Below are 56797 nucleotides of genomic sequence, written 5' to 3' on the forward strand. Positions count from 1 at the left end.
CAAGGGGCTCGTCGTCGCCCCCCTCGACAGCGCTGCCATCTCCGCGGGCCTCGACCAGGCCGAGCGCAAGGGCGTGCCCGTGGTCGCCGTCGACGTCGCGCCCGAGAAGGGCAAGGTCGCGATGGTGGTGCGGGCCAACAACGTCGCGTACGGCGAGAAGGCCTGCGACTACCTCGGCGAGCAGGTCAAGACCGGCAAGGTCGTCCAGATCATGGGAGACCTCGCCTCCGTCAACGGCCGTGAGCGCTCCGAGGCGTTCCGCACCTGCGTGAAGAAGAAGTACCCCAAGCTCAAGGTCCTGGAGATCCCCGCCAAGTGGGAGTCCGACACGGCCGCGTCGAAGCTGGACACGCTCCTCAACTCCAACCCCGACATCAAGGGCATCTACCTGCAGGCGGGCGGCGTCTATCTCGCGCCCACCCTGCAGACCCTGAAGTCCAAGGGAATGCTGAAGAAGGCGGGCGAGAAGGGGCACATCACCGTCATCTCGAACGACGGCATCCCGCAGGAGTTCGACGCCATCCGCAAGGGCCAGATCGACGCCACCGTCTCGCAGCCCGCCGACGCGTACGCCAAGTACGGGATGTACTACATCAAGGCCGCGATGAACGGGAAGAAGTTCAAGCCCGGCAGGACCGACCACGACTCGACCATCGTGAAGCTGCCCAGCGGCATCCTCGAGGACCAGCTGCCCGCGCCGCTCGTCACCAAGGAGAACGTCGACGACTCCAAGCTGTGGGGCAACACGGTCAAATGAGGACGCCGATGACCAAGCCCCCGTCACACGGTCCGGCGCTCGTCGAAGCGACCGGCATAGTCAAGCGGTACGGACCCACCGTCGCCCTGCGGGACGGACAACTGACCGTCCTGCCCGGTGAGTCCCACGCCCTCGTCGGCCGTAACGGCGCGGGCAAGTCCACCCTCGTCACCATCCTCACCGGGCTCCAGGCACCGGACGCCGGCACCGTCCTCTTCGACGGCGAGCCCGCACCGCCGCTCACCGACCGCGACGCCTGGCGCCGCAAGGTGGCCTGCGTCTACCAGAAGCCGACCGTCGTCCCGGATCTGACCGTCGCCGAGAACCTCTTCATCAACCGGCAGCCCGAAGGGCGCGGCGGCTTCATCAGCTGGCGCAAGCTGCGCGCCCAGGCGGCCGAGGTGCTCGACACCTGGGACGTACGGGTCGACCCGGACGCGCGAACCGCCGACCTCAAGGTCGAGGACCGGCAGATGGTCGAGATCGCGCGGGCGCTCAGCTTCGGGGCGCGCTTCATCGTCCTGGACGAGCCCACCGCGCAGCTCGACAACCGTGAGATCGAGCGGCTCTTCACCCGCATGCGGGCACTCCAGGAGTCCGGCGTCACCTTCCTCTTCATCTCGCACCACCTCCAGGAGGTGTACGAGGTGTGCCAGACCGTCACGGTCCTGCGCGACGCCCGTTGGATCACCACCGCGCCCGTGGCCGATCTGCCGCGGGCCGAGCTGGTCGAGGCGATGGCGGGCGAGGCCCTGCGGGAGAAGGAGGCCGCGGAGGAGTCCGTGGCCCGGACCGAGGTCCCCTCCGACGCCCCGGTGATCCTCGACGTCAAGGACCTGACCAGCGAGTCGTACGCGGGCATCGACCTGACCGTCCGCAAGGGAGAGGTCGTCGGCCTCGCCGGATCGAGCGGCAGCGGCAAGATCAACCTCGCGGAGACCATCGCGGGACTGCACATGCCGACCGGCGGCAGCGCCCAACTGGACGGCAAACGCCTGCCGTTCGGTGACGTCACCGCCACGCTGCGGGCCGGCGTCGGCTGCGTCCCGCGCGACCGGCACGACCAGGGCCTGGTCTTCGGGATGACGATCGGCGACAACGCCACGATGACCGTCCTCGACCGGCTCGGGAAGTACGGCTTCGTCCGCACCGAACGCAGACGCGGTTTCGCCGAGGAGCTCATCGACCGCCTGGACATCCACGCCGAGGGACCCGACCAGCCGGTGTCGGACCTCTCCGGCGGGAATGCCCAGAAGGTCGTCATGGCGCGCGCCCTCGCCTCCGACCCGCGACTCCTCGTCCTCATCAACCCCACGGCGGGCGTGGACGTGAAGTCCAAGGAGTCACTGCTGGCCCGGATGGACCACGCACGCGAGGACGGCACCGCCGTCCTCGTCGTCTCCGACGAGCTGGACGACCTGCGGCGCTGCGACCGCGTCCTGGTCCTCTTCCACGGCCGTATCGTCGCCGAGCACGAGGCGGGCTTCACCGACCACGACATGATCGCGTCGATCGAGGGTGTGGGCACGACGGGCCCCGGCAGGGGCGCGGGGAACTGCGCGGCCGGCCACAACGGGCCCGCAGCCGAAAACCAAGGAGACCACAGTGGCTGACACCAAGGCCCCGGCCGCACAGGCTGCCCCCGCAAGGAAAAGCACCGCCGAAAGCCGCGCAGCGAAGGGCATCCTCCTACGCCGCGCACGCGAACTCGCCCTGGTGCCAGCTCTGTTGCTCCTCATGGTCCTGGGAGCCCTGCTCAACGACTCCTTCCTGACGGAGCGCAACCTCATCTCGATCCTCGGCGCCTCCGCCGCCCTCGCGATGGTCGTGCTCGCCGAGTCACTCGTCCTCATCACCGGCAAGTTCGACCTCTCCCTCGAATCGGTCGTCGGCATCGCGCCCGCCGTCGGCGCCCTGCTCGTACTGCCCGCCGCCCAGGCCGGATTCGGCACCGAGCTGCCCGCCGCGGTGTCACTCCTCGCCATCCTGCTCGTCGGCGCGGCCATCGGCGCCTTCAACGGCATCCTCGTGGTGAAGCTCAAGCTCAACGCCTTCATCGTCACGCTTGCCATGCTGATCGTGCTGCGCGGACTGCTCGTCGGCGCGACCGAGGGCAAGACGCTCTTCGGCATGCCCGACGCCTTCTACACCCTCGCCACCACGACGTTCCTGACCATCCCGCTCTCGGTGTGGCTGGCCGCCGTCTCCTTCGGCGTCGCGGGCTTCGTCCTCAAGTACCACCGCGTGGGGCGCTCGCTGTACGCGATCGGCGGCAACGCCGACGCGGCACGCGCCGCCGGTATCCGCGTCGAGCGCGTGATGCTCGGCGTGTTCATCGTCGCCGGGTGCCTCGCCGCCGTCGGCGGACTCATGCAGACCGGATACGTCGGCGCGATCAACGCCAATCAGGGCCAGAACATGATCTTCACCGTGTTCGCCGCCGCGGTCATCGGAGGGATCAGCCTCGACGGCGGCAAGGGCACCATGTTCGGCGCCCTCACCGGCGTCCTGCTGCTCGGTGTCGTACAGAACCTGCTCACTCTCGCCCAGGTGCCGTCCTTCTGGATCCAGGCCATCTACGGCGGAATCATCTTGGTCGCCCTGATGATCGCGCGCGTCACCACCGGCCGCGCACAGGACTGACCCCGCTCCGGGTTCCCCGTCTCCTTGCCCCTTTCCGGAAAGGCCTCCTGTGTCCCCGACTTCCGCCCGCATCACCGCGGTTGACACCCACGACGTACGGTTCCCCACCTCACGGGAGCTGGACGGATCCGACGCGATGAACCCGGACCCCGACTACTCCGCCGCTTATGTCATCCTGCGCACCGACGCGGACGACGGCCTGGAGGGGCATGGCTTCACCTTCACCATCGGGCGCGGCAACGACGTACAGGTCGCCGCGATCGAGTCGCTGCGCCACCACGTGCTCGGCAGGTCCGTCGAGGAACTCTGCGCCGATCCGGGGACGTTGAACCGCGACCTGGTCGGGGACAGTCAGCTGCGCTGGCTCGGCCCGGAGAAGGGCGTGATGCACATGGCCATCGGCGCCGTCGTCAACGCCCTGTGGGACCTGGCGGCCAAGCGGGCGGGCAAGCCGCTGTGGCGGCTTCTCGCGGACGCCGATCCCCAGTGGCTCGTCTCCCAGATCGACTTCCGCTACATCGCCGACGCCCTGACCCCTCAAGAGGCTTTGGCGCTACTGCAGTTGCGCAGAAGCGGCGCCGCCGAGCGTGCGGTCCTGCTGAGAGAGCGCGGCTACCCCGGCTACACGACGTCGCCGGGCTGGCTCGGCTACAGCGACGAGAAGCTGACCCGTCTCGCCCGGCAGGCCGTCGCCGACGGCTTCACCCAGATCAAGCTGAAGGTCGGCGCGGACCTGGCGGACGACGTACGCCGCTGCCGTACCGCCCGCGAGGCGATCGGCCCCGGCATCCGGATGGCGATCGACGCCAACCAGCGCTGGAACATCGGCGAGGCCGTCGAATGGACGCGCGCCCTCGCGGAGTTCGACCCGTACTGGGTCGAGGAGCCCACGAGCCCCGACGACGTCCTCGGACACGCGGCGATCCGCAAGGCGGTCGCCCCGGTCAAGGTCGCCACCGGCGAGCACGTACAGAACCGCATCGTCTTCAAGCAGCTCCTCCAGGCGGGCGCCATCGACGTGCTCCAGATCGACGCGGCACGCGTCGGCGGCGTCAACGAGAACCTCGCGATCCTGCTGCTCGCCGCCAAGTTCGGCGTCCCAGTCTGCCCGCACGCCGGCGGCGTCGGCCTGTGCGAACTCGTCCAGCACCTGTCGATGTTCGACTACGTGGCGCTGTCCGGCACCACCGAGAACCGCGTCATCGAGTACGTCGACCATCTCCACGCCCACTTCATCGACCCGGTCGTGCTGCGCGACGGCCACTACCTGGCGCCCACCGCGCCTGGCTTCTCGGCCACCATGCGGGCCGAGTCGCTCGCCGAGTTCACCTACCCGGACGGCGCCTTCTGGGCCGCCGACCTCGCTCAGGGCAAAGGAGCAGCCGCATGACGGATGCCAAGGACGTCAGGGACGCCAGGGACGCGAAGGACTTCGAGGGGCTGAAGGCCCTGGTCACCGGCGGAGCCTCCGGTATCGGACGGGCCACTGCCGAGCTGCTCGCCGCGCGCGGGGCCCAGGTCGCCGTGCTCGACCTCGATCCCAGCACCGTAAAGAAGCCTCTCACCGGCCACCGCGCCGACGTCGCGGACGACGCCTCGGTGCGCGAAGCCGTCGCCGCCGCGGTGGCCGGCCTCGGCGGACTGGACGTCCTGGTCAACAACGCGGGCATCGGCGCCCAGGGCACCGTCGAGGACAACGACGACGACCAGTGGCACAAGGTGCTCGACGTGAACGTCCTCGGGATCGTGCGCACCACCCGCGCCGCCCTGCCGCACCTGCGGGCCTCCCGCCACGCGGCGATCGTCAACACCTGCTCGATCGCCGCCACCGCGGGCCTCCCGCAGCGTGCCCTGTACTCGGCGTCCAAGGGCGCGGTGCTCTCCCTGACCCTCGCCATGGCCGCGGACCACGTACGCGAAGGGGTGCGCGTCAACTGCGTCAACCCCGGCACCGTCGACACCCCCTGGGTCGGCCGTCTCCTGGACGCAGCGCCCGATCCCGTGGCCGAGCGTGCCGCGCTCGAAGCCCGGCAGCCGACCGGCCGTCTGGTGAGCGCGGACGAAGTCGCGGGCGCCATCGCCTACTTGGCGAGCCCGCTCTCCGGAGCGACCACCGGCACGGCGCTCGCCGTCGACGGCGGCATGCAGGGCCTGCGCCTGCGCCCGGCGGCCCGGTGAGCGGCGTGACCCGGCGCACCATCGGACCCGGCGGCGTCGAGGTGACCGAGCTGTCCTTCGGCGCCGCCGGCCTCGGCAACCTCTACGCCCCGATCACCGACGAGGATGCCGCCGCGGCGATCGACGCCGCATGGGACGCGGGCATCCGCTACTTCGATACGGCGCCGCACTACGGCATCGGCCTGTCGGAGCGCCGCCTTGGCGAGGCACTGCGGGCCCGGCCCCGCGAGGCGTGCACGCTCTCGACGAAGGCGGGCCGGCTCCTCGGACCGGTGGAGGGTCCCGTGGGCGACGACCTCGCCCACGGCTTCGCCGTGCCCGCCACACACCGCCGTGTCTGGGACTTCAGCGCGGACGGCATCCGCCGCTCCCTGGAGGCGAGCCTCACCCGCCTCGGGCTCGACCGCGTCGACATCGTCTACCTCCACGACCCGGACGACCACGCGGAACAGGCCTTCCGCGAGGGGTACCCGGCCCTGGAGCGGCTGCGCTCCGAAGGCGTCGTCGGCGCGATCGGCGCGGGCATGAACCAGACGGCGATGCTCACCCGCTTCGTCCGTGAGACCGACGTCGACGCCGTGCTGTGCGCGGGCCGCTACACGCTCCTGGACCAGAGCGCCCTGGCCGAGCTGCTCCCTGCCGCGCACGAGCGCGGCACGGCGGTGGTGATCGGCGGCGTCTTCAACTCCGGCCTGCTCGCCGACCCCCGCCCCGGCGCGACGTACGACTACACGACCGCGCCGCAGGATCTGGTGGACCGCGCCCGCCGTCTGCAGACGATCGCGGAGCGGCACGGCACCACACTGCGCGCCGCCGCCCTGGCCTTCCCCCTGGCCCACCCGGCGGTGACTACTGTCCTCGTCGGCGCCCGCTCGCCGTACGAAGTCCGGGACGCGGCTGCGCAGTTCGCGACCGACGTCCCTGAGGACTTCTGGAAGGAAGCCCGGGCCGGAGAGCTACTGCCCGCCCACGTACCCGTCCCCGGAGAGGCCGCCGAGTGAGAATCGCCCTGCACACCAAGGTCCGCGCCGACCGGGTCGCCGAGTACGACGCCGCGCACCGCGAGGTACCCGCCGAACTGGTCGCCGCCATCCGCGCGGCGGGCGCCACCTCCTGGACGATCTGGCGCAGCGGCACCGACCTCTTCCACGTCCTGGAGTGCGAGGACTACGCCCGCCTGCTCGCCGAGCTGGACAAGCTGCCGGTCAACATCGCCTGGCAGGCACGCATGGCCGAGCTGCTCGACGTCGTCCACGACTACTCGGCCGAGGGCGCGGATGCGGGCCTGCCCGTCGTATGGGAGCTGCCGTGACAGCGCGTCTCATCGACGCCCACCACCACGTGTGGGACCTCTCCGTACGCGACCAGGAATGGATCACCGGCGAGGCGCTCGCCCCGATCCGCAGGAACTTCTCACTGGCCGATCTTCTGCCCGAGACCCGCGCGGCCGGTGTCGCGGCGACCGTGCTCGTCCAGACGGTCACCGTCGCCGATGAGACCCCCGAGTTCCTCGCCCTGGCGGCGGGCAGTGATCTGGTGGCGGGTGTGGTCGGATGGACCGATCTCACCCGCCCGGACGCCGGTGACGCGCTCGCGAAGCTGCGTGAACTCCCGGGCGGTCAGCGCCTCGTGGGCATCCGGCATCAAGTGCAGGGCGAGCCCGACCCGCAGTGGCTGCTGCGGCCCGACGTGCGCCGGGGTCTTGCCGCGGTCGGCGCGGCCGGTCTCGCCTACGACCTCGTGGTGCTGCCCAACCAGCTGCCGGCCTGCGTCAAGGCGGCCCAGGAACACCCCGGTGTCACCTTCGTCCTGGACCATCTGGGCAAGCCGCCCGTCGCATCCGGCGCCCTCGAACCCTGGGCCACCGCGATCCGCGCGCTCGCGGCATGCTCGAACACCGTCTGCAAACTCTCCGGCCTGGTGACCGAAGCCGACCCGAAGACCTGGACGGTGGATGACCTGCGACCGTACGCGGACACGGTGCTGGACGCCTTCGGGCCTGACCGGCTGATGTTCGGCTCGGACTGGCCCGTCTGCACTCTGGCGGCCACGTACGCCGAAGTCGTCGACTCGGCTCGCCAGTTGACCGACTCGCTGGGCGACAGCGAACGAGCCGCCGTGTTCGCAGGCACCGCGACCCGCGTCTACGGCCTGTGACTCACCGGGGCGACGACACCCGCGTCGGCGGCAGAAACTCCCGGACGTATGTCCGCTCCCAGTAGGCGCCCGTCTCCCGCAGCTCGCGCCAGGTCGTGAAGCGGTAGCGGTAGAGCCGGGCGCGGATGTACGCGGGAGGCGCGTCCGGCGGGAACGGGACGTGCCGCAGCAGCCGCAGCGTGGCCGGGTCGCCGTCCAGGAGCCGCTCCACCAGCGGGCCGAACCACGAGCGCGCGTAGGCGGGGGAGAGCGCCGCGAACCACATCATCCAGTCGAGCCGCAGATGGTAGGGGGCGAACTGCCGTGGCCGGCGGCGCACATCGCCCGGCTTGCCCTTGAACTCGTACTCCCGCCACTCCGACTCCTGGCGGGGTGTCGTGTCCGCCGTGCCCTCGATGACCACCTCCTGCCGGACGCGGCTGACGCTGCCGAACGCGCCGTACGCGTTGACGAGATGGAGCGGGTCGTAGGAGTAGTTCATGATCTGCCCGCGCGTGAAGAGATTGCGCGCCGGACGGTAACTCAGCCCCAGGATCAGTGCGGTCACCGCGATGACGACCACCTCGTACCAGAGCGGGGGAGCAGGCGAGGTCGTGGACGGCGCTCCCGCACCGCCCAGGTCCACGACGGACACGGCGAGCACGATCGTCAGCCAGTTCAGCCAGGCGAAGTTGCCGGACAGGACGAGCCACAACTGGGTGACGATCATCAGGCAGGCGGCGGCCGTCGCGATCGGCTGCGGCGTGAACAACAGGACGGGCACGACGAGTTGGGTGAAGTGGTTCGCGGCGACCTCCGCCCGGTGGACGGGTTCGGGCAGGTGGTGGAAGAACCGGCTCAGCGGGCCCGGCATCGGCTGTGTCTCGTGGTGGAAGTACAGGCAGGTGAGCTTGCGCCAGCAGGCGTCGCCGCGCATCTTGATCAGCCCGGCCCCGAACTCGACGCGGAACAGCACCCAGCGCAGCAGCAGGAGGATGAGCACCGGGGGCGCCGTCTCGCCATTTCCGAGGAAGACGGCGAGGAAGCCCACCTCCAGGAGCAGCGACTCCCAGCCGAAGCCGTACCAGGTCTGTCCCACGTTCACGATCGAGAGGTACAGGACCCACGGCACGAGCCAGAGCAGCATGCCGCCCCACAGGGGCAGGAGCCCGTCGACGCCCGCGAGCAGCGCGAGGGCGCAGGCGCAGCCGGACCACGCGACGAGGGCGAAGAAGCGGTCCGAGTAGTGCAGCTGGAAGAGGCTCGGCGCTCGACGGAACGGCACACGCTCGACGTAGCGCGGCACGGGCAGCATGCCGTGCTCCCCGATCAGCGCACGGAACTGCAGCGCGGCGCCCAGGAACGCCACGAGATAGAGCGCGGCGAGGCCCCGCTGAAACACGAGGCGCCCGAGCCAGTACTGATCCGCTGTGAACCACTCCACAAGCCCATCTTGCGCCCAACCCGACCGCCCGCCCTCCCCGGCTCGCGCGACTGACGCCGCCTCTGACGCACCAGTCGCCTCCCGCCTCGCGCCCCGCACCAGCCGCCTCGCGCCCCGCACGCCCCAGCCCTCTCCCGCCTTGCGCACCGTCTCCGGCTGGCTCAGAGAATGGGGTGAAAGCGCCCGACAACAGGCGGGAGAGCGCGGTGCGTGTGCCCATCAGGCTCGCCAGGAACCATGCGGCCGTCTTCGCGATATCCGCGGCCATCGCCGTCGCTGGATGCTCCGGCGGTGGCGGCGAGAACGCCGCTGACGGTGGCTCCGAGCTGTTCATGCAGCCGGTCGCCGCTCAGGGTCCCGATCCTTTCACCGACTCCACCGCGACATCCACGGCGAGCCCCTCGCCCGTCACCCGTTCGCCGCAGCCCTCGCCGACGGGAACCTCATCGCCCACGGCCCAGGGCGTGCGCTCCCTCTCGGGCGGTACGCCAGGCCTGTACGGCGGTACGCGCTCCCTCGCCAGCTGCGATGTCGACGCCCAGGTCCGTTTCCTCAGCGCCGACCAGGGCAAGAGCCGCGCCTTCGCCCAGGTCTCGGGCGTCTCGCAGGCCGGCATTCCCGGCTTCCTGCGCGGCCTGACGCCCGTCGTGCTGCGGGCCGACACCCGCGTCACCAACCACGGCTATCGCGACGGCGGCGTCACCAGCTACCAGTCCGTACTGCAGACCGGCACCGCGGTCCTCGTCGACAACCGAGGACTGCCGCGCGTGCGGTGCGCCTGCGGAAACCCGCTGAAGCCGCCGGTCGCGCTCAAGGGCACCCCGAGCCACCAGGGCAAGCAGTGGTCCGGTTACCGCCCGGCGCAGGTCGTGGTGGTGACTCCGGCCCCGAAGATCATCGTGAACATCACCATCGTGAACATCGTCGACAACACCTGGATCGAGCGGAAGATCGGGGACAAGCACGGCCGCCACGACCACACCGTGCCGCCTCCGACACCGACCCCCAGCACGCCTACACCGAGCACGCCGACTCCCAGCACGCCGACTCCCAGCACCCCCACCCCGAGTACGCCGACCCCCAGCACGCCCACCCCGAGCACCCCGTCCCCGAGCGACCCCGACGACAGCGACTCGCCCAGTGACAGCGACTCGCCCAGCGACAGTGACACCCCGAGCGACAGTGACTCGCCCAGCGACAGTGACACTCCGAGTGACAGTGACACCCCGAGTGACAGCGACTCGCCCAGCGAAATGGGCGACACCTCCACGGACTGCCCCACGCTCGCTCCCGGCACGGGCGCGGAGCCGCCCACCGACGTCCCGACGGAGATTCCACCGGGCTGCCCCACGCCCGTGCCGAGCGGCTGAGCGTGCGCGCTCGGGCCCGACAGCGAAGAATCATGAAGTGTCATGACGACCACGTCACTGCCGGACGACTGGCCAGCGCATCCACGGTCGATCCTGGCTCTCAACCACACAGGCTGCTTCGACTGGGACCTCGACAGCGGCCTGATGCATCTCGACGCCGCCGGCCACGAGGTCTTCGACCTGCGGGCCGGTGAGTACGACGGCCACCCGACGAGCCTCGCCGTCCGCGTCCCACCGGTGGAGTCGCACCGCCTCGACGCCTACGTCTCGCACGCCCTCAAGGACGGCAGCCGGACCTACGGCATCTACTTCCGCATCCGGCTGCGCGACGGCGGACTCCGCTGGACCCATACCCAAGGGTTCATCCAGCGTGACGCAACGGGCAGGCCGCGCCGCATCGTGGGCATCGTCCGCGACGCCACCCAGGAACTGGGCGACAGCACGGCCCGGCATCAGCGCGCCGACGAGGAGGAGGACAGGCGCCGCCGTACGAGCATCGTGCAGGGCACCACGGCGGCCCTCGCGCACGCGCGCACCGTCCGTGACGTCATCGACGTACTCAAGGACACCCACGGCCTCGCACACCTGGGCGCGTCGAACCTGGTCATGGGCCTGGTCGAGGCCGGGCGGATCCGGCTGGTCGCGGAAGGGCCCGTGGGCAGCTTCGTGCCGGGCACCAAGTTCACGCGGATCGACGAGCGGTTTCCGATGAGCGACGCCGTGCGCACCCTCTCGCCGCGCTTCATCGAGACGGCGGCCGAGTTCGCGGCCTCGTACCCGGAGCTGTGGCCGCACATAGACGAGCTGGGCATCACATCGGCCGCGTATCTGCCGCTGATCGCGCAGGCCAAGCCGATCGGCGTGCTCGGCCTGCTCTACCAGGACAAGACCGGCTTCACCGAGGAGGAGCGCAACGTCCTCGTCGCGCTCGGCAGCGGCATCGCGCAGAGCCTCCAGCGCGCCATGTTCTACGAGCAGGAGAAGGACCTCGCCCAGGGCCTCCAGCAGGCGATGCTGCCGCGCACCATCCCCGGCGTACCCGGCGCCGACGTCGCGGTCCGCTACCGCTCGGCGGCGCTCGGCCGGGACATCGGCGGCGACTGGTACGACGTGATCCCGCTGCCGGGCGGCCGGGTCGGGGCGGTCATCGGCGACGTCCAGGGCCATGACACCCACGCCGCGGCCGTCATGGGCCAGCTGCGCATCGTGCTGCGCGCCTACGCCGCCGAGGGGCACACGCCCGCCACCGTCATGGCCCGCGCCTCGGGCTTCCTGCACGAGTTGGATACCGAACGCTTCGCCACCTGCCTCTACGCGGAGGCCGACCTGACGTCGGGCGTGGTCCAACTGGTGCGAGCCGGTCACATCGACCCCCTCCTCCAGCAGACCGACGGAAGCTGCCGCAGGGTGCCGGTCGACGGAGGGCTCCCGCTGGGCCTCTCGGCCGAGTTCGGCCGGCTCGAATACCCGGTCACCACCTTCGAACTCGACGCGGGCCAGACCCTGTTGCTCTTCACCGACGGTCTCATCGAGGAGCCGGGCGTCGACCTCGACGACGGTCTGCGGGCCCTGGGCGAACTCGCCTGCTCGGGACCGGGCGACCTCCAGCAACTCGCGGACCGGCTCTGCGAGATCGCGGACGAACGCGGCGGCGAGGACGACGCGGCGCTGCTCCTCCTGCGCCGCCGCCCGGTCGACGCACCCCGCTCCGGCGGCCGCCTCCAGCAGCACGTGGGCCCCGGGGACCCGGAGGCCCTCGCCGAGGCCCGGCACATGATCCGGGCCGCGGTGCGCGCCTGGGGCGCCCGGGACCGCGCCGACGACATCGAGCTGGTGGCGGACGAGGTGATCACCAACGCGCTGATGCACACCGACGGCGCGGCGGTCGTGACCCTACGGGTGGTCAGCGGCACCGACCGGCGGCTGCGCGTGGAGGTCGAGGACTCGTCGAGCGCACTGCCGCGCCGCCGTGAGGCGGGGGAATCGGGAGTGTCGGGCCGGGGGTTGATGCTGGTGGACATGCTCGCGGACGGGTGGGGTGTCGAGTCGCGCGGCGGCGGCAAGAGCGTGTGGTGCGAGTTCATCGTGCCCGCGCGGGAAAGCCAGGGTTAGGAGCGAGTGGATGCCGGAACTCCCCGAGGTCGAGGCGCTGCGCGCCTTCCTCACCGACCACCTCGTCGGCCACGACATCGTCCGGGTGCTGCCCGTGGCGATCAGTGTCCTCAAGACGTACGACCCGCCGCTCGGCGCCCTCGAAGGGCGCACCGTCACGGCTGTCGCGCGCCACGGCAAGTTCCTCGACCTCGACGCCGACGGCCTGCATCTGGTCACCCACCTCGCCCGCGCGGGCTGGCTGCACTGGAAGGACCACCTCCCCGACGGTATGCCGCGCCCCGGCAAGGGCCCCCTCGCCCTGCGCGTCGCCCTGGAGACGGGGGAGGGGTTCGACCTGACGGAGGCGGGCACACAGAAACGCCTCGCGGTGTACGTGACGGAGGCACCGCAGGAGATCCCGGGCATCGCCCGCCTCGGCCCCGATCCGCTGGCCGCGGACTTCGACGAGGACCGTTTCGCCGCTCTCCTGTCGGACGAACGCAGGCAGATCAAGGGGGCGTTGCGGGACCAGACCCTGATCGCGGGCGTCGGGAACGCCTACAGCGACGAGATCCTGCACGCGGCCCGCATGTCCCCGTTCAAGCTCACGTCGAGCCTCACGAAGAAGGAGGTCCATGGGCTGTACGCGGCGCTGCGGACCACGCTGACCGAGGCTGTCGAGCGCTCGCACGGTGTGGCGGCGGGCCGTCTCAAGGCGGAGAAGAGGAGCGGCCTGCGCGTCCACGGCCGTGCCGGCGAACCGTGCCCCGTGTGCGGTGACACCATCCGCGAAGTCTCCTTCAGCGACTCCTCGCTGCAGTACTGCCCCACCTGCCAGACGGGCGGGAAGCCGCTTGCGGACCGGCGGATGTCGCGACTGCTGAAGTAGCCGGAAGCGTAGGGGAGTTCGTGGCGTGCGGGCGGCTCAGGTCCGCCGCAAGGTCAGCAGCCGCCGTCCGTCCGTCGTGCGCACCTCGTAGCGGGCGATGTCGTCGCGGGGCAGCGCCGCGCCGCCCCGGGTGGACAGCTCGGCGGACACCTCGGCCGCGGGCACCTTCCACGTCGTCACCGTCTGCTCGGAGCCGTCGGTGCCGACGGCGACGAGTTCGCAGATGTGGGCGCCCTCCGGGTCGCTGATGCGGAGCCCGATGTCCGTGCCCCAGGCGCGGCCCCGCGCCGTCAGGGTCGCCGAGACGCCCGTGCGGCCGTCGCGGGCGGATATCTGTTCCGGCCCCGGCCCGTCGGCCCGCAGAACCGCCGTCACGGGCGCCGCGAGCGCCAGTGCGACGCTTGCCGCGACCGCGCACAGCCACCGTCTGCGCCCGGCCCTGCGCAGCCGCCCGGTCTCGGCGAGCAGCCGGCCCGCGAGGCCCGGGCTCGGCACGGCCAGCGCTTCGACGTGGGGCGGCGTAAGGCGGTCGTAGGCGGCCAACTGCTGTGCTGTCGGGCCGAGTTCCTGGACCAGGGCCCGGCAGTCGGGGCAGTCCATGAGGTGGTCGTCGAAGCGGAAGGTGTCCGCCGCGTCGAGCACACCGAGCGCGTAGGCGCCGGCGTCGCGATGCCGCTCCAGGGACCTCATGGCGTTCCTTGCGTGACGATTCGGGCAGGGGTGAGTCGAGCGCGGGCGAGCCGAGCAGGGGTGGTTCCTGCCCTCCCGTACGCAGCGGACCGCCGAAACACTCAAGACGCCGGACGCGAACACGCGCGCGGTCCTTCAAACGCCTCGGCCGCGGTGCCGGAGCGCCCTGCCGTGGCGTCAGAACAGATGGATCGCCAGATGTCCGAGCGGCAGCCCCAGGCGCCAGGCCGCCGTCCACACCTTGGGCCCGTCGTCCTCGCCGCACGGTGACCCCCCGCCGGGCACCGCGTCGAGATCGGGCGCGAGCAGTTCCGTCTCCTCCAGCCACCGCCATGCCTGGTCGGCGAGTTCCAGGTCGGGCGCGGGTTCTCCGGAGGTGATCGCGTCCGCCGCGAGTGCGGCCATCCGCTCGCCCACCCAGTCCTGCCACGGCTGGTCGTACGCGGTCAGGGACAGCCAGGTCTCCAGCTGGGTGACGACCCGGATGCCCGACAGCTCGCCCTTCGTGTCGGAAAGGAAAATAGTCAGGGCCAGAGCGTCACGCCCCGCGCGGTATTCGAAAGATGTCGGCGGCATCAAATCGCCGGTGCGCAGTAATTCGTCCGCGATGTACTCGGCGTACAACCACGCCATCGGCACGGCCAGTTCGCCATCACTCGGGCCCTCCGCGTTTCCTCGGCTCTCGTGCAGCATCCCGTCTCGCCTTCCTCCGATCCGTGCGCGTCGCCGGCCTTTGGCCCCCCATCCGGAACACGGATGAGGACAGCCGATTACCCGGAGGGGCACCTGAGCAAGGCGCTTTACGGAGGCTTGACCCGGGCCCCGGTTTCGTCGCAGGTCGGAGCCGGTGTGTTCTTCGTGTCACATGGCCGGATGATTTAAGTCCTTTTCGGGGACTATGACGGCATTGCTGCTTGACTCGACAGTGTGTCCGAATGTGGATTCGTTTCGCCGAATATCCCCCATTCATGGAGCCTGGTCGATGACGCAGCGCACCCCGCAGAGAAAAGCCGTTCTGGCCGCGGTAATGATCGGAGCCACTCTCGCCGCGACGGCGGCCTGCACGGCGAATACGGAGCCCGCACAGGAACGGAAACCACAGCATCCGGGCGAAAGACACCAAGAAGGCGTCCGGGACGGTCATCGGGACGCTCCGCCCCCAGCTCCGTCGGCGGCCGGTGGCGGCCAGGACGCTCAGCGCCCCTTCACGCTCGTCGCCTCGGGGGACGTGCTCCCGCACTCCTCGATCATCGACAGGGCCAGCGCCGACGCGGGCGGCGACGGCTATGACTTCGTGCCGATGCTCAAGGGGGTGGAACCCGTCGTCGCCAAGGCGGACCTGGCGATCTGTCACATGGAGACGATCTACGGCGAGGACGGCGACTACACGGGTTACCCCAGCTTCAAGTCGCCGCCCCACATCGCCCGTGCCCTCAAGGCGACCGGCTACGACTCCTGCTCCACCGCCTCCAACCACACACTCGACGACGGCGAAGCGGGGGTGAGCCGGACGCTGAGCGCGCTCGACAAGGCAGGCGTCAAGCACGCGGGCTCCGGCCGCACGGCCGACGAGGGCAAATCCCCCGCCTGGCTGCGGGCGGGCGGCGCGAAGGTGGCGCAGCTCGCGTACACGTACGGCACGAACGGTTATCCGCCGCCCAAGGACAAGCCCTGGACGGTCAACCTCATGGAGCGCGAGCGGATCATCGCGGACGCGCGCGACGCGCGGAAGGCGGGCGCGGACGTGGTCGTCGTCTCGGTCCACTGGGGCACGGAGTGGCAGGACGAGCCGGACAGCCGCCAGCTGAGCCTCGGCAAACAGCTGACGGGGTCCCGCTCGCAGGGCCGCCCCGACATCGACCTCATCCTGGGCACCCACGCGCACGTCCCGCAGGCGTACGAGAAGGTCAACGGGACGTGGGTCATCTACGGCATGGGCGACCAGATCGCCGGCGACATGATCAACCACGAGGGCGCGAACGACCCGCGCGGCAACCAAGGCACGATCGGCCGCTTCACCTTCGCCCCGCCCGCGAAGTCCGGCGGACGCTGGAAGGTCGACATGGCCGAGTTCATCCCCCAGTGGTTCAACACGGGCACGGGACGCGTGACCAATCTCAACGCGGCGCTGGACGACGGCGAGGACGTCGCCGACATCCGCGACCGGATCCGCCGGATCGTCCTGAGCCGGGGCGCGGGGAAGGACGGCCTGGTGATGGGCAAGTAGCCGGGCTTCGCCGCCCGGCCACTCCGGCCGGGCGGTGCCCGCCGGGTGTGGCCGGCCCGAGGACGGAGCGCGGCCACACCCCGTCAAGCCGTCTCACCCGATACCCCGTCAAGCCGTCTCACCCGACCCGCACCAGCCACCCCCGGCCCGGCTCCACCCGCACCGCCTCGCCCGCGGCGAAACTCCGCTCAGGCTGGAATCCCTCGATCGCGGGCGCGTACGCGGTGACGGGCCCCGAGGCCGCGGTGAGGACGACGTCCACGGGCTCCGGAGACCACGAGGCGAGCGCCGTCACGGTTCCTCCGGGCCCCTCCCACGTGGTGGCGAGGACATCGTCACGCCCGGTACGTACCGCAGGCGCGTCCGTGGCCCACCAGCCCGTCATCTCCGCCTCCGGGAGCCGGAGTCGGTCGAAGGCCCGCCACAGGGGCCGTACGTCCGTCATGGGCGCCCGCGCGGTCATCCCGAAGACGAGACCGCGCCAGGGATTCCCGCCGCCCTCCAGCATCTCGCCCATCAGACCGAACGGAATGCCCGAGATCTCGACGAGCCAGTACGCGGGATCGGCGCCGGCGGACCCGTCCGCGCCGTCGTAGTCGAAGAGCTCCCCCAGCCAGAGCCGGTCGACGTAGGGCAGCAGCTCCGCGTAGAGATTGGCACTGGAGGCGAAACCGTCCGGTTCGCGGTACTGGTTGCAGGAGTGCAGGTCGACCAGGGGCGGCGTCTCACCGGACGCGGAGAGGACCTTCCTGACCCGTTTCATGGTCGTCCGGTCGTACGCCACGTCGTCGAGGTAGAGCCCGTCGACACCGACGACCCGCCGCAGCCGCTCGATACCGCTCACATAGGAGTTGTGCCACCGCGAGTCGCCGGAGGTGACCACCGCGACGTCTCCCACGTCGGGGGCAACCCACCCGGGTACGTAGTCCCGGCCCAGATGTTCCCGCAGCCACGCGTGCCCGCCCCCGGGCCCGGACGCGAAGATCTCGTCGCCCAGCGCGGCGAGCACCGGCAACTCCGGTGTGTGGCGCGTCAGTTCGCGCACCGTGTCGTACACCTTGACCTGGATGCCGAGCCGGTGCGCCTCCTCGGTGTAGGAGCGCAGGGCGTCCGCGCCGAGGAGCGGGTCGTTGATGTACGGGTTGGGGGGCGTGGCGTGGTGCAGATTGGCGACGTTCGCGCCGTACTCGGCGATCTCCGTCGGCGAGGCGTACGCGTGGAAGTAACGCTCGGACAGCTGCCGCGCCGGGTCGATCGGCTTGAACGGCGTCAGGAGCAGCCGGAACTCGAAGCAGCGGCTCTCGCCCGCGCGCAGCGCGAGCGGCCCGCTGAAGGCGCAAAGGTGACGCACCCCCTCGCTCGTCCGCAGCCGCACCCCGCCCGCCCCGTCTCCCGCCCAGGAGTGCGGTGTGCGCAGGGGCTTCTCTCGGTAGTAGTTGGTGTTGAGCGGCCGTGCGTAGTGCTCGTCACGCAGGCTCAGCTGAAGTCCCGCCGCCGGGTCGCCGAGCCAGAACGCGTCCTGGTTGCGGGTGGGCGTGTCCCACTCCCAGTCGTACGCCGCCGGACACGCCCGGCCCGTCAGGCCGAGCCCCATCGCGTACCGCGCGATCTCCTCGCGGACCGGCACGTCCAGCGTCACGTCGAGCTCGGTGTCGGCCGTCGCCTCTACCGTGGCGCGCACGACGAGGAATCCGTCCGCCTCCAACTCGCCCTCGGTGCGCAGGAGTACGTCGTGTCCCGCGGCCCGCGCCGACCAGCGCGCCCGCGCCGGGCCCGGCCGTTCCATGCTGAGCGGCCCGTGTTCCAGGCGGCGGCCGATGTCCAGGGTGACGGGTGCGGCGAGCAGGTCGCGAGGCGGTCCGTCGGCGCGTGTGACGGTCGGCGTGAAGGTGGAGACCAGTCGCCGGGGGAGTCCTTCAGGGCCGAGCTCGACCGTGCGGCCGAGCAGCGTCAGGCGCCGCCCGCCGGCTTCGGCCGCCGCCGTCTCGACCGGAGTGAACGGCGCCACCGGCTCGTCGTCCTGCGCGAGCGTCGAGTCCAGCCACCCGAGGCGCGAAAGCCGCCACGGTTCACCGGCGCCGCCGTCGGTGACGGCGTCCTGGCCGACGGTGAGACGCAGCGGCAGTACGCGCTCCGGGGCACCGGAAGCGCGGACGGCGATCTCCCCTTCGTACAGGCCGGGTTGAGCGTCCTCGGGAATCTGCACGCCGAACCACAGCGCCCCCGCGCACCCTTCGCTGACCGAGACGCGCCGCTCGAAGGCCTGCCCGCGCGCGTCGACGCCGTCCGTGCTGAGGCACCGTACGGCGAAGGGAAGCCCCCGGATCTCGCCGCGTAGGTCCGTCAGCTCCTGGAGCGCGTACACGCCGGCCTGCACCGCGTAGAACTCCCCCCGGTCGGCCGTGACGTCGAGCGGAGCGAAGGGGGTGGCCAGGGCCCAGCGGGCCGGGAGGCGTTCGTAGCGGCCGAGCGGATGGACGCGGTCCTCGCCGAAGAGGAGAAACCGCTCGTCGGCATGAGCCTGTTGGACACGGGAGCGCTCGTCGCCCGTCGCCGCGAAGCCGAGCGGTGCGAAGGAGTCGACCGCGCTCGCCGCCTCGTAGCCGAAGGCCTCGGCGCGCGGCAGCTTCTCCCATCCGAAGGCGTCGTGCAGGCCGCAGCGGTGCACCCAGCCGGGGTCCGCCGTCCGCGTCGGGGGCCGGTAGGCGGCCTGCGGATAGTAGGGCTTGCCCGTGTGCGCGTACGGGAGATAGTGCACGGCGTAGGCTCCGGGGCCGTCCACCGGCTCGAAGGCGATGCGCCCCGTTTCGTCCGTGACCTCCACGGTGACGGTGTTGCGCACGCGTTCCCCGGAGGGCCCGATCACGATGACGTCCACCGCCGTGGGGTCCGGGTCCTGGCGGCGCCACGGCAGTTCGGCCGCCACGGCCGGGGCCGTGCTGTCGGTGGCGGCGGCTCGTACGAGAATGCGGTGGTTGCCGTAGACATCGCTGTCCCAGGAGCCGATCCCGCATGCCAGCTCCGGATGACCGGTCTCACCCATCTGTGCTCCCCCAAGGGCGCTATTTATTAGGTAAGTTTCTCAATCGCTCCGGGTCACACTGGAGATCAACCGATCGCGCTGTCAAGGGGGACGCCTTGAATCGGGGAGACATGAGCGGGGACCCGTCACTGCTGCGCCGCCTGAACGCGGCCGCCGCCCTGCGTGTGCTGCGCGAGCGGGACGCGATGACCGTGCCCGAACTGGCCACGCTCATCGGGGTGTCACGGCCCACGGCCCAGGACCTCACGGCCCAGCTCCTGCGCGAGGGCCGCCTGGTGGAGCTGACGCCGGGCAGCGGCAGCGTGGGCAGGCCGGCCCGCAGGTTCCGCTTCCGGGCCGAGGCGGCCCACGTCCTCGGCGTGGACATCGGCGCGCACAAGATCCTGGTGCACGCCGCGGACCTGCTCGGCCGCACCGTGGCCACCCAGCGCGTCGCCGTCACGCCCGAACTCCCGGCGGCCCGGCGCCTGGACGCCGTCCGCGAGGCGATCGCGGGCTGCCTCGCGCAGCCCGCCGCGGCGCACGTGCGGCCACTGGCGACCGGCGTCGGCACCAGCGGCATGGTGGACGCCGCGGGCCGGGTGGTGGAGAGCGACTCGCTGCCCCAGTGGACGGGCGTCGACCTCACCCGGGAACTCGCCGACCCCGGTCACGGCCCCGTCGTCGTGGGCAACGACATCCAGCTCGCGACCCTCGCCGAGTGCACCGGGGGAGTGTCGGTGGGAGCGGGCGACTGCGTGTACCTCTACGTCGGCAACCGCCTCGGCATCGGCCTGTGGCTCCGCGGCACGCTGCACCGCGGACACAACGGCGCGGCGGGCGAGATGGTCGCCGGGGACGGCTGGGCGCGGTGCTACCAGCGGCTTCTCGACTGGTTCGCGGGGCACGACGGCGCGGACAGGCCGACCCGCGAGAACGCCGCCCGCGCCGTGGTGACCGCCGCCGCGGCGGGCGACGGCGGCGCCAGGTACACCCTGCGTGCGTTCGCCGAGGGCCTCGCCGACAGCCTGGCCCGCCACGTCGCCGTGCTCGACCCGCAGTCCGTCGTGCTCGGCGGCGGCATCTCCCGCGCGGGCGCCCTGCTCAGCGAGCCGTTCGCGGCTCGGCTCGGCGAGCTCTGCCCCTACCGGCCGACCGTCCAAACCTCCGTACTCGGCGAGGAATCCACCGCAATCGGGGCAGCTCGTCTCGCACTGGAGCACATCGACCACGCCGATCGGAAAAGTCCAACTCTCTAGGACCGGCGGGTGGTTGACGGGCGCGAGTCACGCTTCGATGATGTGGCTCTCTTTCGGCAAGTTGGCTTCTTAATCGGCCGGCTCTCGACTGCCGTCTCGGCTGTCGGCTGCCGTTTTACCGTTCCGTCGTGCCGCCAGGCCAGGGAGTACGTGTGACATCCCCAGCAACGCAACGCAGGCCACGAGCCGCGTCGCCGCCACCGTCCGTGTCGGATCCCAAGTCCCCGAACCCGCCGCGCCACCGCCGCGTACCGCTCCGCGTCCGACTGCGGAACAACTGGGTGATGCTCGCCCTCATGGCCCCGGGCCTGCTCTTCTTCCTGTTCTTCTTCTACGTTCCGATGCTCGGCAACGTCATCGCCTTCCAGGACTACCAGCCCTTCATCGGCTTCAAGGACAGCCCGCTGGTCGGCCTCGCCAACTTCCAGGAACTCTTCGCGGACCCGGCGTTCTGGGAAGCGGTCCGCAACACCCTCGCCTTCGCCGCGCTCCAGCTGATCTTCTTCTTCCCCGCGCCGCTCGCCCTCGCCCTGCTCATCAACAGCCTGGTCAGCCCGCGCATCAAGAAGTTCGTACAGAGCGTCGTCTACCTCCCGCACTTCATCTCCTGGGTCCTGGTCGTCGCGCTCTTCCAGCAAGTACTCGGTGGCGCGGGCCTGTTCAGCAACTACCTGCGCGACCACGGCATGTCCGCCCTGGACGTGATGACCGACCCCGGGACCTTCCCCCTCCTCATCACCGGCCAGGTGATCTGGAAGGACATCGGCTGGGGCATGATCATCTATCTGGCGGCGCTCGCCAGCGTCGACCAGAGCCTGTACGAGTCGGCGGCCGTCGACGGCGCCGGACGCTGGCGCCGCATGTGGCACGTCACCCTGCCCGCCGTGCGCGGCGTCACGATCATGCTCCTTGTGCTGCGCCTCGGTGACGTCCTGTCCGTCGGCTTCGAGCAGTTCCTGCTCCAACGCGACGCGGTCGGCGCCCGCGCCTCGGAAGTCCTCGACACGTACATCTACTACCACGGCGTCGTCTACGGCGACTGGGGCGTCGGCGCCGCCGCGGGCCTGGTCAAGGGCGTCGTAGGGGCCCTGATGATCTACGGCGCCAACAAGGTCGCCCACGCCTTCGGAGAGCACGGGGTGTACAGCAAATGAGCAGCTTCGGATTCCCCCTGCGTTCCCCGCGGCCCCGCGGGCAACGGCCCCGCGAGGAGCGGCCCGCCTGGGAAGAGCCGCCGACGAAGATCGGCTCGGCCGCCAAGGCCGTCGTCATCACCGTCATCTGCGCCGTGATGATCCTGCCCTTCCTCACGGTCCTCTCCACGAGCCTCGCCTCCCGCGAGGAGATCACCGAAGCGGGCGGCTTCGTGCTCTTCCCCACGGACCCGACCCTGGAGGCGTACGAGACGATCCTCTCCGGTGGCATCGTCTCCCGAGCCGTCGTCGTCAGCGTCCTGATCACGCTCGTCGGCACGGCACTCTCGCTCCTGACGACGATCGGGCTCGCGTACGGCCTCAGCAAACGCGGCGTCCCCGGCAGCAAGCCGATCCTTTTGCTCGTTCTCTTCACGCTCCTCTTCGTGCCGGGCATGGTGCCCATGTACGTGGTGGTCAAGGAGCTCGGACTCCTCGACTCCTACTGGTCGTTGATCCTCCCGGTCATGATCAACGCCTTCAACCTCGTCGTCCTGCGCGCGTTCTTCATGAACATCCCCGAGGAGCTCTACCAGGCGGCGCGGATCGACGGCGCGGGCGACTGGCGGATCCTGACCCGTATCGTCCTTCCGCTCTCCAAGGGCGTCGTAGCCGTCGTCGGTCTCTTCTACGCGGTGACGTACTGGAACGCGTTCTTCAACGCCATGCTCTACCTCAACGACTCCGGCAAGTGGCCCATCCAGCTGGTCCTGCGCACGTACGTCGTCCAGGGCAAGTCCATCTCGGGCGACCAGCTGGGCGTCAGCCACATGCCGCCGCAGCAGTCGATCTCGATGGCCGTCGTCATGATCGCGCTCATCCCGATCCTGCTGCTCTACCCGTTCCTGCAGAAGTACTTCACCAAGGGCGTGCTCACCGGCGCCATCAAGGGCTGAACTCCCTTTCCCGTTCCCGGAAACTTCTCGCTCCCTGACACCCTTTGCGGAGATTCCCATGACAGGCATGTCCCGACGCACTTTCCTCAGCCTCTCGACCGCGGTCGCGGCGGGCGCGGCGGCCACCTCCCTGACGGGCTGCGGCTCGGGTGCGAAGAAGACGGGCGAGGCGGCGTCGTCGAAGGTGAAGCTGCCTTCGTACGTCCCCTTCACCAAGGTCAAGCCCGATCTGCCGCCGAACGCGAAGGGGTTGTCGGCGGGGTTCCTCTCGTACCCCAAGGACCTGGTGCGCAGCGTCCCGAAGACTCCCGGTGACGGCTCGAAGATCACGATGCTGACGGAGATCTGGACGCAGCCGCCGCTGCCCAAGGACTCCAACGCGTACTGGAAGAAGGTCAACAAGGAGCTCGGCGTCGACCTCACGGCGATCCTGGGCACCGACCCTGGCTACGAGGAGAAATTCTCCGCGACCATCGCGGGCGGCAACTTGCCCGACCTGCTCTGGATACCGCCCAACCAGGGAATCCAGCACATCGCCGAGCTGCTTGAGGCCAAGTGTGCGGACATCACCGAGTACGTCTCCGGGGACGCGGTGAAGGACTATCCGAACCTTGCCGCGATGACTCCCGAGCACTGGAAGACCGCGGTCGTCAACGGCAAGATCTGGGGCGCCCCGAGCCCGTACCCGGCCTTCGGCCAGGTCTACGGCGGCAATCCCAAGGTCTGGGAGAAGGCGGACGGCCTCGCGGCGAGCAGTCCCGATGAGTTCCTCGCCAAGTGCAAGGAGGTCACGGGCGGCAAGGTCTGGGCCCTGGAGCCGATCTACGTCAATGCGGCCAGCGTCATGAGCCAGTGCTTCGGGGCTCCCAACAAGTGGCGGCAGAACAAGGATGGTTCGCTCACCTGGTTCCAGGAGACCGACGAGTACACGGAAGCCCTCAACTTCTTGCTCAAGCTGAAGAAGGCCGGGGTCTTCTACCCCGGCAACCCCAAGATGGCGGACGCGTACACGAAGATGGCGCAGGGGGCGATCGGGGCCTGTGTGTTCGCGAACCCGTTCAACGCGCGGAAGGACTCCCGTGTTCAGGATCCCGAGCAGGCCGCCGAGATCCTGATCCCGTTCGGCGCCGGCGGCAACAAGCCGAAGCACCACTACCACCTCGGCACGATCGGCTACACCGCCATCAAGAAGGGCGACGAGAAGCGCGTACGCATGCTGCTCGGCGTGCTCAACTACCTGGCCGCGCCCTTCGGCACCACCGAGCGGGAGTTCCTCGAATTCGGCACCGAGGGCGAGGACTTCCGCTACGACAAGAACGGCTTCCCGGAGCGTTCCAAGCAGGGCAAGCAGCAGGTCGAGGGTCTCTTCAGCGGACTGACCACGGCGACCACCTCACCGTTCGCGCTCGTCGCGTCGACGTTCCCGGGCACCGACCGTGCCCAGGACGTCAAGGACGTGTACGCCGCCGAGCAGAAGCTCATCGAGACCGCCATCCAGAACCCGGTCGTCGGCCATTACTCGGATGCCTACACCCAGCACTACGGCCGCATGTCGACGGAGGCGACCGACCTCGTCAACGACATCGTCAGCGGCCGTAAGAAGCTGAGCGAGTGGAAGCCCTTCTGGGCCGAGTGGAAGAGCAAGGGCCTGGAGCAGATGGCGCGGGAATTCCAGAAGTCCATCGAGAGCGCAGCCTGAGCGGCCCCCTAGGGAACGCGGTCGGTCTTCGCCAACTCCGACTTCCGATACGAGTAAGCGAAGTAGATGACAAGACCGACCGCGAACCACACCGCGAACCGCGCCCACGTCTGCCACTGCAGGAACGTGATCAGCCAGATGGAGAAGACGACCCCGATGGCGGGCACCACCGGCATCCAGGGACAGCGGAACGAACGCGGCAGGTCGGGCTGCTTGTAGCGCAGCACGATCACCGCGACGCAGACCACGATGAACGCCAACAGGATGCCGATGTTGGTCAGTTCGGCCGCCTCGCCGATCGGCAGGAAACCAGCGATGGCGGCCGAGGCGAACCCGACGATCCACGTCACCCGGGTCGGCACGTGCCGGGTCTTGTGCGTCTTGGCGAACCACTTCGGCAGCAGCCCGTCACGCGACATGCTGAACCAGACGCGCGTGACGCCCAGCATGAAGGTGAACATCACGGTGAGGATGCCGATGATCGCGCCGACGGCGATGACATCGGCGAGACCGCCGAGGCCCACCGACTTGAAAGCGGTGGAGAACCCGCTCTCCGGGTCGATGTCCTTGTAGCCCTGCATGCCCGTGAGGACGAGGCAGGCCAGGACGTACAGGACCATCGAGATCGCGAGCGAGTAGAGGATCGCCTTCGGCATGTGGCGCTGTGCGTCCTTGGACTCCTCGGCGGCGGTGCTCATGGCGTCGTAGCCGAACACGGCGAAGAAGACCGTGGCCGCGCCCGTGAACGCACCGCTGACGCCGAAGGGGAAGAACGGCTCGTAGTTCCCGGTGTTGATGTGGAAGAACCCGACCGCGATCACCACGAGGACGACGATGACCTTGAGGACGACCACGACCATCTCGAAGCGTGCGGCGTTCTTGATGCCGAGCGTCAGCAGATAGGCGATGAGCAGGCACAGCACCGCGGCGAACAGGTCCACCTTGTGGCCGTCGCCCGTGCCCGGCGCGCCCAGCATCCAGGTGGGCAGCGAGGCGCCCATGTCCTCGAGCAGGAAGTTGAAATAGCCGGAGATGCCGATCGCGACCACCGCCACGATCGCCGTGTACTCCAGGAGCAGGTCCCAGCCGATGAACCAGCCCGTGAGCTCGCCGAGCACCACATAGCCGTAGGTGTAAGCCGACCCCGCCTTCGGGATGAGGCCCGCGAACTCGGCGTACGAGAAGGCCGCCGCCGCGCTCGCGATTCCGGCGATGAGGAAGGAGATGAGGACGGCGGGCCCGGCCGTGCCGTTGGCCACCGTCCCGGCGAGGGTGAAGATGCCGGCGCCGATGATGCCGCCGACGCCGATCGCGGTGAGCTGCCAGAGACCGAGCGAGCGGGAGAGCCCGCCCTCCGCTCCGGCCTCTGTCTCGTCGATGTGTTCGATGGGCTTGCGGCGCATGACGCCGTGCCCCATCCGGAGTCCCGCCATGAGCTCCACCTTCTCGCGGACGTCGGTCGGCTGATGGCGGATCATGATGGCGCAGGCGTGAGCATGACGGAAGACGCCACACCCCTCGAAGGTGTGCCGGTTCAGCAGTCTGGCGGCTGTGGGCTACGGAACCGCGGTGACGGACCTACGGAACCACGGTGACCGGCCAGCGGCCCGCCTTGACGAGGCGCACGGCGACCGAACCGACGATCCGGTGGCCCGCCTGCTCGGAGGCGCCGACGACCACGGCGTCCGCCTTGAGGTCGTCGGCCGCGGTGACCAGACCGCTGTACGGGTCGCCGCGGAAAGTGTGGAACTCCCAGCGGACGTCGAATATGTCCTTCACCCGCTCGGCCGCGTCTCTGATCTCGGTGATCAGAGACTCGGCGATCTCGTCGGTCGCCTCGGCCACCGGGGCGCCCAGCGCGGCGCCCGCGGCCATCACCGGCTGGATGTAGACGACGGCGAGCAGGGCACGCTGGCGCCGGGCAAGGCCTCCGGCATATGCCGCGGCCCTGAGCGAGGAGTCCGAGCCATCGACTCCGACGACGATCACCTTCGGGCCGTCGGTGCCGCGTTCGAACTGGTGGGAGTGGTCTTCAGTCACAGCCGAGAGGTTAACGGAGAGCGCCGTTCCCGTTGAGGGCGCCCACGGCCGGGGCGGCACGCACCTGCTCGCCGAGCCGCACGCACCTGCTCGCCGAGCCGCGCGGACCCTCCCGACGTGCGATCCCGCTCCCGCTCGCGGAGCCGCGCGCACCCTCCCGACGTGCGACCCCGCTCCCGCTCGACGGGCGGCACCGGCCGACCCTTCCTAGGGTCGATCCATGAGCACCAGCGTGGAGAGCCCGAGGACCGCGCGACCGCAGGGCGCGAGCGACCGCTTCCTCAGACGGGTGCCGGAAGGGTTCGCCACCTTCTTCGGCGCCCTCGGTCTCTTCTGCGCGATCCTCGCGGTCATCGCCCCGCTGCGCCACCTCCTGCGCCCGGTGGTCCGCGTCCTCGACCTGCTCACGGTCCCGGTCAGCCCCAACCTCGCGTACGCCGTCTTCCTCTTCCTTCTCGCCGCGGCCACAGCGGCCCGCAAGAAGGTCGCATGGTGGCTGGTCATCGTCTATCTGGGGCTGCTCCTCGCCTTCGACGTGCTCGGTATCGCCCTGGGTTTCTGGGCGGACTCGCTCCCCTCGCTGATCGTCTGCGGTGTCGCCTTCGCCCTCCTGGTCCTGGCCCGCAAGGAGTTCTCCGCGGACTCCCGCCGCGGCGCCGTCCGGCGGGCCGTCCTCGTGCTCGTCGCGGGCCTCGCTGTGGCGATCCTGGTCGGCTGGGGGCTCGTCGCGCTCTTCCCGGGTACGTTGCCGCGCGGCGAGGCCCTGCCGTGGGCGGCGAACCGTGTCTGTGGCGGGCTCGTCACCGGCCATGACTTCGGCGGCAGGCCCCCGCGCGCCCTGCACTTCTGGCTCGGCCTCCTCGGCGCCCTCGCCCTCCTGAACGCCGCCGCCACGCTCTTCCGCTCCCAGCGCATGGAAGCCGCCCTGCACGGCGACGAGGAACCCCGCATCCGCGCACTCCTCGGCACATACGGCGCCCAGGACTCCCTCGGCTACTTCGCCACCCGGCGCGACAAGGCCGTCGTCTTCTCGCCCAGCGGCAAGGCCGCCGTCACCTACCGTGTCGAGGCCGGCGTCTGCCTGGCCAGTGGCGACCCGGTGGGCGACCGTGAGGCCTGGCCGCACGCGATCGGCGCCTGGCTGGACGTGGCCCGGCAGTACGCCTGGGCGCCCGCCGTCATGGGCGCCTCCGAGGAGGGCGCCACCGCGTACGCCCGCTCCGGGCTCGGCGCGCTCCAGCTCGGCGACGAGGCGATCCTGCATGTCGCGGGCTTCGATCTGGACGGCCGTGACATGCGCGTCACACGCCAGGCGGTGAACCGCGTCCGCCGCACCGGCGCCACCACCCGCATCCGCCGCCACTCCACCCTCACCGACGAGGAGATGGAGGCGATCGTCGACAAGGCGGACGCCTGGCGGGACACCGAGACCGAGCGCGGCTTCTCCATGGCGCTCGACCGCCTCGGCGACCCCGAGGACGGCGACTGCCTGCTCGTCGAGGCCCTCGACGCCGACGGCCGGCTCATCGCCCTGCTCTCCCTCGTCCCCTGGGGCAAGGACGGCATCTCCCTGGACCTGATGCGCCGCGACCGGGCCACCGCGCCCAACGGCGTCATGGAGTTCATGGTCGCCGAACTCTGCGCGGGCGCGGGCAAGTTCGGGGTGCGCCGCATCTCCCTGAACTTCGCCGTGTTCCGCTCGGTCTTCGAGGAAGGCGCCCGCATCGGAGCAGGACCCGTCCTGCGGCTGTGGCGCAAGCTGCTGCTCTTCTTCTCCAAGTGGTGGCAGCTCGAAGCGCTCTACCGCTCCAACGCGAAGTACCACCCCGAGTGGTACCCGCGCTTCATCTGTTACGGAGACGCGGGCGCCCTCGCCCGGATCAGCCTCGCGTCGGGCATCGCCGAAGGCTTCGTATCCGTGCCCTCGCTGCGCAAGCTCTGGGGCAAGGGCCGACGCTCCAAGGCCGTCACCAAGCCCACCAGTACGGCGGGCCTGCCACCGATCTCCGCCCTCGGCCTCGCGGGCCACGGGGATGCCACGGACGCCGGCCCCTTGGCCGCGCTCTCCGACCAGGTCCGCATCCGCCACCGCAAGCTCGACGGGCTGCGCGCCGACGGCGTCGACCCCTACCCCGTGGGCATCCCGCCGCGCACCCACACCCTCGCCGACGTGACACCCGCCCTGGCGGGGGAGGAGGTCACGGTCGCGGGACGCGTCATGCTCGTACGCGACTTCGGCGGGGTCGTCTTCGCCGTCCTGCGCGACTGGTCGGGCGACCGCCAACTCGCCCTGACCCGCGACCGGTCGGGGGCCGGCGTCCTGAAGAGCTTCGCCTCGGGAACCGACATCGGCGACCACATCACCGCCACCGGCACGGTCGGCGCCAGCGACAAGGGCGAGCTCACCGTCTTCGTCACCGGCTGGCAGCTCACCGGCAAGTGCCTGCGCCCGCTGCCCGACAAGCGCCGCGGCCTCGCCGACCCCGAGGCCAAGGTCCGCCGCCGCTACCTCGACCTGGTCGCGAGCCCCGGCACCCGCGACGTCGTCCGGGCCCGCTCCACCGCCGTACAGGCCCTGCGCCAGGGGCTTTTGGACCGCGGCTACCTGGAGGTCGAGACCCCGATGCTCCAGCAGATCCACGGCGGCGCCAACGCCCGCCCCTTCACCACCCACATCAACGCCTACGACCTCGACCTCTATCTGCGCATCGCACCCGAGCTGTATCTGAAGCGGCTCTGCGTCGGTGGCATGGAGAAGGTCTTCGAGATGGGCCGCACCTTCCGCAACGAAGGCGTCTCGTACAAGCACAACCCCGAGTTCACGATGCTGGAGGCCTACCAGGCGTTCGCCGACTACGACGTCATGCTCGACCTCACCCGCGAGCTCATCCAGGGCGCCGCCACCGCCGCCTTCGGCTCACCCGTCGCCCGCAAGGCGGACGCGGACGGGCGGCTCACCGAGCACGACATCTCCGGCCCCTGGCCGGTCAAGACCGTCTACGGCGCGATCTCCGAAGCCCTCGGCGACGAGGTCGACGCGGACACCCCGCTCCCGCGGCTGCACCAGCTCTGCGACCGCGCGCACGTCCCGTACAAGCCCGACGACGGCCGCGGAGACGTCGTCCTGGAGATGTACGAGCGGCTTGTCGAGGAGAAGACACAGCTGCCCACCTTCTACAAGGACTTCCCGACCGACGTCTCCCCGCTGACCCGGCAGCACCGCACCGATCCACGCCTGGCCGAACGCTGGGACCTGGTCGCCTTCGGGACCGAACTGGGCACGGCCTACTCGGAGTTGACCGACCCCGTCGAGCAGCGGCGCCGCCTCACCGCGCAGTCGCTGCTCGCCGCCGGGGGAGACCCGGAGGCGATGGAGCTGGACGAGGACTTCCTCGACGCCCTGGAGTACGCGATGCCGCCCACCGGCGGGCTCGGCATCGGCGTCGACCGGCTCGTCATGTTCCTCACCGGCCTGACCATCCGCGAGACGCTGCCCTTCCCGCTCGTCCGCCGCCGCTGATTCCCTCCCGTCCATCCCCTCCCGTCGCTCCTCGGTTCTGCTGGTCCCATCGGGTGCTTTCAAGGCCCGCCGTGGTGTTGCTGGTCCTCCCCGGCCTTCCGCCATGCGACGGATTAGTAATGAAAAAGGATCAGATGACTCCAGGGCGGCGCGCACTCCTGCGCGCCGCCACTGTCTTCGGTCTGGCCGCGGCCGCGGGGTGTTCCGGCACGGAGCGGCCGACGACCCCGAGGCCCACGGCTTCCAGCGGTGCGGCGGCCGGTGGCCCGCCCGCCGCACGCGCCCTCAAGCCCTCCGCGTACCGCCTGCAGCCCATGGCGGGCCAGGGCCCGCCGCACGCCGCGCGCGCCCTGCCCCGCGTCCGCAGGAAGCCGATCCTGCGCATGGACGGACAGGGCCGCAGCATGTTCCTGACCTTCGACGACGGCCCGGACCCCCGCTACACACCGGGCATCCTGCGCACCCTGCGCGAGTACGACGTCCACGCGACGTTCTTCGTCTGCGGCGAGATGGCCGTCGACAACAAGGATCTGCTGCGTGAGATGGCCGGCGACGGGCATCTGATCGGCAACCACACCTGGACACATCCGCTGCTCCCGAAGATGAGCCGGAGCGCGATGCGCGAGGAGATCGAGCGCACCTGCGAGGTCGTCGAGGACGCCGTGGGCGAACCCCCCGCCTGGTTCCGCGCCCCCTACGGGGCCTGGAACCGCAACGCCTTCCAGCTCGGCGCCGACCTGGGCATGGAGCCGCTCGCCTGGACCGTGGACACCCTGGACTGGACCGAGCCGGGCACCGCCTCGATCATCCGGCGCGTACGGGCCGGTGCGGGGCCCGGAGTCGTGGTGCTCTCGCACGACGCGGGCGGCGACCGTTCCCAGAGTGTCGAGGCCCTGCGGACGTATCTGCCCGAACTCATCGACGGGGGCTACCGGCTCACCGTGCCGAGCCGCTACGGAACGTAGGAGCGTGTTTCGCCCGCCCGGTGCCACCGTGTTCCGCCGACGCCTTCGTCGTCAGCGCACGTCCACCAGGCGGGCGAAAGCGACGACGTTCCCGTCGTAACCGGACCGCTTGGAGAAACCGCCGCCGCAGGTGATGACGCGCAGTTCCGGGGCCCCCTTGTCGCTGTACACGCGACTGCCCGGGAAATTGTTCTTCTCGAACACTTCGATTCCGTAGATCTCGAAAACCGCGGTCTTGCGGTCCCTGCGCAGGATTTCGACGCGATGCCCCTTTTCCAGCGAGCCAAGGCCGTAGAAGACGGCGGGACCCTGCTGGTTGTCCACGTGGCCGACGATCACCGACGTGCCCTTCTCACCCGGCGAGACGGCACCGGTGAACCAGCCGGCGAGGTTCGGGTCCTCCGGCGGCGGCGCGTCCACCCAGCCGTCCTCGTCGAGCCCGACCGGCATGACCGGCGCGTCCACCCGGATGCCCTTGATCCCCACGCGCTCGGCGGGGGAGAAGGTCAGCGGCGCGACGACCTTCCCCTCAGGGGCCCGGTCCGCCGCGGCGGCCGACGCGGGCTGGGGCGGACCCACGTCGAACTCCCCTGAGCCATTCCGGATCAGCGCGAGGCCCGTCAGCAGGACAAGCGCCATCGCGCCCCACGGCGCGCGCTTCCGCTGCGGTTCCTCTTCATCGGCCGGCTGGGACGAAGGCATTCTCTGATCCCCTCTCAACGCGGCATTCGAACCGCGTCCGTTGCGCGTACAAGAACGCTAAGCGCGGCGCACGCGACGGGCGACAGAGCGGGAGCGAACGGGTGGCGCCCATACCGGGCATGCGCCATATGAGTCGTGGTCCGCAGGAATTTTCTGACGGTCCGTGACCTGCGGCAATATCCGCAGTTGCGTTCGCGCTTCGGCGTGTCGCCTCACCAGGACGGCCGAGCGTCGAAATGCGGGTCTGTGCAGGGCAACTGAGGGTCTGTTTGGGAGGCGCTCTCGCCGATCGACCGGGGACGGTTACCCCGGGGCGTCTTCCGCGGAGGAATCACATGCGTACTTCTCGTATGCGCACCACTCGTGCCCTCGCGGTCGCCGTCACCGCGGGTGCCGTCGTCGGCCTCGCCGCCCCGACGGCATCGGCCTGGGCCGATCCGTCCAACATCGTCGCCATGCCGAGCGTGATCCCCCGCGGGGGACAGCTGACGGTCACGGTCGACGGCACGGCCTGCCACACCCCTGGCAGCAAGGTCACGTCGAACGCCTTCCCCGACACGAAGCTGCGGACCATGGGCGGCGGCACGGCCAGCGCGAATCCCATGGTCTACCACCACGCGAGCCCCGGGGCGCACAGCATCACCGTGCACTGCGGCGGCAAGACCCTCACCAAGCCCGACGCGTTCACCGTCATCCACGGCGGGGTCCGCGGTGGTCTCGGCGGCAGCAGCAACGCCGGGGCGACCGGCACCGACATGGCGATCGGTGGGGCGCTGGTGGCGGTCGCCCTGGTCGGCGGCGGGGTGTTCTGGATGCGCCGCCGCTCGGAGAACGCGGGACGCGGCCTCTGACCGCACGCTCCCGTCACCGGCACGCCCGTCACTCGCACGTCGGGTTGCCCGCACGTCGGGTGTGAACCGTTCCGCCTTCCTGGCCGGCGCGCCCCCCTTCCGCGCCGGCCGGGCGGCGGTTCGTACCCACCCGCATGCCACCCGCATGCCACCGCCCGGACGCCCCGCTGAGCACAGCGGGATGTCCGGGCGGCGACTTTGCGACTGGGAGAGGGGCACGGGTGTCAGGAGTTGCCGTTGCCGTTGCCGTCCTCGGTGCGGCGACGCGTCCTGTAGTACGCGGTGCCGATCGTCCCCACGATCAGGGCGCCGCCGAGGGCGATCTCATGCAGATCGAGCCCGCCGAGGCTACCGCCGGTGCCGGCCTTGACTCCGTGGCGGACCGGGGCGGTCGGATGGTGGGTGGGGTGGTGCGTGGGCTGGTGGGTGGGGCGGCCCGTGGCGATGGTGAGGTCCGTCGTCCCCTTCTCGCCCTTGCAGTCGAAGGTCACCTCGTACATCGCGCCCGGCTTGGCGTCCTCGAAGACGGTCGCGGTGGTCGACTGCTGACCCTGGGGTATCTGGGCGTCGTTGAAGACGCCGGAGGTGACGGTCGTGTTCCCCTCGCAGCCGTCCACGCTGAGGGTGACCTGGCCGCCTGCGGCGATGGTGGACGGCTCGACGCGGAAGCCGAACGAAGTGATGTTGTTGTTCGTGTCGTTCTCGTCCGCGAAGGCGGGGGTGGCGCCGGCGGCGGTGAGGGTCAGGGTGCCGGCGGCGAGAAGAGCGGCCGAGGCGACGCGTATCGCGCGCATGATGATTCCTCCGGGTCCCCGAGGAGCAGCCGCGGACCTTCTTCCGCTTTCACCTGGTATGCACCTCGATGCCAGAACGCTAAGCAGCCCCCACCCCACCCGCGACGCCAGTCGCGCGAACGGGGCAACGGTGTGGGCCGGACAGGGGAACGGCGCGGGGTGTCGTGGGGTGGGTTCGGGGGTGCGTGGGGGGGTGGGGTGTAGATGGGGCGGGCCGGCTCGGAGTGGGGGTGAGGGTCACCGTTCCGGTGCCGGAGGGGGGCGACCGCTTCGCCTCGGGCGAGTCGACGAGGGGGCTGGACGCCCGGGGGCGAAGCCGGCTGTCGCCGGCGTAGCTGGCCGGCCGGTGGTTGCTGCGACGGTCTACGGGGTCGCTGGGGAGTACTCACCTGCGTTGCTCGGCGCATGGCCGTTGTTTCGCAGTCGCAGCACGCACCCGGCGCCGCCAGCCAGCCTCAACGGAGCCCCCACGACGCGAGGCGAACGCCAGGGCAACATCCAGCAACCTCACCCCCCCCCGGGAGACAAGGTGACCACCCCGCACCGAGGTGGCCCGTCGACCACCGAAGCACGGCGCACGCCCCTCGGCATTTGATGCTCCTGATGCGCCCGCCTGTCCGGCGACACCGGATGGCCGCGTCCAACTGGCGCTTCCCGAGCGTCAGTTCGGCCCGGCGGTGGGTCCACCGCCCGGAGCGGGGTGGCTCAGGAGTCCTTGTCCCATACATGTGCCCCGCCGCCGCGCCACTCCACCAGGTGGGGGTCGTCCAGGGCCATGTCGGCGTCGCCGAGGCCCGCGCGGCGCAGGAACTCCACCAGGTCGCGGTCGTCGCGCGCGACGCCGACGGCCTGCCCGCGCACGGTGATCCGCCGTCCGCCGTCGGCGGCGGGCGGGTGGACGATGATCGGTGTCTGCCAGGTCATGCCCCAAGAGTGCGCCGCACGGAGCCGCCGCGCAGCACGGTTTACGGACCTGCGTGCGAAGCCGGTGGCGCGGAGCCGGGGTACCCGCTACGGCGGTAGCCCTCCCAGAGGCGCCCGCCGGACGGCGCGAGCACCTCGTCCACCAGCGCGACGAGACCCGAGGTCCTGCCCTCCAGAGCCTCCCGAGTCACCGCTTCGAGCTCGGCGGAGAAGCCCGGCCGCACCTCGTCCGCGCGCCGCGCCAGCCACTTTCCGCCGCCCAGCCACGCCCCCGTACGCAGGAGGACGAACTCGCCGAGCCGCCGGGCGATCTCGGTGGTGATGAACAGGCGCTCGCCGACGTGCGTGCACCCGGCCAGGTCGTCGAGGAGGTCGGTGAGTGCGTAGCGCCGGTCCTCGAGTTCCCCCGCGGTCACCTCCGGCGGCCCCGCCACCATCAACTCCCGTGCGCTGTCCTGCAGCCTGGCGCCCGTACCGTCCCGGTCCACGATCACGACACCGTCGGCGCACATCGACAACAACGGCGAGCTCCGCTGCGGAATCTCCCTGCGCACGAACCACCACCAGCTCGCCTCGCTGTGCACGTACACCTCGGCCGGCCACGCGCCGAAACGCAGGCTGGAGCGGGACGGCTCCTGCTCGCCGGCCAGCACCACCACGACATCCAGATCGGAGTACGGGGTACGCCGTGCCGTCACCGCGCTCCCACCGAGAAACGCCGCCAGTGCGTCAGGGTGCTGCGCCTGCACCAACTCCGCCGCGGCACGGGTGGGTTCGAAGATTTCCATGGCCCAACTGTGCCGCACCGGACGGCGGTGCGGCGGGCCCCGCCCGAACCGGGCGGGCGGGGCCTCGCTCTGCTCATTTCCCGAGATCGCCGAAGAGCTCGCGGAACGGCTCGGGAGTGGCCGCCATGCCGCGGCTGTACGGGGCGTCGAAGTCCCAGATGAGGAAGAGCAGGAACGCGATCAAGGCCGAGAACAGCCCCGCGAGGATGAGCTCACGCGGAGTGCGGCGGATCTGCAGGGCGAAGATCATGCCGACGGTGACGAGACCGCCCGTGATGAGCCCGAACCAGACCACCCCTGGCATCGTGGCCCCGGCGCTGTCACCCCGGGAGCTGCGCGCGTCGGCGACAGCCGCGACCGCGTCGACCAGCGGCTGGTAGGCCTGCGCCTCGAAGTCGGACTTGGGGTGGTAATCGGTGACGTCATGGCGTACGCGGGCGAGGAGTTGACTGCCGCGGTCGGTGAGTTCGCCCCGGTCAGCCATGACGTCCCATTCGGTGGTGACGACGTGGCTGACGTAGGCCTCCACGTCCGTACGGATGCGTTCGCGGACGTCGGCCGGATAGACCCGCGCACGCTCCGACACCTCGTGCAACGCCTGGGCCTCGCTGTGGACATGGTCCTGGGCGACGCTGCGGGCCTCCCAGACACCGGCGATGGCGAGACCGAGGACGATCGCGTACACCACGCCGATCATCATCGTCATGTACTCGATGACGTCCGGAGTCTCCGAAGCGTCGTAATCCGGGCTCGTCCTGCGGTGCCGCAGGAAGGTGACGACGAGGACGACGCCACACGCGGCCGCCATCGCGAGGGTGAGAACAAGCCATTCCGACATGGGACCTCCGACGGTCAGCGAGGCCGCAGCGCGGCGACGGCGAGCACCGCGGGCGCGGTGATGAGCAGGGTGAGCGAGACCAGGGACGGGCCGCTGCGGGGCGGCGTCCTGCGGGGCGCGGCGCGGTAAGCGGGGTAACTCACCGGCTTCGGCGTGACCTTGGGGGGATCGGTGGGAGTCGGCTTCGGGCTCGGCGGCGGCGGTGGCGGCGGTGGCGGCGCGGGCTCAGGAGGAGCCGGGCGCGCCGCCGGTGGCGGTGGCGGCGGGGGAGGCGGCGGCTCGGGCGCCGGTGGCTCCGGACGAGGCGGAGGCGGCGGCGCCGGAGCGGGCGGCGGCGGAGGTGGTGGAGGCGGCGGAGGCGGAGGCTTCGGGCGGCGCGTGGGGCCCGCTCTGCAGACCACTCCGTCACCCGCGACAGCCACGGCGTCACCGCCGGAACCGTCACCGATCGAGGCGTAGCCGCAGTTGTCGGCGGGCGCGACGGCGGGCGCCACGGCGAGTGCCGCGGGCGCGACCGACGGCGCCGCGGCGAAGGCGGTGGCCGGTACCGCGGCAGCCGCCGGCGCACCGAGCAGCCATGCCAGTACCAGCAGCGCCGGTAAGCGTGTGACCAGGCCGGACGAGGCCCTCATGGATCCATACACGTCAGGGATCATGGGCAGCGTGTCGCCCTGCCACGCCGAAGCCGCCCTCTTGTGACCCGAAGGGAGGAGACGCCGGGCGTGAGCTTGACGAACAAAAGAATCTTGACCGCCGGTTGAACGCACCGGCCGTCCCCACCCGTACCTAGGGCCATGCGTGACGCACTCAGCGGCGCGATACCCCAAGCAACGCGGGAGTTACAGATGAAGACCTGGCGGAGCGCCTCACTCGTAGCGACAGCTGCGGCCATGCTGGCGCTGACGACGGCGTGCGGTCAGGAGAAGGGGGACCAGTCGCCGAACGGACAGAACGTGGGCAACCAGGCCCCGGCCAAGTCGGACGGGTACGGGGCGGGTGACGGATACGGCGCCGACACCGGCGACGCGAAGGAAGGCGCGGGCAAGGCGAAAGCCGCAGGTCAACTCGCCGTCTGGGACAGCAAGAAGCTCGGCAAGGTCGTCACCGACAGCGAGGGCCGCACGCTCTACCGCTTCGACAAGGACACCGCCCAGCCCCCCAAGTCGAACTGCGACGGCGCCTGCGCCACGACGTGGCCCGTCGCGTCCCCCGAGGGCGCGGCGCCCCCGCCCGGCGTGGACAAGTCCCTGCTCGGCGAGGTCACCCGCTCCGACGGCAGCAAGCAGCTGACCATCGACGGCTGGCCGATGTACCGCTACGCCAAGGACACCAAGGCGGGCGACGCCAAGGGGCAGGGCGTGGGCGGCACTTGGTACGCGGCTGCCCCCGACGGCAAGAAGGCAGCGCCCGCCGCCGACGAGGCCGAACCCCCGGCCGAGACCGCACCCGTCGACCCCGCGGGGCTCTCCACCCGCAAGGACCCCGAGCTCGGAGAGATCGTCGTCGACAAGAACGGCATGACCGTCTACCGCTTCACCAAGGACTCCGCCTGGCCGATGAAGTCCGCGTGCACCGGCGCCTGCCTGGAGAAGTGGCCGGTGGTTCCGCCCGTCGAGAAGAACGACACCAAGGGAATCCTCAAGAAGGGGTTCGTCGTCTTCGACCGCCCCGACGGACAGCGCCAGCAGACGATCGACTGCTGGCCGATGTACACCTTCGCCGGCGACAAGAAGCCCGGCGACACGAACGGGCAGGGCGTGGGCGGCACTTGGTACGCCGCCGGCCCTGACGGAAAGCCTGTCGGCGCCCCGAAGTAGACGTACGAGAAGCAGACGTACGGGAAGCAGACGTACGGGAAACAGACGTACAGGAAATAGAGGTACAGAAGCAGTCGGCGCCGAAGGGCAAGTGCGAAGAAGAACTCAGCCAGAAGGGAGGTCAGTCGGAAGAACCTCGCGTACGGTCTACCGGTCCGTTCCTTTCCCCCCTCCCGGGGGAGGAACGGACCGGTTCTTTGGGTTGATATTCGGCACTTGCCACAGGCAGTGACCGAGAACGGACGCCCAATTTCCGTTTTGACTCGCTCCCTTGGCGGACGATCAGTAGCCTCACCTTCGAACACCGGCTCGTCTCGCCTACGTCTTGGAGTCCTGATGGAGCGTCCCGCCTGGGCCCCGCAGGGCATCGACATCACGATGCCCAGCGTGTCCCGCATCTACGACTACTACCTGGGCGGTTCGCACAACTTCGAGGTCGACCGGGAAGCAGCCCGCCGGGCCATGGAGCACATGCCGGGGCTGCCGAAGATCATGCAGGCGAATCGTGCCTTCATGCGCCGAGCGGTGCGCTTCGCCGTGGACGAGGGCATCACCCAGTTCCTCGACATCGGTTCGGGCATCCCCACCTTCGGCAACGTCCACGAGGTCGCGCGGCGGGCGGACCCGGAGAGCCGCGTGGTCTACGTCGACCACGACGCGGTCGCCGTCGCGCACAGCCGGGCCGTGCTCGACGGTGACGACAAGGCAGCCGTCGTCGCCGCGGATCTGCGCAAACCGCAGGACATTCTGGGCAGTTCGGAGGTCGGGGAGCTGCTCGACCTGGACCGGCCCGTCGCCCTTCTACTCGTCGCCGTCCTGCATTTCGTGGAGGACGCGTACGATCCCTGTACAGCGGTCGCCGAACTGCGGGACGCACTCGCGCCCGGCAGCCTGATCGCCGTCACGCACGCCTCGTACGAAGGGATGCCGATCCCCGCCGAGCAGGCCGGTCAGGCCGTCGGCGTCTACAAGGACATCCGCAATCCACTGATCATGCGCTCGCGCGAAGAGATCGCGCGGTTCTTCGAGGGATACGACATGGTGGAACCCGGCCTCGTGCCGATGCCGCGCTGGCGGCCCGACACCGCGCCCGAGGAGGAGGATCCGTACGCCTTCTCCGGGTTCGCCGGCGTGGGGCGCAAGGCATGAGCGGGGAACCGGACGGCCCCGAGGACAGAGTGCGCAGGTTCGCCACCATATGGAGCCGTGCCATCTTCCCGGTGACGGCGACCTCGCTGACCCGTCCCGAGTTCGAGCAGCAACTGGTGCCGCTGGCACGGAGGTTGCGCGCCGCGCTGCACGAGCGGATCTTCGAGTCGGCCGAGGGCCAGGCGATCGGCGCCGCGCTCGTCGGCACGCACTGCACCGACCCCGAGGCACTGAGCCGCACGCTCGACTGCGTGGACGCCTACCTCGTCCTGTACTGCGGCGACGACGGGCCCCAGGAGGAGCTGCGGGCCCGCTGCGCGCGCCTGCAGCACGCCGTGGCCGCGGGTTTCGCGGCAGCCCTTCGCGAGCGGACCCTCATCGAGCAGGAGGCGATATCCCGGGCCGCCCTGAACGCGCGCAGCGCCGTCGCCGAAGCCCTGCACGCCAGCGAGGCACGCTTCCGTGCCGTCTTCCACGGCGCGGCGATCGGCATCGGCATCGCCGACCTCACGGGCACGGTCCTCGAGGTGAACGACGCGCTGATCCGCATGTTCGGCGGCCTGGAGAACCAGCTGCGCGGGCGCAACGTCGCGGACTGGACGCACCCCGACGACTCCCCTCACGTATGGAAGCTCTACGACGAGCTGGTGCGCGGGGAGCGCGAGCACTACCGCGTGGAGAAGGCCTTCTACCGGCCCGACGGCACCGTCCTGTGGACCAATCTGACCGTCTCGCTGCTACGTGACGCGGACGGAGTGCCGCAGTACCAACTGGCGTTGATGGAGGACACCACCGAGCGGCGACTGCTCAACCTCCGCCTTCGCTACGAGGCCACGCACGACGCGCTGACCGGCCTGCCCAACCGCACCCTGTTCTTCGAGCGCCTGGAGAAGGCCCTCGCGGCGGGCGACGGCGCACGGTTCGGGCTCTGCTACCTCGACCTCGACGGCTTCAAGACCGTCAACGACAGCCTCGGCCACGCGGCGGGCGACCGGCTCCTCGTCGAGGTCGCCGACCGGCTCCAGTCCTGCGCCACGGCGCCCGGCGAGATGGTCGCGCGGCTCGGCGGCGACGAGTTCGTGGCGCTGACCACCGGCCGTGACACCGAGGTCGAGGTGGACGAACTCGCGGGCCGCATCATGCACGCGCTCTCCACGCCCATCCGTGTCGAGGGCCGCGAGCTGACCGTGCGCGGCAGCATCGGCATCGTCGAGGGCCCGGCAGGGGAGCGCGGCGCGGCGGAGGTGCTGCGCAGCGCGGACATCACGATGTACCGCGCGAAGTCCGCGGGCGGCAACCGCTTCGAGCTCGCCGACCCCGAGGCCGACGCCCGCGCCATCACCCGGCACGGCCTGACCACCGCGCTGCCCGCAGCCCTGGAGCGTGGCGAGTTCTTCATCGAGTACCAGCCCCTGGTGCACCTGGGCGACGGCAGCGTGCGCGGGGCCGAGGCGCTGGTGCGGTGGCTGCACCCGCAGCACGGCATCATCGGGCCGGACCGCTTCATTCCGCTCGCCGAGCACACCGGTCTGATCGTGCCGCTCGGCCGCTGGGTCCTGGAGGAATCGGTACGCCAGGCCCGCACGTGGAAGGCGCGGCACAAGGACGCGGGCCCGCTGCGCGTGAACGTGAACCTCTCGCCCATGCAGCTGAACCACCCCGGCCTGGTCTCGGACACGGTGGAGATCCTGGAGCGCGTCGGGCTCGAACCGGGTGCCCTGTGCCTGGAGGTCACCGAGTCCGCGCTGATCGGCGCCGACGACGACCTGCTCAAGCCGCTGCGACGGCTGGCCGAGATGGGCGTGGACATCGCGCTGGACGACTTCGGCACGGGCTACTCGAACCTCGCCAACCTGCGCCGCCTGCCGGTGAGCATCCTCAAGCTGGACCGCTCCTTCACGCAGGGCATGCAGCACTTCCCCGCCGACCCCGTCGACCTGAAGATCGTCGAGGGGATCGTCGCGCTCGCCCACAGCCTGGACCTCGCGGTCACGGTGGAGGGCGTCGAGACGGGCGCGCAGGCGGATCAGCTGCGAGAGTTGGGTTGCGACACGGCGCAGGGCTGGTACTACGCGCGGCCTGGCCCGCCGGACCAGCTGCACGAGCTGGCGCTGGCGGACGCGGTGAGCTGAGGAGTACGAGGAGTACGAAGATGTCCGACGGAGTGATCCAGTGGGTGTACGCCTTCGTGGACCGGCCCAAGGACCGGTTCGCGAAGGCCCATGACTTCTGGGCGGCGGTCACCGGGACGCGGCTCTCCGCGTTCCGCGGCGACGACGACCAGTTCGTGACGCTCCTTCCCGACGGAGCCGACGCCTGCCTCAAGGCGCAGGCCGTCGACGGCCCCGGCGGCGCTCACCTCGACTTCGCCGTGGAGGACGTGGCCGCCAAGGCAAGCGAGGCCCGCGGGCTCGGAGCGGCCCCGGTCTTCGCGGAGGAGGGCCTGGAGGTCCTGCGCTCTCCGGGCGGACAGCTGTTCTGCGTGGTGCGGTGGCAGGGTGAGCGGACACGCCCCGAACCGCTCGCCGCGGCGGACGGCACCACGAGCCGCCTCGACCAGGTGTGCCTGGACGTGCCGCCTGCGGTGTGGGAGGCGGAGAAGGCCTTCTGGCCCGCCTTCACGGGGTGGCCGGACCGCCCGGGTTCACGCCCGGAGTTCCACCTCGTGGAGCCGACCCCGGCGTTGCCCGTCCGGATCCTGTTGCAGCGCCTCGACGAGGACGGACCCGCGGGGGCACACCCGGACTTCTCCTGCTCCGACCTCGACGCGGACCGCGTCCGGCACGAAGCGCTCGGCGCCGAGACGGTGTGGCGTGGCCCGCACTGGATCGTGATGCGGGACCCGGCCGGGGGCACGTACTGCCTGACGGTCAGGAATCCCCAGACAGGCACCGTGAGCGCCCCTTAAGGGGCGCGGGGAACTGCGCGCCCAGCCCCCACCGGGCCCGCGTTCAACACGTCTCCGGAGCGCCTACCGCTCCAACAGCATCCGCTGCAGCTCCCGCGCAGCCCGTGGCGGAGCCACATCGCTGCGGTGGGCGAGGGCGATCGTGCGGTGCAGGGTGGGCCGGGCCAGCGGAGTCATGCGCAGGCCCCGCCCGGCCCGCTCGGCCACCATGCGGGGTACCACCGCGACCCCGAGCCCGGCCTGCACGAAGCCGAGCACCGCGTCCATCTCGCCACCCTCGACCGCGAACTCCGGCTCGAATCCCTCGGCCCGGCAGGCGGCGACCGTCAGCTCCCGCAGGTCGTACCCGTGCCGGAACATCACGAGCCGCTCCCGTTGCAGATCGGCCACTCGCACCGACCTGCCGCCGAACTTCCGCGCCTCCGGTGACGACACCACGACCAGGTCCTCGCGGAGCAGCTCCACGGTCGTCAGAGCCGGGGACGGCGACGGCAGCGGAAGCACGACGATCGCCAAGTCCAGGGCGCCGCGCGCCAGTTCCCGTACAAGGTCGTGGGAGCCGCCCTCCTCCAGGAGGAGCTGGATGCCGGGGTGCCGGTCGTGGAAGGCGCGAAGCACCTCGGGCAGCAGGCCCGTGCAGACGCTGGGCGTCGCCCCCAGACGGATCCTGCCGCGGCGCAGCTGCGCCAGCTCCTGGACCTCGATCCTGGCGGTGTCGGCGTCCGCGAGGATCCGGCGGGCCAGCGGCAGGAGCGCCTCGCCCGCGTCGGTCAGCGCGATGTTCCCGCGGGCCCTGCTGAACAGCTCCGCGCCCAGCTCCTTCTCCAGGGCGCGGACCTGCTGGGAGAGCGAGGGCTGCGAGACGTGCACCTGCTCGGCGGCCCGGGTGAAGTGCCTGGTCTCGGCCACCGCGACGAAGTATAGGAGCTGCTGAAACTGCATACACGGCAGGATACGGCCGATGATAGCCACTCGCTATCGAGATGAGCTGAACCATCTCTTGGACCGATCGGGACTTTCGGCCTTAGCGTCGGTCCCATGGCTCTGGCAACGCGGACGGACCGAAAACGGTCGTCGATGACGCGCACGATCTGGGACTCGTCCGTCGGCAAGAAGACGGTGATGGCGGTGAGCGGCCTGATCATGCTGCTCTACCTGATCGCCCACATGATCGGGAACCTGAAGATCTTCTTCGGGCCCGAGGAGCTCAACCACTACGCCCACTGGCTGCGCACGGTCGGCGAGCCCTTCATGCACTACGAGTGGACACTCTGGCTGATCCGCGTCGTGCTCGTCGTCGCCGTGGTCGCACACGCCGTCTCCGCGTACCAGCTCAGCCGCCGCGACATCAGGGCGCGCCCCGCCAAGTACGTCAACAAGAAGGCGGGCAAGAGCTTCGCCACGCGCACGATGCGCTGGGGCGGGATCATCCTGGCCCTGTTCATCGTCTGGCACATCCTGGACCTGACGACCGGCACCGTGCACCCGGGCGGCTACGAGCACCTGCACCCGTACCAGAACATCATCGACACGTTCTCCACGTGGTACAGCAACGTCATCTACATCGTCGCCGTCACCGCCCTCGGCTTCCATGTCCGCCACGGCCTGTGGAGCGCCGCGCAGACCCTCGGCGCGGGCAGGGCGACCCGTGACCGCGCCCTGAAGATCATCGCCAATGGCGTCGCGCTCGTCCTGACAGCGGGCTTCGTCGTCGTCCCCGTGGCCGTCATGACCGGAGTGGTGAGCTAGCCGATGAATTCCTCCCGTGAGTACGCCGAGTACGAGACCGGAGAGCCGGTCGTCGACACCAAGGCCCCGGCCGGTCCCGTCGCCGAGCGCTGGGACACCCGCCGCTTCGAGGCCAAGCTGGTCAACCCCGCCAACCGCCGCAAGCACACCGTGATCGTCGTCGGCACCGGCCTCGCGGGCGGCTCCGCGGGCGCCACGCTCGCCGAACAGGGCTACCACGTCGTGCAGTTCTGCTACCAGGACTCACCACGCCGCGCCCACTCGATCGCCGCGCAGGGCGGCATCAACGCCGCGAAGAACTACCGCAACGACGGCGACTCCGTCCACCGGCTCTTCTACGACACGGTCAAGGGCGGCGACTTCCGAGCCCGCGAGTCCAACGTCCACCGCCTCGCGCAGATCTCCGTGGAGATCATCGACCAGTGCGTCGCCCAGGGCGTGCCGTTCGCCCGCGAGTACGGCGGCCTCCTCGACACCCGCTCCTTCGGCGGCGTACAGGTCTCCCGTACCTTCTACGCGCGCGGCCAGACGGGCCAGCAGCTTCTGCTCGGCGCCTACCAGGCACTCAGCCGGCAGATCGCGGCGGGAAACGTGGAGATGCACCCGCGTACCGAGATGCTCGACGTGATCGTGGTCGACGGCCGGGCCCGCGGGATCGTCGCGCGCGATCTGATCACCGGCAAGATCGAGACGTACTTCGCGGACGCGGTGGTCCTGGCGTCCGGCGGCTACGGCAACGTCTTCTACCTGTCGACGAACGCCATGAACTCCAACGCCACAGCCGTCTGGCGTGCGCACCGGCGCGGTGCCTACTTCGCCAACCCTTGCTTCACACAGATCCACCCGACGTGCATCCCGCGCACCGGCGACCACCAGTCGAAGCTGACGCTGATGAGCGAGTCGCTGCGCAACGACGGCCGCATCTGGGTCCCCAAGGCGCAGGGTGACGACCGCCCGGCCAACAAGATCCCCGAGGATGAGCGCGACTACTACCTGGAGCGCATCTACCCCTCCTTCGGCAACCTCGTGCCCCGCGACATCGCCTCGCGCGCCGCGAAGAACGTGTGCGACGAGGGCAGGGGAGTGGGCCCCGGCGGTCAGGGCGTCTACCTCGACTTCGCCGACGCCATCAAGCGCATGGGCAAGAAGGCGGTCGAGGCCAAGTACGGCAACCTCTTCGACATGTACGCGCGGATCACCGACGAGGACCCGTACAAGACGCCGATGCGGATCTATCCCGCCGTGCACTACACGATGGGCGGACTCTGGGTCGACTACGACCTGCAGACCACCGTCCCGGGTCTGTTCGCCGTCGGTGAGGCCAACTTCTCCGACCACGGCGCGAACCGCCTCGGCGCCTCCGCCCTGATGCAGGGACTGGCCGACGGCTACTTCGTGCTGCCGTCCACGATCAACGACTACCTGGCCCGCAATCCGCACCATGACGCCGTCACCGACGAACACCCCGTCGTACGCGAGGTGTTGGACGAGACCACGGACCGCATCACCCGTCTTCTCGCCGTCGACGGCGACCGCACCCCCGACTCCTTCCACCGTGAACTCGGCGAGCTCATGTGGGAGTTCTGCGGCATGGCCCGTACGGAGACGGGTCTGCGCAAGGCGCTGGAGCGCATCCCGCAGATTCGCGAGGAGTTCTGGCGCCGGATCAAGGTGCCCGGCACCGGCGAGGAGTTCAACCAGTCCCTGGAGAAGGCGAACCGCATCGTCGACTACCTGGAGCTCGCCGAGCTGATGTGCCTCGACGCCCTGCACCGCGCCGAGTCCTGCGGTGGCCACTTCCGCGAGGAGTCGCAGACTCCGGACGGTGAGGCGGCGCGCGTGGACGAGGAGTTCTCGTACGCCGCCGCCTGGGAGTTCACGGCCACAGGTGAGGCTCCCACCCTCCACAAGGAAGACCTCGTCTTCGAGTACGTCCACCCCACTCAGCGGAGCTACGCATGAAGCTCACCCTGCGCGTCTGGCGCCAGCGACACGCCGACGCCGAAGGCGCCATGTCCACCTACGAGGTCGACGGCATCTCGTCCGACATGTCCTTCCTGGAGATGCTGGACACCCTCAACGAAGAGCTCATCGTCAAGGGCGACGACCCCGTCGCCTTCGACCACGACTGCCGCGAGGGCATCTGCGGCGCGTGCTCGCTCGTCATCAACGGCGACGCGCACGGCCCGGAGCGCACCACGACCTGTCAGCTGCACATGCGGTCCTTCAAGGACGGCGACACGATCGACATCGAGCCGTGGCGTGCCGCCGCCTTCCCGGTCGTCAAGGACCTGGTCGTCGACCGCTCGTCCTTCGACCGGATCATCCAGTCCGGCGGCTACATCAGCGCCCCGACGGGTGCTGCCCCCGAGGCCCACGCGGCGCCCGTGCCGAAGCCCGACGCGGACTTCGCCTTCGAGCACGCGGAGTGCATCGGCTGCGGCGCCTGCGTCGCCGCCTGCCCCAACGGCTCGGCGATGCTGTTCACCTCGGCGAAGGTCAACCACCTGAACGTCCTGCCGCAGGGTGCGCCCGAGCGGGAGACCCGTGTCCTGGACATGGTGGCGCAGATGGACGAGGAGGGCTTCGGCGGCTGCACGTTGACCGGTGAGTGCGCCACCGCCTGCCCGAAGGGCATCCCGCTGCCCTCCATCTCCGCGATGAACAAGGAGTGGCTGCGGGCTACAAGGAAGGTGAGCCGCTAGGGGCAGTGGGAGCCTGCGGGCCGTTTGTGGTTGCTCGCGCAGTTCCCCGCGCCCCTTCGGGGCGCGTACCGTCGCCCGCATGCACCCGGGAGCGTACGACCCCGCCAGGACGGCCGTCGTCACCGCCGACGGCACACGGACCCTCACCTACGGACAACTCGAAGAACGCTCCCTGCGGCTCGCGGATCATCTGCGGGCCGCAGGCCTGCGCAGAGGCGACCACTTCGCCCTGCTCAGCGACAACGACCCGCGCGCCCTTGAGGTCTACTGGGCGGCGCTGCGCTCGGGCCTCTATCTCACCGCCGTCAATCACCACCTCACGACGGACGAGGCCGCCTACATCGTCCGGGACTGCGGAGCGAAGGCGCTGATCGTCTCCGGCTCGCTCGCCGAACTCGGCGCGGCGGTCATGGAGTTGGCGGGCGGCCCGCCGATCACGCTCGGCCTCGACGACGGAACGTACGAGAAGGCCCTGGAGTCCGCGTCCGCCGAGTCGCCCGCCCACCAGCCGCGCGGCACCGACATGCTCTACTCCTCGGGCACCACGGGCCGCCCCAAGGGGATCAAGCCCGCGCTGCCCGAGGGTGACGTGCGCGAGGAGCCGAGCGCCTACGTACTGATCTTCCAGGCCATGTACGGCTTCGGCGAGGACACCGTCTACCTCTCGCCCGCACCGATCTACCACGCGGCGCCGCTGCGCTTCTGCGGGGTCGTCACGGCGCTGGGCGGCACCGTCGTGCTCATGGACACCTTCGACGCGGAGGGCGCCCTGGCGGCGGTCGAACGCCACCGGGTCACGCACAGCCAGTGGGTGCCCACCATGTTCGTACGGATGCTGAAGCTGCCCGCGCAGGTGCGCGAGCGCTACGACCTGTCGTCGATGACGACCGCCATCCACGCCGCCGCGCCCTGCGCCGTCGAGGTCAAGCGGCGGATGCTGGAGTGGTGGGGGCCCGTCCTGTACGAGTACTACTCGTCGACGGAGGGCAACGGCATCACCTTCATCTCGCCCGAGGAATGGCTGCGCAAGCCCGGCTCCGTCGGCAAGGACGGACTCCTCGGCGAACTGCGGATCTGCGACGAGGCGGGCGAGCTGCTGCCGAGCGGCGAGACCGGCACCGTCTACTTCGAGCGCGAGGAACTCTCCTTCCGCTACCACAACGACGACGTCCGCACCCGCGAGGCCCAGCACCCCGAGCATCCGAACTGGACCACCACGGGGGACATCGGACACATCGACGAGGACGGCTATCTCTTCCTCACCGACCGCAAGGCATTCATGATCATCTCGGGTGGTGTGAACGTCTACCCGCAGGAGGCCGAGGACTGTCTCGTGCTGCATCCGGCGGTCGCGGACGTCGCGGTGATCGGGGTGCCCGATCCGGAGATGGGGGAGGCCGTCAAGGCAGTGGTCCGCCCGGCCGACGGAGTGACCACTGGGCCCGAACTGGAGCGTGAACTGGTCGCGTTCGTGCGCGAGCGCATAGCCCACTACAAGGCTCCGCGCTCCGTGGACTTCACGGACTCGCTACCACGGACGCCGACCGGGAAGCTGGCCAAGTCGTCGCTGCGCAGGTCCTATTGGGAATGAGGGCCCGCGGGCGTCAGTCGAGAGTGGCGCCCCCAAGGACCGTCTCACGGAAGGAGGCCACCACCGGCCGCAGATCGACGGCGTGCCAGGCCGCCCACAGGTGAACGGACGTCTCGTGCCAGGGCAGTTCACGTACGGCGATACCCTCCGCCGCGCCGCGCACCATGCTCTTCTGGATGAGCGCCAGGCCGAGACCGGAGGCGACGAGGCCGAGCGCGGTGAGCGGTTCGGCGGCCTCCAGGCGGATGTCGGGGGTGAATCCGGACGCCACGCACGAGGCGAGGAAGGTGTCACGCCAGGCCGGGTCCTGGGTGTTCTCGACCGCGATCCACGCCTGCCCGTCCAGGTCGCCCGGCGTCAACTCCTCCCGCGCGGCCAGGGGATGAGCCGCGGGCAGCGCGAGCAGCAGCGGGTCCTCGACGAGGGGCGCTGCCAGCAGGTCCGGATCGTCACCTGCCGGTGGTTCCCGGACGAGGGCGATGTCGAGGCTGCGCTGGCGCAGGCCCTCGAACTGTTCCGTCGCCGAGAGGCTGTAGAGCGCGACGTGGATGCCGGGACGCTCCTCCTGGAGGGTGCGCAGCGCGCCCGGCAGGACGCCGGTGTGCATGGCGTCGCCGACGTATCCGATGCAGAGCCCGCCCTCCTCGCCGCGGCCGAGCCTGCGCCCGAGGTTCTCCAGACGGTCGGCGTGCCGCAGCAGGGCGCGGGTCTCGCTCAGGAAGACCCGGCCGTCGGCGGTGAGCCGGATGCGCTGCTGGCTGCGCTCGAACAGGACGAGACCGAGCTGCTTCTCCAGCTGGGCGATCTGGCGGCTGAGCGGTGACTGCGAGATGTGCAGGGCTTCCGCCGCCCTGCCGACGTGTTCCGTCTCGGCGACGGCCACGAAATAGCGCAGTTGTCGCAGGTCAAGCATGTAAGACCTCGGGGGACTCAAGTGTGTCCAAGCGAGTCTTGGACAGTCTCAAGCATCGATCCTAACCTCGAACTCGCAAGGCCGACGGATCCCCCGAACCTCGAGGAGCCGTCGGAAATCCACCACCGCGAGGACCACCCCCCATGAGCATCAAGCACCTCCTCCCCGGAGCGCTCGGCTTCGGCACCGCCCCGCTCGGCAACATGTTCCGCGCCATCCCCGACGCGGAGGCCGCGGCCACCGTCGAGGCCGCCTGGGACCAGGGCATCCGCTTCTACGACACCGCCCCCTTCTACGGCGCGGGCCTCTCCGAGATCCGGCTCGGTGACGTCCTCGCGGGCCACCCCCGCGACGCATACGTCCTGAGCACGAAGGTCGGCCGCGTCATCCTGGACGAGGCCGAGGACCCCGCGGCCCGCGACCTCGGCGAGAAGGGCGGCCTCTTCGAGCACGGCCGCCCGAACAAGATGGTCAACGACTACACGGCTGACGCCACCCTCCGCTCCATCGAGGACAGCCTGAAGCGGCTCAGGACGGACCGGCTCGACATCGTGTGGGTGCACGATGTGGCGCAGGACTTCTACGGCGACGCATGGCTGGCCGCCTATGAGCAGGCCCGTACGGGCGCCTTCCGCGTCCTGGACCGGCTGCGCGACGAGGGTGTCATCAAGGCCTGGGGCCTTGGCGTCAACCGCGTCGAGCCGCTCGAACTCACCCTCGACCTGGACGAACCGAAGCCCGACGCCTTCCTCCTCGCGGGCCGCTACACCCTCCTGGACCACGACCGCGCCCTTCAGCGCCTGCTCCCGGCAGCGGCCGCCCAGAACGTCGACATCGTCGTGGGCGGCCCCTACAGCTCGGGAATCCTGGCGGGCGGTCAGCACTTCGAGTACCAGAAGGCGCCCGCGGAGATCGTCGCCAAGGTCGAGCGCATCAAGGCGCTCACCGAGCGGCACGGCGTCGGCATCAAGTCCGCCGCCCTGCAGTTCTCCCTCGCCCACCCGGCGACGGTGGCGGCGATCCCCGGAGCGACGAAGCCGAGCCGCATAGCAGAGGACGTGGCCGCGCTCGCCGAGACGGTACCGGCCGCGTTCTGGGCGGACCTGCGCGAGGAGAAGCTGATCGCTGCGGACGCCCCGGTTCCCACGACCTGACCCGGCCGGGGAGTGATCTACTGGGCCCGGGGGACAAGGCAGGGCCGCGCTCCGAAAGCCCACCCAGTCACACCGCAGCAGGAGGTAACACAGCATGCTCGTCGATCTCTCCGGCAAGACCGCCCTCGTCACCGGATCGACCCAGGGAATCGGGGCGGCCATCGCGGTCGGCCTGGCCAAGGCCGGTGCCCGGGTGGCCGTCAACGGACGGTCCGCCGCCTCCGTCGACAAGGCCGTCGATCGGCTGAAGGGGGAGCACGGCGCCGCCGAATTCCTCCGGGCACCCGGTGACATCTCCACCGACGAGGGCGCCGCCCAGGTCTTCGCGGCCGTTCCTCAGGTGGACGTCCTCGTCAACAACCTCGGCGTCTTCGGCGCCGAGCCCGCCCTCGACATCAGCGACGACGAATGGCGCCGCTACTTCGAGGTCAACGTACTGACCGCCGTCCGCATGATCCGTCACTATCTGCCGGGGATGAAGGACCGCTCCTGGGGGCGGATCCAGAACATCGCCAGCGACTCGGCACTCGTCACCCCCGCCGAGATGATCCACTACGGCATGTCGAAGACCGCGCTCCTCGCGGTCTCCCGGGGCTTCGCGAAGGAAGCCGCCGGATCGGGTGTGACCGTCAACTCCGTGATCGCGGGCCCCACGCACACCGGTGGCGTGGAGGACTTCGTGTACGAGCTGGTCGACTCCGACCTGCCCTGGGACGAGGCGCAGCGGGAGTTCATGGTCAAGCACCGCCCGCAGTCCCTGATCCAGCGGCTCATCGAGCCGGAGGAGATCGCGCACATGGTGGTCTACCTCAGCTCCCCGCTGGCCTCCGCCACGACGGGCGGCGCGATCCGCGTCGACGGTGGTTACGTGGACTCGATCGTCCCGTAGCATCCCGTGGCCATGACCACCGCCACCGTGCCCCGCACCGGATCACTGCTCGGCATCGACATCGGGACGTCATCGTCCAAGGGCGTCCTCGTGCGCCCCGATGGCACGCTCATCGCCCAGGCGCGGCGCGAGCACGCGACGTCCACTCCGCACCCCGGCTGGTTCGAGCACGACGCGGAGGGTGTCTGGTGGGCCGACTTCCGTGCTCTGGCACGGGAGTTGATGGCCCAGCTGCCCACGGGTGACACCCTCGCCGCGGTCGGCGTCAGCGGCATCGGCCCCTGCCTGCTCCCGGTCGACGCGAAGGGCACGCCGGTCCGCCCGGCCATCCTGTACGGCGTCGACACCCGGGCCGGCGCGGAGATCGCCGAGCTGAACGAGCGCTATGGCCCCGACGAGATCATCCGCCGCTGCGGCTCGCCCCTGACCAGCCAGGCGGTCGGCCCCAAGCTCGCCTGGCTGCGCCGCCACGAACCAGCGGCCTATAGGGCTACCCGCCGCTGGTACATGGCGAGTTCATATCTCGTACACCGTCTCACCGGCCGATACGTCCTCGACCACCACTCGGCGAGCCAGTGCACCCCGCTGTACGACCTGGCCGCCCGTCAGTGGATGGACGACCGCTGCGAGGAGATCGCCCCGGGGCTGGCATGGCCCGAGCTGGTCTGGCCCTCCGATGTCGTCGGCGCCGTGACCCCGCGGGCCGAGGACCTCACCGGCCTCCCCGCGGGCACCCCCGTCATCGCGGGCACGGTCGACGCCTGGGCGGAGGCGGCCGGTGTCGGTGTCGCCGCCCCCGGTGACCTGATGCTCATGTACGGCACGACGATGTTCCTGGTCGGCATCCTGCCGGAGCCGCTGACAAGCCCGCACCTGTGGGGCACGGCGGGCGCGTTTCCGGACACGTACTGCCTGGCGGCCGGCATGGCGACCTCGGGCGCGGTCACCGGCTGGCTGCGTGACCTCACCCGCACCTCGTACGAGCGACTGACCGCGGAGGCCGGGGCGTTGCCGCCCGGCGCCGAGGGGCTGCTGATGCTGCCGTACTTCGCGGGGGAGCGCACCCCGCTCTTCGACCCCGACGCGCGGGGCCTGGTCCACGGCCTGACGCTGCGGCACGGCCGGGCCCATCTCTACCGGGCCGCCCTGGAAGCCACCGCGTACGGCGTGCGGCACAATCTCGCCGCCATGACCGAGGCGGGCGCCACCGCCGAACGCCTGGTCGCGGTCGGCGGTGGCGCCCGTGCGCTGTGGACCCGGATCGTCTCCGACGTGACCGGACGCGAGCAGCATCTGCCGCGCCACACCATCGGTGCCGCGTACGGTGACGCCTTCCTCGCGGCGGTCGGCGCGGGGCTCGCCGGGCCCGGTGACATCGCGCACTGGAACCCGACGGTCGAGGTGGTCGCGCCGGACGCCACCACCTCGGCCGTCTATGACCCGCTCTACGAGCTCTACCTGGAGCTGTATCCGGCGACCCGCGAGGCCGCGCACCAACTGGCGCGCCTCAACTAGCGTGACGGGTCTAGTCGTTGGTGGTCACGTGCACGTAGTCGACGACGAGCTGTTGCGGGAAGCTCGTGCTGCCGTCCGGGTCGCCCGGCCAGTAGCCGCCGACCGCGAGGTTGAGGATCAGGAAGAACGGCTTGTCGAAGACCCACTGCTTGCCGCCGAGGTCGGCGGGGGTGCGGGTCTGGTAGACGTTGCCGTCCACGGACCACGTGACCTTGTTCGGTGACCAGTCGACCGCGAAGGTGTGGAACTTGTCCGCGAACGCCTCGCCGCCGGGCAGGGTGTAGCCGGCGCCGATCGCGCCCGATCCCGAGTAGCCGGGGCCGTGCAGGGTGCCGTGGACCGTGCTCGGCTCGAAGCCGACGTTCTCCATCACGTCGATCTCGCCGCTCTGGGGCCAGCCCACGTTGCCGATGTCGGCGCCGAGCATCCAGAACGCGGGCCACATGCCCTGCCCCCGCGGCACCTTCATCCGGGCCTCGACGTGGCCGTAGGTCTGGGTGAACTTGCCGGAGGTGTTGAGCCGTGCCGATGTGTACTCGCAACGGCCGTACCAGCACTGGTAGTTCTCGGGGTTCTCCTTGCGGGCGGTGATGACCAGATTGCCCTGGCCGTCGAGGGCCGCGTTCTTGTTGCCGGAGGTGTAGAACTGCCGCTCGTGGTTGTTGACGTTGTCGCCGGTCTCGATCTGCCACTTGCCGCCGTCGACCGCCGAGCCCGCGGGCCCGTTGAAGTCGTCGGTGAAGGTGGCGGCCGCGGCGGCATTGGCGGTGGGGGTGGGGGCCGCCGACGCTCCGGAGGGGAGTCCGGTGAGGGCCGTGGCACAACAGGCCAGGGCGGCGGTGGTGAGCGCCGCACGGCGGCGCCAAGAGGTGTGCACTGTCATCACATCGCTTCACGTGGGGGTGGCGAGAGAGTGGGGGGCTCAGACGTGCGTGTGGGTGTAGGTAGAGCATGCGCATGACAAACGACGTCGAGAACTGAACGCGGCGAGCGATCAACTCCTGCGCTTTGTTCAGTACTTGATTTAAGGCAGACTCGCGGGCCCCGTCAAGGAGTTGGTGTGTACCAACCTCAGCGGTCCCCGCCGGTCGCCCGCGCCAGATACGGTGCCGTCCGGCTGCCCTTGGCCGTAGCCACCGCACCGGGCGGCCCCGAAGCGACCACGCGGCCGCCCTCGTCGCCGCCGCCGGGGCCCAGGTCGATCACCCAGTCCGCGCCGGCCACCACCGCCATGTCGTGCTCGACGACCACCACCGAGTGGCCCGCGTCGACCAAGCCGTGCAGCTGGCGCATCAGGACCTCCACGTCGGCCGGATGCAGCCCGGTCGTCGGCTCGTCCAGGAGATAGAGCGTGTGGCCGCGCCGGACGCGCTGCAACTCGCTCGCCAGCTTGATGCGTTGGGCCTCGCCACCCGAGAGCTCCGTCGCGGGCTGCCCGAGGCGCAGATAGCCGAGACCCACGTCGAGGAGGGTCCGCAGGCTGCGGGCCACGGCCGGGGTGTCCGCGAAGAACTCCGCGGCCGCCTCCACCGTCAGGTCGAGCACCTGCGCGATGTTCCGTCCCTGGTACGTCACTTCGAGGGTCGCGGGGTTGTAGCGCGCACCCCCGCAGTCGGGGCACGGCGCGTACGTACTGGGCAGGAAGAGCAGCTCCACGCTCACGAACCCCTCGCCCTGACAGGTCTCGCAGCGCCCGCCCGCGACGTTGAACGAGAAGCGGCCGACGCCGTAACCCCGCGTGCGTGCCGCCTCCGTGGCCGCGAAGACCTTGCGCACCACGTCGAAGAGGCCTGTGTAGGTGGCCAGGTTCGAGCGGGGCGTGCGGCCGATCGGCTTCTGGTCCACGCACACCAGACGGCCCACGCCCTCCAGTTCCTCGGTGATTGCGCCGACGAGCGTGGACTTGCCCGAGCCGGATACGCCGGTGACCGCGGTGAAGGCGCCGAGTGGGAACTCGGCCGTCACGTCGCGCAGGTTGTGCCGGGTGACGGGACCGACCTTCAGCCAGCCGCGCGGCTCGCGCACCGCACGGGCCGCGGCGGGCTCGCGGTCGAAGAGGAAACGGGCCGTCGCGGACTGCGTGACGCCCTCCAGATCGGCCACCGGGCCGCTGTGCAGCACCTGCCCGCCGTGCTCGCCGGCGTCGGGGCCCACGTCGACGAGCCAGTCGGCGTGGCGCATGACATCGAGATGGTGCTCCACGACGAAGACCGAGTTGCCCGCGGCCTTGAGCCGGTCGAGGACGGTGAGCAGCGATTCCGTGTCCGCCGGGTGCAGACCGGCCGACGGTTCGTCCAGGACGTACACGACGCCGAAGAGCCCCGAGCGCAACTGGGTCGCCAGACGCAGACGTTGGAGTTCGCCCGGGGAGAGGGTGGGCGTGGCGCGGTCCGGGCTCAGATAGCCGAGGCCGAGCTCGGTGATCGTGGCGATGCGGGCGAGGAGATCGGCGGCCAGGACGCGGGCCGCCTCCGAACCCGCCTCGCGCTGAAGGGACGTGGCCAGCTCCGAGAGGGGGAGCGCGGCGAGGTCGGCGATCGTACGGCCCGCGAACGTGACCGCCATCGCCTCCGGGCGCAACCTGCTGCCGCCGCACGCCGGGCAGTCGGCGCTCTCCAGGAACCGCTCGGCCTTGGCACGCAGGGTCTGGCTCTTGGAGTCCGAGAAGGTCTTCATCACATAGCGCTGGGCGCTCATGTACGTGCCCTGGTACGGGCGTTGGATGCGGTCCGCGTCCCGCACAGGGTGCACGGTCACCACCGGCTGCTCGTCCGTGAACAGGATCCAGTCCCGGTCCGCCTGCGGCAGCTCGCGCCAGGGCCTGTCGACGTCGTGGCCCAGGGCATCCAGCACATCGCGGAGGTTCTTGCCCTGCCAGGCACCGGGCCAGGCCGCGATGGCGCCCTCGCGGATGGAGAGCGAGGGGTCGGGGACCAGGAGCTCCTCGGTCGTGCGGTGCACGCGGCCGAGGCCATGGCACTCGGGGCAGGCCCCGGCGGCGGTGTTGGGCGAGAAAGCGTCCGAGTCCAGCCGCTCGGCGCCCTCGGGGTAGGTGCCGGCGCGCGAGAACAGCATGCGCAGAGAGTTCGAGAGGTTCGTGACCGTGCCCACCGAGGAGCGGGACGTGGGCGCCGAGCGCCGCTGCTGGAGCGAGACCGCCGGGGGCAGCCCGGTGATCTCACCGACCTTCGGCGCCCCCACCTGGTGGATCAGCCGTCTGGCGTACGGGGCGACGGACTCGAAGTAGCGGCGCTGGGCCTCCGCGTAGATCGTCCCGAAGGCGAGCGACGACTTCCCCGAGCCGGACACCCCGGTGAAGACCGCGAGGACGTCACGCGGGACGTCCACGTCGACGTTCCGCAGATTGTGCTCGCGGGCACCCCGGACGCGTACGAACGGATCATGGGGGCTGTGCATGGGGGCTCCGTACGCGGCTCGGGGGCAAACCCCACGATTCTAGGTCCTGGCCAGGCCCGCGACCCGGGCCAGGCGCCGGAAGGAGTCGAGCAGGCCCTCCCGGTCGTACGTACTGGTCGTGACCAGCACTTCCTGCGCCCCGCTCTCCTTGATCAACGTCTCCAGCTCGTCGGCCACCTGGTCCTCCGTGCCGTGGAGGTGGCCGACGAGACCGGCTTCGTAGAATCCGCGCTCCTTCTCCGTCATCCGCATCTCCGGCGCCTCGACGCGCTCGGCCGGGGGGAGGGGCGGGAAGGTGCCGTGCGTGCGCGAGTAGGCCATCGACCAGGCTTCCGGTATCAGCAGGCGGCGGGCCTCCTCGGGCGTCCCGGCGACGGCGATCGTGCCCGAGACGATCACGTACGGTTCGCTCGACCAGACGGAGGGGCGGAACGACGCGCGGTAGTGGTCGATGCCGCGGAGCATCTTCTCGCGGCTCCGGATGTCGCCGATGACCATCGGCAGCCCGGCCCGCGCCGCGATGGTGGCGCCCTCGCCGATGGCCAGGACGAACGGCGGGACGGTCATGCCCTCGGAGGGGCGGGCGTGCGCTCCGGTGTCCGACGTGCCGCGGAACCAGCCGAGGAGCTCGGTGAGCTGCACCGCGAAGTCGTCGGCGTCGTTCTTGTCCCGGCCGAGCGCCTTGCGCACCCCGTCGGTGAACCCCACTGATCGGCCGAGCCCCATGTCGATGCGCCCGGGAAAGAGCGCTTCGAGGACCCCGAACTGCTCGGCGACGACCAGGGGTTGGTGGTTCGGCAGCATCACGCCGCCCGTGCCGACCCGGATGGTGCGCGTCGCGGCGGCCACGGCGGCGGCGAGGACGGTCGGCGCCGAGCCGGCGACGCCCGGCACCGCGTGGTGCTCCGACACCCACAGACGGTGGTACCCGAGCTCCTCGAGTTCCTGGGCCAGGCGCACGGTGTCACGCAGGGCCTGGCGGCCGTCGTGCCCCTCGCGGGTGCGGGAACGGTCGAGGACGGAGAAGCGGGTGGATCCGATCACTGAGGTCACGCCAGGTTCAACGCCTGA

General features: G+C 70.4%; 47 protein-coding genes (1 of these 47 cut by a window edge). 30 read left to right on the forward strand and 17 right to left on the reverse strand.

The window, feature by feature from the left end; all coding sequences use genetic code 11:
- The 8 genes in view from ABXJ52_RS33015 to ABXJ52_RS33050 are tightly spaced (at most 49 nt apart) and all read left to right on the forward strand, a layout consistent with a single transcriptional unit that may run on beyond the window.
- A protein-coding gene (locus ABXJ52_RS33015; protein ID WP_367047145.1) for a sugar ABC transporter substrate-binding protein crosses the window boundary here: on the forward strand, nt 1-757 show its 3' portion. 329 nt of this gene lie to the left of the window's left edge; the window shows 757 of its 1086 coding nt (coding positions 330-1086); the start codon falls outside the window, past its left edge; it ends in the stop codon at nt 755-757.
- An 8-nt stretch (nt 758-765) separates the two neighbouring features.
- Nucleotides 766-2370 (forward strand): sugar ABC transporter ATP-binding protein, encoded by a 1605-nt coding sequence (locus ABXJ52_RS33020; RefSeq protein ID WP_367047147.1) that lies wholly within the window; start codon nt 766-768, stop codon nt 2368-2370.
- On the forward strand, nt 2363-3400 hold the full coding sequence (locus tag ABXJ52_RS33025) for an ABC transporter permease (RefSeq protein WP_367047149.1): 1038 nt from the start codon (nt 2363-2365) through the stop codon (nt 3398-3400). Before ABXJ52_RS33020 ends, ABXJ52_RS33025 begins: the two co-directional genes overlap by 8 nt.
- Before the next feature lie 49 nt (nt 3401-3449).
- Complete coding sequence (locus tag ABXJ52_RS33030; protein WP_367047151.1) at nt 3450-4790, forward strand: L-fuconate dehydratase; 1341 nt, start codon at nt 3450-3452, stop codon at nt 4788-4790.
- Nucleotides 4787-5578: an SDR family oxidoreductase gene (locus ABXJ52_RS33035; protein WP_367047153.1), complete on the forward strand. Its 792-nt coding sequence runs from the start codon at nt 4787-4789 to the stop codon at nt 5576-5578. Before ABXJ52_RS33030 ends, ABXJ52_RS33035 begins: the two co-directional genes overlap by 4 nt.
- 5 nt (nt 5579-5583) lie before the next feature.
- Complete coding sequence (locus tag ABXJ52_RS33040; RefSeq protein WP_367047155.1) at nt 5584-6579, forward strand: aldo/keto reductase; 996 nt, start codon at nt 5584-5586, stop codon at nt 6577-6579.
- On the forward strand, nt 6576-6890 hold the full coding sequence (locus tag ABXJ52_RS33045; RefSeq protein WP_367047157.1) for an L-rhamnose mutarotase: 315 nt from the start codon (nt 6576-6578) through the stop codon (nt 6888-6890). Before ABXJ52_RS33040 ends, ABXJ52_RS33045 begins: the two co-directional genes overlap by 4 nt.
- The gene (locus ABXJ52_RS33050) at nt 6875-7735 is read left to right on the forward strand and encodes an amidohydrolase family protein (RefSeq protein WP_367047160.1); all 861 of its coding nucleotides are present in this window, start codon (nt 6875-6877) and stop codon (nt 7733-7735) included. Before ABXJ52_RS33045 ends, ABXJ52_RS33050 begins: the two co-directional genes overlap by 16 nt.
- A 1-nt stretch (nt 7736) precedes the next feature.
- Here ABXJ52_RS33050 and ABXJ52_RS33055 read toward each other — a convergent pair whose 3' ends face one another.
- Nucleotides 7737-9158, reverse strand: a complete 1422-nt coding sequence (locus ABXJ52_RS33055) for a lipase maturation factor family protein (RefSeq protein WP_367047163.1) — start codon at nt 9156-9158, stop codon at nt 7737-7739.
- A 206-nt stretch (nt 9159-9364) separates the two neighbouring features.
- Here ABXJ52_RS33055 and ABXJ52_RS33060 point away from each other — a divergent pair, with 206 nt between their 5' ends.
- From ABXJ52_RS33060 to ABXJ52_RS33070, 3 genes are read left to right on the forward strand one after another with little or no spacing between them, the layout of a single operon-like run.
- The gene (locus ABXJ52_RS33060; protein ID WP_367047165.1) at nt 9365-10528 is read left to right on the forward strand and encodes a DUF6777 domain-containing protein; all 1164 of its coding nucleotides are present in this window, start codon (nt 9365-9367) and stop codon (nt 10526-10528) included.
- 42 nt (nt 10529-10570) lie between these two features.
- Complete coding sequence (locus tag ABXJ52_RS33065) at nt 10571-12640, forward strand: SpoIIE family protein phosphatase (protein WP_367047168.1); 2070 nt, start codon at nt 10571-10573, stop codon at nt 12638-12640.
- Nucleotides 12641-12650: 10 nt separating this feature from the next.
- Entirely contained in the window at nt 12651-13511 is an 861-nt protein-coding gene (locus ABXJ52_RS33070) for a DNA-formamidopyrimidine glycosylase family protein (RefSeq protein ID WP_367047170.1), read from the forward strand.
- Nucleotides 13512-13547: 36 nt separating this feature from the next.
- On the opposite strand, the gene ABXJ52_RS33075 is transcribed toward ABXJ52_RS33070, so the two are convergent.
- Together ABXJ52_RS33075 and ABXJ52_RS33080 are read right to left on the reverse strand one after the other, a co-directional pair.
- On the reverse strand, nt 13548-14201 hold the full coding sequence (locus ABXJ52_RS33075; RefSeq protein WP_367047173.1) for a zf-HC2 domain-containing protein: 654 nt from the start codon (nt 14199-14201) through the stop codon (nt 13548-13550).
- Between the two features lie 177 nt (nt 14202-14378).
- On the reverse strand, nt 14379-14894 hold the full coding sequence (locus ABXJ52_RS33080; protein WP_367047175.1) for a hypothetical protein: 516 nt from the start codon (nt 14892-14894) through the stop codon (nt 14379-14381).
- A 289-nt stretch (nt 14895-15183) separates the two neighbouring features.
- Between ABXJ52_RS33080 and ABXJ52_RS33085 the strand changes: the two genes are divergently transcribed.
- Nucleotides 15184-16428 carry a CapA family protein gene (locus tag ABXJ52_RS33085; RefSeq protein ID WP_367047177.1) on the forward strand — a complete coding sequence of 415 codons (1245 nt, stop codon included), beginning with the start codon at nt 15184-15186 and terminating at the stop codon, nt 16426-16428.
- Between the two features lie 118 nt (nt 16429-16546).
- On the opposite strand, the gene ABXJ52_RS33090 is transcribed toward ABXJ52_RS33085, so the two are convergent.
- Nucleotides 16547-19471 carry a glycoside hydrolase domain-containing protein gene (locus tag ABXJ52_RS33090; RefSeq protein ID WP_367047179.1) on the reverse strand — a complete coding sequence of 975 codons (2925 nt, stop codon included), beginning with the start codon at nt 19469-19471 and terminating at the stop codon, nt 16547-16549.
- A gap of 110 nt (nt 19472-19581) precedes the next feature.
- On the opposite strand from ABXJ52_RS33090, the gene ABXJ52_RS33095 reads away from it, so the two are divergent.
- The 4 genes from ABXJ52_RS33095 to ABXJ52_RS33110 all read left to right on the forward strand — a co-directional run bounded on the left by ABXJ52_RS33095 (nt 19582) and on the right by ABXJ52_RS33110 (nt 24497).
- On the forward strand, nt 19582-20709 hold the full coding sequence (locus ABXJ52_RS33095; protein WP_367047181.1) for an ROK family protein: 1128 nt from the start codon (nt 19582-19584) through the stop codon (nt 20707-20709).
- 206 nt (nt 20710-20915) lie between these two features.
- Nucleotides 20916-21863 carry an ABC transporter permease subunit gene (locus ABXJ52_RS33100; protein ID WP_367049445.1) on the forward strand — a complete coding sequence of 316 codons (948 nt, stop codon included), beginning with the start codon at nt 20916-20918 and terminating at the stop codon, nt 21861-21863.
- Complete coding sequence (locus ABXJ52_RS33105) at nt 21860-22798, forward strand: carbohydrate ABC transporter permease (protein ID WP_367047182.1); 939 nt, start codon at nt 21860-21862, stop codon at nt 22796-22798. Before ABXJ52_RS33100 ends, ABXJ52_RS33105 begins: the two co-directional genes overlap by 4 nt.
- Before the next feature lie 67 nt (nt 22799-22865).
- Nucleotides 22866-24497, forward strand: coding sequence for an extracellular solute-binding protein (locus tag ABXJ52_RS33110; protein ID WP_367047184.1), 1632 nt, complete (start codon nt 22866-22868; stop codon nt 24495-24497).
- An 8-nt stretch (nt 24498-24505) separates the two neighbouring features.
- On the opposite strand, the gene ABXJ52_RS33115 is transcribed toward ABXJ52_RS33110, so the two are convergent.
- Nucleotides 24506-25930 carry an amino acid permease gene (locus ABXJ52_RS33115; protein WP_367049446.1) on the reverse strand — a complete coding sequence of 475 codons (1425 nt, stop codon included), beginning with the start codon at nt 25928-25930 and terminating at the stop codon, nt 24506-24508.
- Between the two features lie 145 nt (nt 25931-26075).
- The gene (locus ABXJ52_RS33120) at nt 26076-26537 is read right to left on the reverse strand and encodes a universal stress protein (RefSeq protein ID WP_367047186.1); all 462 of its coding nucleotides are present in this window, start codon (nt 26535-26537) and stop codon (nt 26076-26078) included.
- A 220-nt stretch (nt 26538-26757) separates the two neighbouring features.
- Between ABXJ52_RS33120 and lysX the strand changes: the two genes are divergently transcribed.
- Together lysX and ABXJ52_RS33130 are read left to right on the forward strand one after the other, a co-directional pair.
- Nucleotides 26758-30057 (forward strand): bifunctional lysylphosphatidylglycerol synthetase/lysine--tRNA ligase LysX, encoded by a 3300-nt coding sequence (lysX, locus tag ABXJ52_RS33125; protein ID WP_367047188.1) that lies wholly within the window; start codon nt 26758-26760, stop codon nt 30055-30057.
- A gap of 119 nt (nt 30058-30176) precedes the next feature.
- On the forward strand, nt 30177-31022 hold the full coding sequence (locus ABXJ52_RS33130) for a polysaccharide deacetylase family protein (protein WP_367047190.1): 846 nt from the start codon (nt 30177-30179) through the stop codon (nt 31020-31022).
- A gap of 51 nt (nt 31023-31073) precedes the next feature.
- On the opposite strand, the gene ABXJ52_RS33135 is transcribed toward ABXJ52_RS33130, so the two are convergent.
- The gene (locus ABXJ52_RS33135) at nt 31074-31724 is read right to left on the reverse strand and encodes a class F sortase (RefSeq protein WP_367047192.1); all 651 of its coding nucleotides are present in this window, start codon (nt 31722-31724) and stop codon (nt 31074-31076) included.
- Nucleotides 31725-32074: 350 nt separating this feature from the next.
- Here ABXJ52_RS33135 and ABXJ52_RS33140 point away from each other — a divergent pair, with 350 nt between their 5' ends.
- Nucleotides 32075-32575, forward strand: a complete 501-nt coding sequence (locus ABXJ52_RS33140) for a hypothetical protein (protein WP_367049447.1) — start codon at nt 32075-32077, stop codon at nt 32573-32575.
- 224 nt (nt 32576-32799) lie between these two features.
- Here ABXJ52_RS33140 and ABXJ52_RS33145 read toward each other — a convergent pair whose 3' ends face one another.
- The 5 genes from ABXJ52_RS33145 to ABXJ52_RS33165 all read right to left on the reverse strand — a co-directional run bounded on the left by ABXJ52_RS33145 (nt 32800) and on the right by ABXJ52_RS33165 (nt 36551).
- Nucleotides 32800-33369, reverse strand: a complete 570-nt coding sequence (locus ABXJ52_RS33145; protein ID WP_367047193.1) for a hypothetical protein — start codon at nt 33367-33369, stop codon at nt 32800-32802.
- A gap of 705 nt (nt 33370-34074) precedes the next feature.
- Nucleotides 34075-34293 carry a hypothetical protein gene (locus ABXJ52_RS33150; protein ID WP_367047195.1) on the reverse strand — a complete coding sequence of 73 codons (219 nt, stop codon included), beginning with the start codon at nt 34291-34293 and terminating at the stop codon, nt 34075-34077.
- Between the two features lie 41 nt (nt 34294-34334).
- Nucleotides 34335-35081 carry a nucleotidyltransferase domain-containing protein gene (locus tag ABXJ52_RS33155; RefSeq protein ID WP_367047197.1) on the reverse strand — a complete coding sequence of 249 codons (747 nt, stop codon included), beginning with the start codon at nt 35079-35081 and terminating at the stop codon, nt 34335-34337.
- A 73-nt stretch (nt 35082-35154) separates the two neighbouring features.
- Nucleotides 35155-35919 carry a hypothetical protein gene (locus ABXJ52_RS33160; RefSeq protein ID WP_367047200.1) on the reverse strand — a complete coding sequence of 255 codons (765 nt, stop codon included), beginning with the start codon at nt 35917-35919 and terminating at the stop codon, nt 35155-35157.
- Between the two features lie 14 nt (nt 35920-35933).
- Nucleotides 35934-36551: a hypothetical protein gene (locus ABXJ52_RS33165; RefSeq protein WP_367047202.1), complete on the reverse strand. Its 618-nt coding sequence runs from the start codon at nt 36549-36551 to the stop codon at nt 35934-35936.
- Nucleotides 36552-36764: 213 nt separating this feature from the next.
- Between ABXJ52_RS33165 and ABXJ52_RS33170 the strand changes: the two genes are divergently transcribed.
- The 4 genes from ABXJ52_RS33170 (at nt 36765) to ABXJ52_RS33185 (ending at nt 41793) form a co-directional block, all read left to right on the forward strand.
- On the forward strand, nt 36765-37736 hold the full coding sequence (locus ABXJ52_RS33170; protein WP_367047203.1) for an SCO0930 family lipoprotein: 972 nt from the start codon (nt 36765-36767) through the stop codon (nt 37734-37736).
- Nucleotides 37737-38072: 336 nt separating this feature from the next.
- Nucleotides 38073-38885 carry an SAM-dependent methyltransferase gene (locus ABXJ52_RS33175; RefSeq protein WP_367047205.1) on the forward strand — a complete coding sequence of 271 codons (813 nt, stop codon included), beginning with the start codon at nt 38073-38075 and terminating at the stop codon, nt 38883-38885.
- Nucleotides 38882-41017, forward strand: coding sequence for an EAL domain-containing protein (locus tag ABXJ52_RS33180; protein ID WP_367047208.1), 2136 nt, complete (start codon nt 38882-38884; stop codon nt 41015-41017). Before ABXJ52_RS33175 ends, ABXJ52_RS33180 begins: the two co-directional genes overlap by 4 nt.
- Before the next feature lie 20 nt (nt 41018-41037).
- Entirely contained in the window at nt 41038-41793 is a 756-nt protein-coding gene (locus ABXJ52_RS33185) for a VOC family protein (protein WP_367047210.1), read from the forward strand.
- A 63-nt stretch (nt 41794-41856) separates the two neighbouring features.
- Here ABXJ52_RS33185 and ABXJ52_RS33190 read toward each other — a convergent pair whose 3' ends face one another.
- Nucleotides 41857-42735 carry a LysR substrate-binding domain-containing protein gene (locus ABXJ52_RS33190; protein ID WP_367047213.1) on the reverse strand — a complete coding sequence of 293 codons (879 nt, stop codon included), beginning with the start codon at nt 42733-42735 and terminating at the stop codon, nt 41857-41859.
- A 135-nt stretch (nt 42736-42870) separates the two neighbouring features.
- Here ABXJ52_RS33190 and ABXJ52_RS33195 point away from each other — a divergent pair, with 135 nt between their 5' ends.
- From ABXJ52_RS33195 to ABXJ52_RS33210, 4 genes are all read left to right on the forward strand, one after another.
- The gene (locus ABXJ52_RS33195) at nt 42871-43542 is read left to right on the forward strand and encodes a succinate dehydrogenase (RefSeq protein ID WP_367049448.1); all 672 of its coding nucleotides are present in this window, start codon (nt 42871-42873) and stop codon (nt 43540-43542) included.
- A 3-nt stretch (nt 43543-43545) separates the two neighbouring features.
- On the forward strand, nt 43546-45504 hold the full coding sequence (locus ABXJ52_RS33200; RefSeq protein ID WP_367047215.1) for a fumarate reductase/succinate dehydrogenase flavoprotein subunit: 1959 nt from the start codon (nt 43546-43548) through the stop codon (nt 45502-45504).
- On the forward strand, nt 45501-46247 hold the full coding sequence (locus tag ABXJ52_RS33205) for a succinate dehydrogenase/fumarate reductase iron-sulfur subunit (protein WP_367047217.1): 747 nt from the start codon (nt 45501-45503) through the stop codon (nt 46245-46247). Before ABXJ52_RS33200 ends, ABXJ52_RS33205 begins: the two co-directional genes overlap by 4 nt.
- Nucleotides 46248-46326: 79 nt before the next feature.
- The gene (locus ABXJ52_RS33210; RefSeq protein ID WP_367047218.1) at nt 46327-47838 is read left to right on the forward strand and encodes an acyl-CoA synthetase; all 1512 of its coding nucleotides are present in this window, start codon (nt 46327-46329) and stop codon (nt 47836-47838) included.
- Between the two features lie 13 nt (nt 47839-47851).
- Here the strand turns inward: ABXJ52_RS33210 and ABXJ52_RS33215 are convergent, their stop codons facing one another.
- Nucleotides 47852-48751: a LysR substrate-binding domain-containing protein gene (locus ABXJ52_RS33215; protein ID WP_367047221.1), complete on the reverse strand. Its 900-nt coding sequence runs from the start codon at nt 48749-48751 to the stop codon at nt 47852-47854.
- A 143-nt stretch (nt 48752-48894) separates the two neighbouring features.
- Between ABXJ52_RS33215 and ABXJ52_RS33220 the strand changes: the two genes are divergently transcribed.
- The 3 genes from ABXJ52_RS33220 (at nt 48895) to ABXJ52_RS33230 (ending at nt 52309) form a co-directional block, all read left to right on the forward strand.
- Entirely contained in the window at nt 48895-49905 is a 1011-nt protein-coding gene (locus ABXJ52_RS33220) for an aldo/keto reductase (RefSeq protein WP_367047222.1), read from the forward strand.
- Nucleotides 49906-49999: 94 nt separating this feature from the next.
- Entirely contained in the window at nt 50000-50794 is a 795-nt protein-coding gene (locus tag ABXJ52_RS33225) for an SDR family oxidoreductase (RefSeq protein ID WP_367047225.1), read from the forward strand.
- Nucleotides 50795-50806: 12 nt separating this feature from the next.
- Nucleotides 50807-52309, forward strand: a complete 1503-nt coding sequence (locus ABXJ52_RS33230; protein ID WP_367047227.1) for an FGGY-family carbohydrate kinase — start codon at nt 50807-50809, stop codon at nt 52307-52309.
- A 10-nt stretch (nt 52310-52319) separates the two neighbouring features.
- On the opposite strand, the gene ABXJ52_RS33235 is transcribed toward ABXJ52_RS33230, so the two are convergent.
- The 3 genes from ABXJ52_RS33235 to ABXJ52_RS33245 form a co-directional block, all read right to left on the reverse strand.
- A complete protein-coding gene (locus ABXJ52_RS33235) occupies nt 52320-53192 on the reverse strand; it encodes a glycoside hydrolase family 16 protein (RefSeq protein ID WP_367047230.1) in 873 nt (290 codons plus the stop codon).
- A gap of 188 nt (nt 53193-53380) precedes the next feature.
- Complete coding sequence (locus ABXJ52_RS33240; RefSeq protein ID WP_367047234.1) at nt 53381-55726, reverse strand: excinuclease ABC subunit UvrA; 2346 nt, start codon at nt 55724-55726, stop codon at nt 53381-53383.
- 39 nt (nt 55727-55765) lie between these two features.
- Nucleotides 55766-56779 (reverse strand): LLM class flavin-dependent oxidoreductase, encoded by a 1014-nt coding sequence (locus tag ABXJ52_RS33245; protein WP_367047238.1) that lies wholly within the window; start codon nt 56777-56779, stop codon nt 55766-55768.
- Between the last annotated feature and the right edge of the window lie 18 nt (nt 56780-56797).

It is taken from the genome of Streptomyces sp. Je 1-332, assembly GCF_040730185.1.
Classification (GTDB): Bacteria; Actinomycetota; Actinomycetes; order Streptomycetales; family Streptomycetaceae; genus Streptomyces.

Excerpts from the sequence above, each read along its gene's own strand:
- ABXJ52_RS33020 (WP_367047147.1), top strand. The coding sequence starts at position 766 with ATGACCAAGCCCCCGTCACACGGTCCGGCGCTCGTCGAAGCGACCGGC.
- ABXJ52_RS33035 (WP_367047153.1), top strand. The coding sequence starts at position 4,787 with ATGACGGATGCCAAGGACGTCAGGGACGCCAGGGACGCGAAGGACTTC.
- ABXJ52_RS33050 (WP_367047160.1), top strand. The coding sequence starts at position 6,875 with ATGGGAGCTGCCGTGACAGCGCGTCTCATCGACGCCCACCACCACGTG.
- ABXJ52_RS33065 (WP_367047168.1), top strand. The coding sequence starts at position 10,571 with ATGACGACCACGTCACTGCCGGACGACTGGCCAGCGCATCCACGGTCG.
- ABXJ52_RS33070 (WP_367047170.1), top strand. The coding sequence starts at position 12,651 with ATGCCGGAACTCCCCGAGGTCGAGGCGCTGCGCGCCTTCCTCACCGAC.
- ABXJ52_RS33075 (WP_367047173.1), bottom strand. The coding sequence starts at position 14,201 with ATGAGGTCCCTGGAGCGGCATCGCGACGCCGGCGCCTACGCGCTCGGT.
- ABXJ52_RS33080 (WP_367047175.1), bottom strand. The coding sequence starts at position 14,894 with ATGCTGCACGAGAGCCGAGGAAACGCGGAGGGCCCGAGTGATGGCGAA.
- ABXJ52_RS33085 (WP_367047177.1), top strand. The coding sequence starts at position 15,184 with ATGACGCAGCGCACCCCGCAGAGAAAAGCCGTTCTGGCCGCGGTAATG.
- ABXJ52_RS33090 (WP_367047179.1), bottom strand. The coding sequence starts at position 19,471 with ATGGGTGAGACCGGTCATCCGGAGCTGGCATGCGGGATCGGCTCCTGG.
- ABXJ52_RS33095 (WP_367047181.1), top strand. The coding sequence starts at position 19,582 with ATGAGCGGGGACCCGTCACTGCTGCGCCGCCTGAACGCGGCCGCCGCC.
- ABXJ52_RS33105 (WP_367047182.1), top strand. The coding sequence starts at position 21,860 with ATGAGCAGCTTCGGATTCCCCCTGCGTTCCCCGCGGCCCCGCGGGCAA.
- ABXJ52_RS33110 (WP_367047184.1), top strand. The coding sequence starts at position 22,866 with ATGTCCCGACGCACTTTCCTCAGCCTCTCGACCGCGGTCGCGGCGGGC.
- ABXJ52_RS33115 (WP_367049446.1), bottom strand. The coding sequence starts at position 25,930 with ATGGCGGGACTCCGGATGGGGCACGGCGTCATGCGCCGCAAGCCCATC.
- lysX (WP_367047188.1), top strand. The coding sequence starts at position 26,758 with ATGAGCACCAGCGTGGAGAGCCCGAGGACCGCGCGACCGCAGGGCGCG.
- ABXJ52_RS33130 (WP_367047190.1), top strand. The coding sequence starts at position 30,177 with ATGAAAAAGGATCAGATGACTCCAGGGCGGCGCGCACTCCTGCGCGCC.
- ABXJ52_RS33135 (WP_367047192.1), bottom strand. The coding sequence starts at position 31,724 with ATGCCTTCGTCCCAGCCGGCCGATGAAGAGGAACCGCAGCGGAAGCGC.
- ABXJ52_RS33140 (WP_367049447.1), top strand. The coding sequence starts at position 32,075 with ATGCGCACCACTCGTGCCCTCGCGGTCGCCGTCACCGCGGGTGCCGTC.
- ABXJ52_RS33145 (WP_367047193.1), bottom strand. The coding sequence starts at position 33,369 with ATGCGCGCGATACGCGTCGCCTCGGCCGCTCTTCTCGCCGCCGGCACC.
- ABXJ52_RS33150 (WP_367047195.1), bottom strand. The coding sequence starts at position 34,293 with ATGACCTGGCAGACACCGATCATCGTCCACCCGCCCGCCGCCGACGGC.
- ABXJ52_RS33155 (WP_367047197.1), bottom strand. The coding sequence starts at position 35,081 with ATGGAAATCTTCGAACCCACCCGTGCCGCGGCGGAGTTGGTGCAGGCG.
- ABXJ52_RS33160 (WP_367047200.1), bottom strand. The coding sequence starts at position 35,919 with ATGTCGGAATGGCTTGTTCTCACCCTCGCGATGGCGGCCGCGTGTGGC.
- ABXJ52_RS33165 (WP_367047202.1), bottom strand. The coding sequence starts at position 36,551 with ATGAGGGCCTCGTCCGGCCTGGTCACACGCTTACCGGCGCTGCTGGTA.
- ABXJ52_RS33170 (WP_367047203.1), top strand. The coding sequence starts at position 36,765 with ATGAAGACCTGGCGGAGCGCCTCACTCGTAGCGACAGCTGCGGCCATG.
- ABXJ52_RS33175 (WP_367047205.1), top strand. The coding sequence starts at position 38,073 with ATGGAGCGTCCCGCCTGGGCCCCGCAGGGCATCGACATCACGATGCCC.
- ABXJ52_RS33180 (WP_367047208.1), top strand. The coding sequence starts at position 38,882 with ATGAGCGGGGAACCGGACGGCCCCGAGGACAGAGTGCGCAGGTTCGCC.
- ABXJ52_RS33185 (WP_367047210.1), top strand. The coding sequence starts at position 41,038 with ATGTCCGACGGAGTGATCCAGTGGGTGTACGCCTTCGTGGACCGGCCC.
- ABXJ52_RS33190 (WP_367047213.1), bottom strand. The coding sequence starts at position 42,735 with ATGCAGTTTCAGCAGCTCCTATACTTCGTCGCGGTGGCCGAGACCAGG.
- ABXJ52_RS33195 (WP_367049448.1), top strand. The coding sequence starts at position 42,871 with ATGACGCGCACGATCTGGGACTCGTCCGTCGGCAAGAAGACGGTGATG.
- ABXJ52_RS33200 (WP_367047215.1), top strand. The coding sequence starts at position 43,546 with ATGAATTCCTCCCGTGAGTACGCCGAGTACGAGACCGGAGAGCCGGTC.
- ABXJ52_RS33205 (WP_367047217.1), top strand. The coding sequence starts at position 45,501 with ATGAAGCTCACCCTGCGCGTCTGGCGCCAGCGACACGCCGACGCCGAA.
- ABXJ52_RS33210 (WP_367047218.1), top strand. The coding sequence starts at position 46,327 with ATGCACCCGGGAGCGTACGACCCCGCCAGGACGGCCGTCGTCACCGCC.
- ABXJ52_RS33215 (WP_367047221.1), bottom strand. The coding sequence starts at position 48,751 with ATGCTTGACCTGCGACAACTGCGCTATTTCGTGGCCGTCGCCGAGACG.
- ABXJ52_RS33220 (WP_367047222.1), top strand. The coding sequence starts at position 48,895 with ATGAGCATCAAGCACCTCCTCCCCGGAGCGCTCGGCTTCGGCACCGCC.
- ABXJ52_RS33225 (WP_367047225.1), top strand. The coding sequence starts at position 50,000 with ATGCTCGTCGATCTCTCCGGCAAGACCGCCCTCGTCACCGGATCGACC.
- ABXJ52_RS33230 (WP_367047227.1), top strand. The coding sequence starts at position 50,807 with ATGACCACCGCCACCGTGCCCCGCACCGGATCACTGCTCGGCATCGAC.
- ABXJ52_RS33235 (WP_367047230.1), bottom strand. The coding sequence starts at position 53,192 with ATGACAGTGCACACCTCTTGGCGCCGCCGTGCGGCGCTCACCACCGCC.
- ABXJ52_RS33240 (WP_367047234.1), bottom strand. The coding sequence starts at position 55,726 with ATGCACAGCCCCCATGATCCGTTCGTACGCGTCCGGGGTGCCCGCGAG.